The organism is Methylobacterium sp. GC_Met_3 (genome assembly GCF_026540775.1).
GTDB lineage: Bacteria > Pseudomonadota > Alphaproteobacteria > Rhizobiales > Beijerinckiaceae > Methylobacterium.
Genome location: NZ_JALNUL010000006.1, coordinates 1 through 55957, shown reverse-complemented (window position 1 = coordinate 55957; position 55957 = coordinate 1). Strand labels below are relative to the sequence as shown.

57 protein-coding genes and 1 pseudogene (1 of these 58 cut by a window edge) are annotated in these 55957 nt (G+C 69.3%); 20 read left to right on the top strand and 38 right to left on the bottom strand.

The genetic code is table 11. The annotated features are described in order from the left end of the window. From OXS27_RS10620 to OXS27_RS10590, 7 genes are all read right to left on the bottom strand, one after another. On the bottom strand, positions 1–14 hold the 5' end (the start) of the coding sequence (locus OXS27_RS10620; protein ID WP_243924281.1) for an adenosine kinase. Its footprint begins 1000 nt before the window's first position; only the first 14 of its 1014 coding nucleotides appear in the window; the start codon lies at positions 12–14; the stop codon falls past the left edge of the window. 51 nt (positions 15–65) lie between these two features. Continuing rightward, positions 66–620, bottom strand: coding sequence for a Uma2 family endonuclease (locus tag OXS27_RS10615; RefSeq protein WP_267356093.1), 555 nt, complete (start codon positions 618–620; stop codon positions 66–68). An 86-nt stretch (positions 621–706) separates the two neighbouring features. Continuing rightward, positions 707–2116, bottom strand: coding sequence for an MFS transporter (locus tag OXS27_RS10610; protein WP_267356091.1), 1410 nt, complete (start codon positions 2114–2116; stop codon positions 707–709). A gap of 78 nt (positions 2117–2194) precedes the next feature. Next, positions 2195–3124 (bottom strand): glutaminase, encoded by a 930-nt coding sequence (locus tag OXS27_RS10605; RefSeq protein WP_243924298.1) that lies wholly within the window; start codon positions 3122–3124, stop codon positions 2195–2197. A 230-nt stretch (positions 3125–3354) separates the two neighbouring features. Then, positions 3355–5124, bottom strand: a complete 1770-nt coding sequence (locus tag OXS27_RS10600) for an ABC transporter ATP-binding protein (RefSeq protein ID WP_243924300.1) — start codon at positions 5122–5124, stop codon at positions 3355–3357. A gap of 203 nt (positions 5125–5327) precedes the next feature. Next, complete coding sequence (locus OXS27_RS10595) at positions 5328–6710, bottom strand: MFS transporter (RefSeq protein WP_267356088.1); 1383 nt, start codon at positions 6708–6710, stop codon at positions 5328–5330. Continuing rightward, positions 6707–7399, bottom strand: coding sequence for a PRC-barrel domain-containing protein (locus OXS27_RS10590; protein ID WP_243924337.1), 693 nt, complete (start codon positions 7397–7399; stop codon positions 6707–6709). Before OXS27_RS10590 ends, OXS27_RS10595 begins: the two co-directional genes overlap by 4 nt. A 299-nt stretch (positions 7400–7698) precedes the next feature. Here OXS27_RS10590 and OXS27_RS10585 point away from each other — a divergent pair, with 299 nt between their 5' ends. Then, complete coding sequence (locus OXS27_RS10585; protein WP_243924303.1) at positions 7699–8106, top strand: hypothetical protein; 408 nt, start codon at positions 7699–7701, stop codon at positions 8104–8106. 49 nt (positions 8107–8155) lie between these two features. Here OXS27_RS10585 and OXS27_RS10580 read toward each other — a convergent pair. The 3 genes and pseudogenes from OXS27_RS10580 to OXS27_RS10570 form a co-directional block, all read right to left on the bottom strand. Beyond that, positions 8156–8515, bottom strand: a pseudogene (locus OXS27_RS10580) (PRC-barrel domain-containing protein); the annotation flags it as partial. 96 nt (positions 8516–8611) lie between these two features. Next, positions 8612–9109 carry a DUF2721 domain-containing protein gene (locus OXS27_RS10575; RefSeq protein ID WP_267356086.1) on the bottom strand — a complete coding sequence of 166 codons (498 nt, stop codon included), beginning with the start codon at positions 9107–9109 and terminating at the stop codon, positions 8612–8614. A 48-nt stretch (positions 9110–9157) separates the two neighbouring features. Beyond that, on the bottom strand, positions 9158–9280 hold the full coding sequence (locus OXS27_RS10570) for a hypothetical protein (protein ID WP_267356084.1): 123 nt from the start codon (positions 9278–9280) through the stop codon (positions 9158–9160). A 253-nt stretch (positions 9281–9533) separates the two neighbouring features. On the opposite strand from OXS27_RS10570, the gene OXS27_RS10565 reads away from it, so the two are divergent. Next, a complete protein-coding gene (locus OXS27_RS10565; RefSeq protein ID WP_243924306.1) occupies positions 9534–9911 on the top strand; it encodes an SWIB/MDM2 domain-containing protein in 378 nt (125 codons plus the stop codon). Positions 9912–10132: 221 nt separating this feature from the next. Here the strand turns inward: OXS27_RS10565 and OXS27_RS10560 are convergent, their stop codons facing one another. From OXS27_RS10560 to OXS27_RS10540, 5 genes are all read right to left on the bottom strand, one after another. Further along, positions 10133–10930 carry an SDR family oxidoreductase gene (locus OXS27_RS10560; protein ID WP_243924307.1) on the bottom strand — a complete coding sequence of 266 codons (798 nt, stop codon included), beginning with the start codon at positions 10928–10930 and terminating at the stop codon, positions 10133–10135. Between the two features lie 67 nt (positions 10931–10997). Continuing rightward, complete coding sequence (locus tag OXS27_RS10555; RefSeq protein ID WP_243924308.1) at positions 10998–12401, bottom strand: MFS transporter; 1404 nt, start codon at positions 12399–12401, stop codon at positions 10998–11000. A gap of 170 nt (positions 12402–12571) precedes the next feature. Then, on the bottom strand, positions 12572–13918 hold the full coding sequence (locus OXS27_RS10550; RefSeq protein ID WP_267356078.1) for a hybrid sensor histidine kinase/response regulator: 1347 nt from the start codon (positions 13916–13918) through the stop codon (positions 12572–12574). Further along, positions 13915–15123, bottom strand: coding sequence for an FIST N-terminal domain-containing protein (locus OXS27_RS10545; RefSeq protein WP_267356076.1), 1209 nt, complete (start codon positions 15121–15123; stop codon positions 13915–13917). The genes OXS27_RS10550 and OXS27_RS10545 overlap by 4 nt, the downstream gene beginning before the upstream one ends. 128 nt (positions 15124–15251) lie before the next feature. Continuing rightward, entirely contained in the window at positions 15252–15821 is a 570-nt protein-coding gene (locus OXS27_RS10540; RefSeq protein WP_267356074.1) for a c-type cytochrome, methanol metabolism-related, read from the bottom strand. A 354-nt stretch (positions 15822–16175) separates the two neighbouring features. Between OXS27_RS10540 and OXS27_RS10535 the strand changes: the two genes are divergently transcribed. Then, on the top strand, positions 16176–16856 hold the full coding sequence (locus tag OXS27_RS10535; RefSeq protein WP_267356072.1) for a transglutaminase-like cysteine peptidase: 681 nt from the start codon (positions 16176–16178) through the stop codon (positions 16854–16856). Between the two features lie 278 nt (positions 16857–17134). On the opposite strand, the gene OXS27_RS10530 is transcribed toward OXS27_RS10535, so the two are convergent. Next, the gene (locus OXS27_RS10530) at positions 17135–17617 is read right to left on the bottom strand and encodes a hypothetical protein (RefSeq protein ID WP_267356070.1); all 483 of its coding nucleotides are present in this window, start codon (positions 17615–17617) and stop codon (positions 17135–17137) included. A gap of 92 nt (positions 17618–17709) precedes the next feature. On the opposite strand from OXS27_RS10530, the gene OXS27_RS10525 reads away from it, so the two are divergent. Continuing rightward, positions 17710–18417 (top strand): transglutaminase-like cysteine peptidase, encoded by a 708-nt coding sequence (locus OXS27_RS10525; RefSeq protein ID WP_267356068.1) that lies wholly within the window; start codon positions 17710–17712, stop codon positions 18415–18417. A 111-nt stretch (positions 18418–18528) separates the two neighbouring features. On the opposite strand, the gene OXS27_RS10520 is transcribed toward OXS27_RS10525, so the two are convergent. The 7 genes from OXS27_RS10520 to OXS27_RS10490 form a co-directional block, all read right to left on the bottom strand. After that, the gene (locus OXS27_RS10520; protein ID WP_267356066.1) at positions 18529–18858 is read right to left on the bottom strand and encodes a hypothetical protein; all 330 of its coding nucleotides are present in this window, start codon (positions 18856–18858) and stop codon (positions 18529–18531) included. A 125-nt stretch (positions 18859–18983) separates the two neighbouring features. Then, the gene (locus OXS27_RS10515) at positions 18984–19199 is read right to left on the bottom strand and encodes a DUF3126 family protein (protein ID WP_267356064.1); all 216 of its coding nucleotides are present in this window, start codon (positions 19197–19199) and stop codon (positions 18984–18986) included. A gap of 97 nt (positions 19200–19296) precedes the next feature. Next, positions 19297–20148, bottom strand: coding sequence for a serine O-acetyltransferase (gene cysE / locus OXS27_RS10510; protein WP_267356062.1), 852 nt, complete (start codon positions 20146–20148; stop codon positions 19297–19299). Positions 20149–20409: 261 nt separating this feature from the next. Then, complete coding sequence (locus OXS27_RS10505) at positions 20410–21372, bottom strand: helix-turn-helix transcriptional regulator (RefSeq protein WP_267356060.1); 963 nt, start codon at positions 21370–21372, stop codon at positions 20410–20412. 239 nt (positions 21373–21611) lie between these two features. Next, complete coding sequence (locus tag OXS27_RS10500) at positions 21612–22547, bottom strand: transglycosylase SLT domain-containing protein (protein ID WP_267356058.1); 936 nt, start codon at positions 22545–22547, stop codon at positions 21612–21614. Between the two features lie 215 nt (positions 22548–22762). Further along, complete coding sequence (locus OXS27_RS10495) at positions 22763–23584, bottom strand: Cof-type HAD-IIB family hydrolase (RefSeq protein WP_267356056.1); 822 nt, start codon at positions 23582–23584, stop codon at positions 22763–22765. Continuing rightward, positions 23581–24147, bottom strand: coding sequence for a gluconokinase (locus OXS27_RS10490; RefSeq protein ID WP_267356054.1), 567 nt, complete (start codon positions 24145–24147; stop codon positions 23581–23583). Before OXS27_RS10490 ends, OXS27_RS10495 begins: the two co-directional genes overlap by 4 nt. A 187-nt stretch (positions 24148–24334) precedes the next feature. Here OXS27_RS10490 and OXS27_RS10485 point away from each other — a divergent pair, with 187 nt between their 5' ends. From OXS27_RS10485 to OXS27_RS10470, 4 genes are all read left to right on the top strand, one after another. Then, the gene (locus OXS27_RS10485) at positions 24335–24610 is read left to right on the top strand and encodes a DUF3072 domain-containing protein (protein WP_243918922.1); all 276 of its coding nucleotides are present in this window, start codon (positions 24335–24337) and stop codon (positions 24608–24610) included. A 268-nt stretch (positions 24611–24878) separates the two neighbouring features. Beyond that, entirely contained in the window at positions 24879–25040 is a 162-nt protein-coding gene (locus tag OXS27_RS10480; RefSeq protein ID WP_267356052.1) for a Flp family type IVb pilin, read from the top strand. Positions 25041–25504: 464 nt separating this feature from the next. Then, positions 25505–26674, top strand: coding sequence for a polysaccharide biosynthesis/export family protein (locus tag OXS27_RS10475; protein WP_267356050.1), 1170 nt, complete (start codon positions 25505–25507; stop codon positions 26672–26674). Between the two features lie 150 nt (positions 26675–26824). Continuing rightward, positions 26825–27961: a branched-chain amino acid ABC transporter substrate-binding protein gene (locus tag OXS27_RS10470; RefSeq protein ID WP_243921827.1), complete on the top strand. Its 1137-nt coding sequence runs from the start codon at positions 26825–26827 to the stop codon at positions 27959–27961. A gap of 657 nt (positions 27962–28618) precedes the next feature. Here the strand turns inward: OXS27_RS10470 and OXS27_RS10465 are convergent. After that, the gene (locus tag OXS27_RS10465; protein ID WP_267356048.1) at positions 28619–29941 is read right to left on the bottom strand and encodes a PLP-dependent transferase; all 1323 of its coding nucleotides are present in this window, start codon (positions 29939–29941) and stop codon (positions 28619–28621) included. Between the two features lie 189 nt (positions 29942–30130). Then, positions 30131–30697, bottom strand: coding sequence for a protein-tyrosine-phosphatase (locus OXS27_RS10460; RefSeq protein ID WP_267356046.1), 567 nt, complete (start codon positions 30695–30697; stop codon positions 30131–30133). A gap of 142 nt (positions 30698–30839) precedes the next feature. Between OXS27_RS10460 and dctP the strand changes: the two genes are divergently transcribed. Then, complete coding sequence (dctP, locus tag OXS27_RS10455; RefSeq protein WP_267356332.1) at positions 30840–31970, top strand: TRAP transporter substrate-binding protein DctP; 1131 nt, start codon at positions 30840–30842, stop codon at positions 31968–31970. 403 nt (positions 31971–32373) lie between these two features. Here the strand turns inward: dctP and OXS27_RS10450 are convergent, their stop codons facing one another. Further along, on the bottom strand, positions 32374–33705 hold the full coding sequence (locus OXS27_RS10450; RefSeq protein ID WP_243921833.1) for an NAD(P)/FAD-dependent oxidoreductase: 1332 nt from the start codon (positions 33703–33705) through the stop codon (positions 32374–32376). A 147-nt stretch (positions 33706–33852) separates the two neighbouring features. Continuing rightward, positions 33853–34500: a maleylacetoacetate isomerase gene (gene maiA / locus OXS27_RS10445; protein WP_243921835.1), complete on the bottom strand. Its 648-nt coding sequence runs from the start codon at positions 34498–34500 to the stop codon at positions 33853–33855. Between the two features lie 136 nt (positions 34501–34636). Here maiA and moaB point away from each other — a divergent pair, with 136 nt between their 5' ends. Continuing rightward, a complete protein-coding gene (moaB, locus tag OXS27_RS10440; RefSeq protein WP_267356043.1) occupies positions 34637–35194 on the top strand; it encodes a molybdenum cofactor biosynthesis protein B in 558 nt (185 codons plus the stop codon). A 97-nt stretch (positions 35195–35291) separates the two neighbouring features. Here the strand turns inward: moaB and OXS27_RS10435 are convergent, their stop codons facing one another. Beyond that, the gene (locus OXS27_RS10435) at positions 35292–36740 is read right to left on the bottom strand and encodes an amino acid permease (protein ID WP_243921839.1); all 1449 of its coding nucleotides are present in this window, start codon (positions 36738–36740) and stop codon (positions 35292–35294) included. 135 nt (positions 36741–36875) lie between these two features. Then, positions 36876–37406: a hypothetical protein gene (locus OXS27_RS10430; RefSeq protein ID WP_267356041.1), complete on the bottom strand. Its 531-nt coding sequence runs from the start codon at positions 37404–37406 to the stop codon at positions 36876–36878. Positions 37407–37556: 150 nt separating this feature from the next. Here OXS27_RS10430 and OXS27_RS10425 point away from each other — a divergent pair, with 150 nt between their 5' ends. Next, the gene (locus OXS27_RS10425; protein WP_267356040.1) at positions 37557–38684 is read left to right on the top strand and encodes a PA0069 family radical SAM protein; all 1128 of its coding nucleotides are present in this window, start codon (positions 37557–37559) and stop codon (positions 38682–38684) included. 85 nt (positions 38685–38769) lie between these two features. On the opposite strand, the gene OXS27_RS10420 is transcribed toward OXS27_RS10425, so the two are convergent. The 5 genes from OXS27_RS10420 to OXS27_RS10400 all read right to left on the bottom strand — a co-directional run bounded on the left by OXS27_RS10420 (position 38770) and on the right by OXS27_RS10400 (position 43033). Beyond that, a complete protein-coding gene (locus tag OXS27_RS10420) occupies positions 38770–39393 on the bottom strand; it encodes a ribonuclease HII (RefSeq protein ID WP_267356331.1) in 624 nt (207 codons plus the stop codon). Between the two features lie 279 nt (positions 39394–39672). Next, positions 39673–40461, bottom strand: coding sequence for an aldolase (locus tag OXS27_RS10415; RefSeq protein ID WP_267356038.1), 789 nt, complete (start codon positions 40459–40461; stop codon positions 39673–39675). 63 nt (positions 40462–40524) lie between these two features. Then, positions 40525–41541 carry a biotin-dependent carboxyltransferase family protein gene (locus OXS27_RS10410; RefSeq protein ID WP_267356036.1) on the bottom strand — a complete coding sequence of 339 codons (1017 nt, stop codon included), beginning with the start codon at positions 41539–41541 and terminating at the stop codon, positions 40525–40527. Beyond that, positions 41538–42275 carry an allophanate hydrolase subunit 1 gene (locus tag OXS27_RS10405; protein ID WP_267356034.1) on the bottom strand — a complete coding sequence of 246 codons (738 nt, stop codon included), beginning with the start codon at positions 42273–42275 and terminating at the stop codon, positions 41538–41540. The genes OXS27_RS10410 and OXS27_RS10405 overlap by 4 nt, the downstream gene beginning before the upstream one ends. Then, positions 42272–43033, bottom strand: a complete 762-nt coding sequence (locus OXS27_RS10400) for a 5-oxoprolinase subunit PxpA (protein WP_267356032.1) — start codon at positions 43031–43033, stop codon at positions 42272–42274. Before OXS27_RS10400 ends, OXS27_RS10405 begins: the two co-directional genes overlap by 4 nt. A gap of 311 nt (positions 43034–43344) precedes the next feature. Here OXS27_RS10400 and OXS27_RS10395 point away from each other — a divergent pair, with 311 nt between their 5' ends. From OXS27_RS10395 to OXS27_RS10360, 8 genes are all read left to right on the top strand, one after another. Beyond that, positions 43345–43734, top strand: a complete 390-nt coding sequence (locus OXS27_RS10395) for an exopolysaccharide production protein YjbE (RefSeq protein WP_267356030.1) — start codon at positions 43345–43347, stop codon at positions 43732–43734. A 210-nt stretch (positions 43735–43944) separates the two neighbouring features. Beyond that, entirely contained in the window at positions 43945–45051 is a 1107-nt protein-coding gene (locus tag OXS27_RS10390) for an efflux RND transporter periplasmic adaptor subunit (protein ID WP_267356028.1), read from the top strand. Continuing rightward, positions 45044–48202 (top strand): efflux RND transporter permease subunit, encoded by a 3159-nt coding sequence (locus OXS27_RS10385; protein ID WP_267356026.1) that lies wholly within the window; start codon positions 45044–45046, stop codon positions 48200–48202. The genes OXS27_RS10390 and OXS27_RS10385 overlap by 8 nt, the downstream gene beginning before the upstream one ends. Positions 48203–48700: 498 nt before the next feature. Next, positions 48701–49423 carry a cell division protein DivIVA gene (locus OXS27_RS10380; RefSeq protein WP_243921858.1) on the top strand — a complete coding sequence of 241 codons (723 nt, stop codon included), beginning with the start codon at positions 48701–48703 and terminating at the stop codon, positions 49421–49423. Positions 49424–49599: 176 nt separating this feature from the next. Then, on the top strand, positions 49600–49926 hold the full coding sequence (locus OXS27_RS10375) for a hypothetical protein (RefSeq protein ID WP_267356025.1): 327 nt from the start codon (positions 49600–49602) through the stop codon (positions 49924–49926). A 129-nt stretch (positions 49927–50055) separates the two neighbouring features. Next, positions 50056–50595: a hypothetical protein gene (locus OXS27_RS10370; RefSeq protein WP_267356023.1), complete on the top strand. Its 540-nt coding sequence runs from the start codon at positions 50056–50058 to the stop codon at positions 50593–50595. A gap of 25 nt (positions 50596–50620) precedes the next feature. Next, positions 50621–50911 carry a hypothetical protein gene (locus OXS27_RS10365; protein ID WP_267356021.1) on the top strand — a complete coding sequence of 97 codons (291 nt, stop codon included), beginning with the start codon at positions 50621–50623 and terminating at the stop codon, positions 50909–50911. Between the two features lie 1002 nt (positions 50912–51913). Next, on the top strand, positions 51914–52126 hold the full coding sequence (locus OXS27_RS10360) for a hypothetical protein (RefSeq protein WP_267356019.1): 213 nt from the start codon (positions 51914–51916) through the stop codon (positions 52124–52126). A 1055-nt stretch (positions 52127–53181) separates the two neighbouring features. On the opposite strand, the gene OXS27_RS10355 is transcribed toward OXS27_RS10360, so the two are convergent. Both OXS27_RS10355 and OXS27_RS10350 read right to left on the bottom strand, forming a co-directional pair. Further along, positions 53182–53622 carry a hypothetical protein gene (locus OXS27_RS10355; protein ID WP_267356017.1) on the bottom strand — a complete coding sequence of 147 codons (441 nt, stop codon included), beginning with the start codon at positions 53620–53622 and terminating at the stop codon, positions 53182–53184. A 239-nt stretch (positions 53623–53861) separates the two neighbouring features. Next, on the bottom strand, positions 53862–54287 hold the full coding sequence (locus OXS27_RS10350; protein ID WP_243923474.1) for a hypothetical protein: 426 nt from the start codon (positions 54285–54287) through the stop codon (positions 53862–53864). Positions 54288–54304: 17 nt separating this feature from the next. On the opposite strand from OXS27_RS10350, the gene OXS27_RS10345 reads away from it, so the two are divergent. Then, entirely contained in the window at positions 54305–54559 is a 255-nt protein-coding gene (locus OXS27_RS10345; RefSeq protein ID WP_243923476.1) for a hypothetical protein, read from the top strand. A 256-nt stretch (positions 54560–54815) separates the two neighbouring features. On the opposite strand, the gene OXS27_RS10340 is transcribed toward OXS27_RS10345, so the two are convergent. Then, entirely contained in the window at positions 54816–55271 is a 456-nt protein-coding gene (locus OXS27_RS10340; protein WP_267356013.1) for a hypothetical protein, read from the bottom strand. 12 nt (positions 55272–55283) lie between these two features. Beyond that, entirely contained in the window at positions 55284–55511 is a 228-nt protein-coding gene (locus tag OXS27_RS10335; protein ID WP_267356011.1) for a hypothetical protein, read from the bottom strand. Between the last annotated feature and the right edge of the window lie 446 nt (positions 55512–55957).

The following is a 55957-nucleotide window of genomic DNA, read 5'->3' as shown; positions in this document are numbered from 1 at the left end:
AGGGAGGCTGTCATCGGGCGTCCTGATAGGGGTTTGTGCCGCTGTGGCATCCGCCCCGGATCGGATCAAGCCGCGGGATCTGCTGGGGGCGGGAGATCGGCGAACAGCTCGGCGACGGGAAGGGTCAGGCCGGGCGGGGTCAGGTCAAGGGTGCCCTCGGTCGCGATGCGGGTCTCGATCAGCTCTTCGGCGCAGCGTCGATGGTGGATGACCAAGCGCGACATTGGGTCGATGATCAGGTAATGCGCCAAGGTCGCGAGACTGAAATAACAAGGCAGCTTGAGTTGCGAGTCGATTGAGGCTCCGCTCGGCGAAAGCACCTCCACCACGATGACCGGGTTCGCCACCTTCACCGCATTCGGGTCGATCAGAGGCCCGCAATACACCAGAGCGGCAGGCGCGAACGTCGTCCGCACATCGATGCGGACCGTCATCCTGTCCGGTATCATGTGGCAGGAGAACCCAGCCGTCTCGATCGCCCGATTGAGGACTGCGTGGGTCGCGTATTTCACGACGCTGTGCCGCGCCTGCTCGGGCGACATCGCGAAGGCCTCGCCATTGAGCAGCTCGTAGCGTTCCGGCTGGCCGTTGGCCCAGAGCAGGAACTCATCGACCGTCATCCGGGATTTCGGCTGTACGACCATCGCATCAGGCTAACACGATTCGCATCCGGGTTAAGCCGACGACGCGTCCAAGTCAGCGATAGTCAGCCCGCGATCTTCTCCAGCGCCACGTCCCGCGTCCGGGGGCCGAGAAGGCCGACCAGCAGGCCCGCGACCAGCATCGCCGCCGAGATGAACAGGAACACCCCCGGCGTTCCGGTCTCGCGCAGCACGAAGGCGATGACGAAGCCGGTAAAAATCGCCGAGAACCGGCTCCACGAATACACGAAGCCCACCGCCCGGGCGCGGATGCCGGTCGGGAACAGCTCGGCCTGATAGGCGTGGAAGCTGTACGACATGACGTTGGAGGCGAGCGTCAGGCCGATCCCGAGCGCCACGATGGCGGTGACCTCCGTCGTCCGCGCGAAGGTAAGCCCGCAGGCGATGTAGACGAGGGCTGCGGCCACGATGACGTGCTTGCGTTCGAACCGGTCGGCGATGAGAAGCCCGATCAGCGGCCCGACCGGGGCGGCGAGCGCAATCAGCGCCGTGTAGGCGAGGCTCGACGTCACCGTGATGCCCTGCGCAACCAGCAGCGTCGGCACCCAGTTGGCGAAGCCGTAGAAGCCCACCGTCTGGAACACGTTGAAGCCGGCCATCATCAGCGCCCGGCGGCGGTAGGGCGGCACCCAGAGGTCGCGGAAGGCGCTGCGCGGCTGGATCGGCTCCGGCGTGGCGGGAGGCGGCAGCGGGCGCCCGGTCTCGGCCGCCGCCTGCGCTTCGAGCCGCTGCAGGATTGCGTCGGCCTCCGCGAGCCGCCCGCGCTCCACGAGCCAGCGCGGGCTTTCCGGCAGGCCCGCGCGCAGCCACCAGACCACCAGGGCCGCCGAGGCCCCGATCAGCACGACCCAGCGCCAGCCGTCGATGCCCAGCGGCGCGGTCGGGATCAGCAGGTAGGACAGGAACGCGACCACCGGCACGGCGGTGAAGCCGATGCCCTGGCACAGGGCGAAGGCCCGGCCGCGGATCGCCTTCGGCACCAGCTCCGACAGGTAGCTGCCGATCGTCACCATCTCCAGCCCGAGGCCGATGCCGGCGATCAGCCGCCAGAGATTGAGGCCGAAGGCGTCGGTCTGGCATGCCATCACGACGTTCGCCGCCGTGTAGGCCAGCAGCGACCACGTGAAGATCGCCCGGCGCCCGAACCGGTCGGCGAGCCAGCCGCACAGCAGGGTGCCGATGAACAGGCCGGTGAACAGGGCCGCCACGAAGCCCGCGACGCCGCTCGCCCCGAACAGGCCGGGCGTCGTCGGGGTCAGGATTCCGGCTTTCACGAGGCCCGGGGCGACGTAACCGGTGAACAGAAGGTCGTAGAGTTCGAAGAAGAAGCCCAGCCCCAGCAGCACGACCAGACGCCACATCGCGCGCGTGGCAGGCAGGCGGTCCAGGCGGGCCAGGATGGCGCCGGGGTCGAGGGGGTCGGCCGGGCTCCGGTCCGCCGTGATCGTCGCCATGGTGCCGCGTTGTCCCTCAGGCGCCGGATCGGTGCTCCGGCGCAGTGCCGCGGAACCCGGCGCCGCGCAAGCAAGCCGTCACGCCCCGAACACCGACCAGCCCATGCGCTGCGTCAGGCGTTCGAGCGCGACCCTTCCGAGATGCGAATTGCCGGCGGCGTCGAGGCCCGGCGCCCAGACCGCGATCGAGGCCTTGCCCGGCGCCACCGCCAGGATACCGCCGCCGACGCCGCTCTTGCCCGGCAGGCCGACCCGGTAGGCGAACTCGCCCGAGCCGTCGTAATGGCCGCAGGTCAGCATGATCGCGTTGATGCGGCGCGCCCGCTCGGCCGAGACCACCGAGTAGCCGGTCGAGGGGGTGCGGCCGTTATGGGCCAGGAACCGCCCGGCCGTGGCGAGCTGCCGGCAGGTCATCGCGATGGCGCAGTGGTGGAAGTAGACGCCGAGCGTGTAGTCCACCGGATTGTCGATGACGCCGAAGGATTTCATGTAGTTGGCGAGCGCCGTGTTGCGGAAGCCCGTGCGCTTCTCCGAGGCCGCCACCGCCTCGTCGATGGTGATGCTGGAATCCTGGGCCAGGAACTGCATGAAGCGCAGGATCTCGCCCAAAGCCTCGCGGGGCGCGTGGCCGGACAGGATCACGTCGGTCACCGCGATGGCGCCGGCATTGATGAACGGGTTGCGCGGCACACCCCGTTCCCGCTCCAGCTGCACGATGGAGTTGAACGGGTTGCCGGACGGCTCGCGGCCGACCCGCTTCCACAGCCGGTCGCCGACCATGCCGAGCGCCAGGGTCAGGGTGAAGACCTTCGAGACGCTTTGGATCGAGAACGGCGTCTCGCTGTCGCCCCCGGCGAAGACCTGCCCCTCCGCGTCGATCACCACGATGCCGAACTGGTTCGGATCGACATGGGCCAGTTCGGGGATGTAGTCGGCGACCGCGCCCCGGTCGGAGCGCTGGGCCATCTCCTCGGAGATCTCCCGGATGACGAGGGCGAGGTCGGGCAAGGTCAGGCTCGGGGGCGGGACGTTTCGGCCGCGGGCCGGTCTACGACGTCGATGCAAGGTCCGGTCCGCAACGCTCTACCAGCGAGGCAGGAGACTGCGAACCGCGTCGTGAGAGGTAGCACGCTCATGCACGAAGGGTCACGACGCGCGCCCAGGCGTGTCTCCCTCCCCGCAAAGGGGGGGAGGGACGGTGCGTCGGTCATCGATCCGGTCAATCCGCTCCGTGACGCTCACGCGGCGGCGAGCGCCATCGCCATCGATTCCTTCTTCATCAGCTCGCGGAAGAAGCCGTCGAGATGGGTCAGCTTGTCGGGCGACCCGTCCTGGGCGATGCGTCCGCCATCCAGCACCACGATGCGGTCGAAATCCTGCAGCGTCGAGAGACGGTGGGCGATGGCGATCACGGTCCGGCCCTTCATCAGGTTCGCGAGCGCGTGCCGGATCGCCTGCTCGGACTCGGCGTCCAGCGCCGACGTCGCCTCGTCGAGGAGCAGGATCGGCGAGTTCTTGAGGATCGCCCGCGCGATGGCGATGCGCTGGCGCTGGCCACCCGAGAGCTTCACGCCCCGGTCACCCACGATCGTGTCGAACCCCTCCGGCAGGGACTTGATGAAATCGGTGCAATGGGCCGCCTCGGCCGCCTGCCAGACATCCTCGTCGGTGGCGTCCGGCCGGCCGTAGCGGATGTTCTCGCGCAAGCTGCGGTGGAACATCGAGACGTCCTGCGGCACCACCGTGATCGCCTCGCGCAGGGATTCCTGCGTCACCCGCTGGACATCCTGGCCGTTGATCCGGATCGCGCCGTTCTGCACGTCGTAGAAGCGCTGGAGCAGCGAGAACAGGGTCGACTTGCCGCCACCCGACCGGCCCACGAGACCGACCCGCTGGCCGGGCTCGATCGTCAGATCGAAATCCGTGAAGACGGGGCGCCCATCCGGGTAATTGAACGCGACGTGGTCGAACTCGATCTTCGCGCCCTGGCCGCTGAGCGGTTGCGCCTCCGGGTGATCCACGAGGTCGTGCGGCTGAAGCAGCGTGTGCAACGCCTCCGACAGGCGGGCGGTGTGCTGCGTGGCATCGACCAGCGCGACCGCCAAGTCGCGGGTGGCGGCGAGGATGCGGATGCCCAGCGTGCAGACCAGCACGACCTGGCCGTTGGTCGCCTCCTTGGCCTCCCACATCTGGATCGCCCAGTAGAGCAGGCCGAAGACCGCGAGCACGGTCAGCACCGCGTGCACGATGCGCAGCTTCTCGAGGTAGAGCAGCGACGAGCGGCGGGCCCGCATCTCGGTGCCGATGGTGCCCTCGAAGCGCTGGCCCTCGCGCTTGAACGCCGAGAAGGCGCGCACGAGCGACATGTTGCCGACGAGATCGACCATCTCGCCATCGACGGAGGCGGCCTTGGCGGCGAAGTCATGGTGCAGCGGCTTGCCGGCCGCGGCCATCTTGAACATCAGCAGGACGACGGCGGCGAAGACGCCGGCCAGGATCGCCGCCATCGTGGTGCTCACGGTGGCGATGTAGGCGATCGACCCGAAGGCCGCGACCGTCGGCGGCATCACGTTGAACACGAACATGTTCTCGACCGTGAAGATCGCGTTCGAGGTCGCCGTGATGCGGGATGCCAGGGTGCCGGGCTGACGGTCCGAGAAGAAGGTCGGCGAATGGCCGGTCATGTGCCGGAACAGGTCGCGCCGGATATCGCCGGTCACGCCCACGAAGGTGAAGGCGCCGGTCAGCGCGGCGACGCGCCAGAGCATGTTGTCGGCGGCGATGAAGGCGATCAGGACCGTGAGCGCGCTCCAGACCGCGGTGTTGCCCTGGCCGGGTCCCTTGGTCAGCGCGTCGACCACGCCCTTGAGGGCGTAATCGGTGGACACCGAGAAGCCGACCGCGCCGAGCACGGAGATCAGGATGACCAAGTGCGGCAGCCAGCGGCGGCGGAGATACCGTCCGACGAAGGCGAACGGCCTCTCGGCGTATCGGTGCAGCTCTTCCATCGCGGTGACCATTCCGTATTCGCGCGGCTCTGGCTAACGGGCAAGGCGGAGTGCAGCGCGGGCGCAGTCTAACCCGCAGCGGCAACGCGAGAGCGTTGCCATATGTTGCACCAGTCCGCACCTCCCGTGCGCTTTTATCCGTCAAATCTGAACACCGCTTGAGCGGTGTGGAAACACGCAAGCGAATCCGATGCCGGAGTTTCTCAGGCCGTGCGCTCGGCGGCCTGGGTGTCGGATTGGCGGGTCTCGGGCATGATCAGCGCCACCAGCAGGAAGGCTGCGAAGCCCACGCAGGCGAGCCCCAGGAAGGCGCTGTGGCTGCCGAGGCGGTCGGCCATCACCCCGGCCAGCGAGGTCGAGAGGGCGGCGCCGATACCCATCGCGGTGCCGACCGCGCCGAGCGCGAGGTTGAAGCGTCCGGACCCGCGGGTGAGGTCCGAGACGATGAGCGGCACCATCACGCCCAGCACGGAGGCCGAGATCCCGTCGAGCACCTGGATGGCGACGAGGCCGTAGGGGTTGGTGGTGTAGGCGAGCATTAGGCCGCGCACCGGCAGCGCGCCGAATCCGAACAGCAGGACCGGGTAGCGGCCGAACCGCTCGGCCGCGCGCCCGACCGCGGGGGCGCTCACCGCCAAGACCGCCTGCGGGACCATGATGCAGGCCGCCACCAGCGCGGTCGCGGTCTCGCTCGCCCGCAGGGTCAGGACGCTGCCGACCAGCGGCAGCATCGCGGCGTTGGCGAGGAAGAACAGCACCATGCAGGCCGAGAAGCACAGGAGCCCGCGGTTGGTCAGGAGGCTGCGGATCCCGTCCTGCCCGGCCGTCTGCGGCGCCTGCAGGCGCGACGGCTCCTTGAACACGCCGGGATCGATGTCCCGGGCGCGGATGCGCGTGAGCGCGATCACCGTCGGAATGCCGAGCGCTGCCGTCAGGTAGAACACCGCGCCGTTCGACAGGTAGTAGCCGATGGCGCCCATCCCGGCGGCGCCGAGCGCATTGCCCAGCGCCGCGAAGCTGGCGTTTCGGCCGAGGCGCTCGCCGGCTTGCGCGCGCCCGACGAGGCCGATGCTGATCGCCGCGATGGCCGGCGTCAGCACGCAGCTCGCCGCCGAATGCGCCGCCATCGCCAGCAGGACGACCAGAAAGCTCGGCCAGATCGCCAGCGCGAAGGCACTGCCCGCGATGCCGATCACCGCCACCGAGGCGGCGAAACGCTTCGAGCGGACCACGTCGACGAAGGCCCCGCCCGGCACCTGACCCAACAGGGCGACGAGGCTGCCGACCGTGAGCGCGAAACCGATGTCGGACTGGGTCCACTTGGCCTGCGAGAAGTAGACGGCCAGGAACGGCCCGAAGCCGGTCTGCAGGTTGGCGACGAAGAACGCGAAAGCGTCGAGGCCGTAGCGGCTCGCCGGCGAGATCCGGCGTTCGCCGACGGAGGCGCTGGCTGCCGGAGCCGGCTCGCGCGGCATCTCCATCCCCTGATCCTTCAGGCGCACGGCCCGCGCGCGGAGATCCTGCCGGGGCACGTCGCGCTCGCGGGGGGTAACGGCGGTGCGGACCTTCAATCGGGCCACCGTCATTTATCCGGCGCCTTGTCGGGTGCGGCGGTGGGCGGGGTCTGGCCCGTACCGGCGGGGGGAGCCGGAGATGCAGCCGAAGGCGCCGGGCTGGCCGCAGGGGTGGATGTCGGGGCGGGGGCAGCGGCGGGCGCAGCCGCCTGATCGCCCTCGGCCGACGGAGCCGCGGGGCTCGCGGGGCCCAGCACCACGATCGGCTCGCCCGACTTGTACTCGGGCGACACGCGGACCTGGTTGCGGGTCAGCGCCACCGACAGCTTGCGCTCCTTGCCGCCGTCCGACGAGAAGCGCAGGGCGCGCCAGTCGACGGCGATCTTGCGGGTGCCGACCCCCAGGAAGCCGCCGAAATCGATGATCGCGGCCCGCGGGTGCCCGTCCTTGTCGATGATGATGTCGATGACCCGTCCCAACTCGTCGCCCTGGGCGCTGCGCACGCTGCGCCCGAGCAGGCTTTCGTAGTCCTGGGTGTCGAGCACCGTGGCGGGCGTGCCCTGCTGCGGTTGCGCCGTCGGCGGCGCGGCCGTCACGGCCGGCGGCGGCGCCGGGGCGGTCGCGCCCGGGGCCGCCGGAGGAGCCGGATTCGCCGCGGGGGGCTGCGGCGCGGCTTGGCCGGACGCGCCGTCGCTTCCGCTCGCCTGGACCTGCGCCGCGGCTCCCGACGCCCAGAGGGCGAACGTCACGACCGCGATCATCCGGTTGGTTCTGAACACGCTACGTCCTCTGAGGAAGGGCCAGGCCGAGCCGGCACGCCGGCGCGACCACAGCCATGTCGGCCGGGTCCGGGCCGGCCGCCGACAGGTCTACGCCTGCGGACGGTCGTCGTGCCGCAGGACCTGGGCGAAGTTATGGACCCCGGTGGCCGCGCCGCAAGGTTCGCGCCGCGGCCTATGGCGCGGGCGTCTGGTTTTCGCCGCATCCTGAGAGTAGACAACCGCCGATAAGTCACGCGAGCCGCGGACATCACCGCGGCCCTTTTTTTGAGGACCACACGATGCCGACCCTCTCCCCGTCGCGGTGCTCCGCCCTGCGCGGCCTCGCGCTCGGCGCGGCGCTTGCCGCCCTCATGGCCGGCTGCCAGGCGCTCGGAGGCGGAGGGGGCGTGATGCCGGCCTCCGATGTCGGGCTTCCGCCCTCCATGCGCGACGCGTTGCCGAACCGGCAGGCCCGCAACGCCGCGGTGGATGCCGACGGGCAGCCGCTCCAGACCGCGCCGACGCGGCAGATCGCAATCCCCAAGACCGCCGGCAGCGCGACGCGCTCCGCGGATGCGGGCGACCGGCGCATCCGGCGCGAGGATCTCGATGGCGGCAACGGCGCGGTCGGGTCCGGCACCGGCAGCGGCTCCGTGGGCCCGACGATGGCGCCGGGCGGCAGCGTCGGTCTCGGCGGGAAGTTCTGAGCGACCGGACCCGCCCGCGGCGGACGGCCCCGGTCGTCCCGCCGTCTTAGCCAACCCCCTGTGACGGTGCGCCCGCGAGGACGCCCGGCTCGATGTCGACCACGTAGCCGCCGAGATCGGTGCTGTAGCTGAGCGCGTTCCAGGGCAGGGGGTGATGGGTCTCGCCGAGGCCCAGGAACCCGCCGAAGGCCAGCACCACGTAGGCGACCTGTCCGGAAACCTTGTCCACCATGATGGTGTGGATCGCGCCGAGATGGCGGCCGGTCCGGTCGTAGACGTTGGCCCCCTCGACCTTGTGCGAGCCGATCAGCCGGGGGCTCTCGTCGATCGCGAGGCCCTCGCCGGCGGGGTCGAGTTCGAGGGTTCCGGGCTTTCTCACGGCGCGTTCGGTGGGCAGGTCTGTCGGCATGATCACTCCCTGTCGGGGAATGCGGGACGATCCGCATTCCGTGGGTCCTGCGAACCAAGCGGGACGCGGGAGACCGGTTCCACGCGCCCGGCCTGCTCAGGGATCCGCCGCCATGCCGGCCTGGGCCCGCCGCTCGTTGACCCGGTCCCGGACCGCGCGGCTGGCCAGCAGCATTTCGAAGCCGAAGGCGACGAGGGCGCACAGCGTGCACAGGATCGCCGCGCCGAATAGCCCGAACAGCAGTGTCGCCACCGTCGCGTCGCGGAGCGCTCCAACGAACAGCGTCAGCACCGAGCCGCAGGTCGCGACGCCGCCGAGGGCGGCCAGGAACACGGCGGCGTCGAGGGCGAGCGAGCGCCGATGCAGCCGGTCGAGCCGCCGGCCCAGACGAATGCGCTCCGCATCCGCTGCCTCGGCGAGCTGCCCGGAGATATGATCCGCCTGATCCGCCACGCGGGCGAGCCGCGCGCCGAAGACGTTCAGCAACGTCGCGATGCCGGACAGAAGGAAGACCGGGCTCAGCGCGACCTGGACGACGTGAGCCGTGCTTTCCAGGGTGGTGGCCAGGGTCGTGGGGATGAGCGGGTCGGTCATGCCGCCGGGCAGATGGGCCGGCTGGCCCGCCAGGGCAATCCCGGCGGCTCAGACCAGGCCGCGGCCCGGTTCCGTGCCGGAGGTCGCCGGCTCGGCGCGGATGCCGATCCCGAGCGCCGTGACGAGCCCGGCGGCGAGCAGCAGTGCGAGAGTGAGGGCCGGAGCGAACATGCAAGCACTTCAGCGGCAAGATCGTTAAGAACAGGTTTCGCGTGGGCCGGATCGGTGAAACATCTTCGTGCCGGCCGGATCGGGGCCGTTGGGTGTGGATTTCCGTGCGTGCCTTGTGGATGAGGGGCGCGTGAAGGCGATTTCCCCTTGGATTCCCCTTGGAACGGCAGCGGTACCGCTTAGTTGCTGCTATGCTGTCTCGGCCGTGGGGTGATTATGCCCCGGCCTGCGGCCCGAGAACCGGAGGAAGTTAATGGCCACTAAGACCGAGAAGGCTGCGCCGAAGGCGGCCAAGACCACCAAGACTGCTGACAAGGAGGCTCCTGCCAAGGCCGCTCCGGCGAAGGCTGCCAAGCCCACCGCGACCAAGGCCGCCGCCGGCGCCAAGCCGAACGCCCTGCAGCAGCCGCTGAAGCCCTCCGCCGATCTCGGCGCGATCGTCGGCACCAACCCGCTGCCGCGTGGCGAGGTTGTCAGCAAGGTGTGGGAATACATCAAGAAGCACAACCTGCAGAATCCCGAGAACAAGCGCGAGATCTTGGCCGACGACAAGCTGAAGAAAGTCTTCGGCAAGGACAAGTGCTCGATGTTCGAGATGAACAAGCACCTCGCTGCGCATCTCAAGGCCTGATCGCTCCCTAGAGCCAAGCCCGGCCCAAAGTCCGGACTATCGGCTCTAGGAGCATCGCGGGACGACGACGCGCTACTCAGGCGCCCGCTGGCCGTCGGGTGGCGACGACGCTTGTGCGCGATCCAGACATCGAACGACCGATCGGTGTCGAGGCGCGCTGCCCCGGGCCGGATCGGGCCGTTTGGCGCTTGCGACGGCTGAGCGTTCCTCAGCGCGGCCGTCTAGGCGATGCCTTGCAGGACGCCGCCGTCGACGCGCAACGCGGCACCCGTGGTGGCGCTCGCCGCGGGGCTGCACAGATAGGCGACGAGATTCGCCACCTCCTCCACCCGCGCGAGGCGCTGGATCAGTGAGGAGGGACGGTGCTCTGCGACGAAGGCGCGGCCCATGGCGTCGAGATCGGCATCGGCCTTGCCACCGGCCATCTGGGTCATGAAGTCCGCCACGCCCTCCGAGAGCGTAGGTCCCGGCAGGACGCTGTTGACCGTCACGCCGCTGCCCGCGACCGTCTGAGCGAGGCCCCGGGAGATCGCCAACTGCGCGGTCTTGGTCATCCCATAGTGGACCATCTCGGTCGGGGTGTTCACACCGGATTCGCTGGAGATGAAGATCACCCGGCCCCAGCCGCGCTCGGCCATGCCGGGCGTATAAGCCCGAGACAGGCGCACGCCGCTCATGACGTTGACGTCGAAGAAGCGCTGCCAGTCGGCATCCGGAATCTCGAAGAACGGCTTCGGCTCGAAGATCCCGGTGTTGTTGACCAGGATGTCGATCGCAGGGAGCGCGCTAACCAGAGCGGAGACGCCCTCCGCGGTGGCGACATCGCCCGGCGCCGCGAAGGCGCGGCCGGATTTCGCCTCGCCCCGGAGCTTGGCCAACGTCGCCTCGACCCGCTCGGGGGTGCGGCCGTTGATGCCGACCTCGGCGCCGAGATCGCAGAGTTCCTTGGCGATGGCGTAGCCGATGCCGGCGGTCGAGCCGGTGACCAGGGCCTTCCGGCCGGTGAGATCGAGATCCATGGTGGTCTCCTGTGGTGCGATGCAGCGTCAACGCTCGAGCGCGGCGCGGGTCACATGTCGGGATCGGCTAACCGGCCTGACTCCGCCGCAGGACGCTCGCACAGCCGCCGATCACCGCAAGCGCCGCCGCGCAGGACAGCGACAGCGTGACGGCCCGCTCAGACCCAAGCCCGTGGGTCAGGCCGAAGATCACCGCCACGAGGGCCGCGCCCAGCGACTGGCCGGTGAGCCGCGCCGTCGATTGCATCCCGCTGGCACCCCCGGCCCGGTCGCGCGGCGCGGAGGTGACGATGACCTTGTTGTTGGGCGACTGGAACAGGCCGAAGCCCAAGCCGCACAGGGTCAGGCGCCAGACGATGTCGAAGGTCGCGGGCGCTTCGGGCAGGAGCGTCATGCAGACGAGGCCGGTCGCCAGCATGGCCAGCCCGATCCCGCCGAGGATGCCGGGCGGATAACGGTCGGCGAGGCGTCCCGAGATCGGCGCCATCGCGGCGACCGCGATCGGCCAGGGGGTGAGCAGGAAGCCGGTCTGCGTGCTGGAGAGGTGCAGCACGTCCTGGAAGTAGAAGGGCAGCGCCACGTAGGACACCATCTGGGCGCAGAACGAGGCGATCGAGGTCGCCATCGACAACGCGAAGGCGGGGATCCGCAGGAGGTCCACCGGCAGCAGCGGTGCGGGCAGGCGGATCTGGCGCCGCACGAAGATCGTCCCGATCACCAGCGCGCCCACCAGTTCCGCGGCGGCGATGCCCTGGCCCCCGGGATCGCCCAGCCCGTCGATGCCGATGATCAGCAGGCCGAAGGTCAGGGCGTTCAGCACGGCGCTCACGCCGTCGAAGGGCCGGCCGCTCGCCGGCGTCACCGGCAAGGTGCGGGTGGCCACCGTAAGCGCCAGGAGGCCCACCGGGATGTTGACGAGGAACAGCCAGGGCCATGTCGCCACCGACAGGATCGCGGCCGCCACGGTCGGCCCGGCCGCCGAGGCCACCGCCACGACCAGCGCCACGTTGGCGACCCCCTGGCCGATCATCCGATGCGGGTAGATGAAGCGGACGAAGCCGATGTTGACGCTCATGATCGCCGCCGCGCCGAGCCCCTGGACGATGCGGGCCGCGATCAGCAGGGGCAGGCTCGGCGCGACCGCGCAGGCCAGCGAGGCGGCCACGAACACCGCGAGCCCCGGCAGGTAGACCCGGCGGAAGCCGAAGATGTCACCGAGCGCGGCAAACGGCAGGAGGCTCGCGGTCACCGCGATCTGGTAGGCGTTGACGATGAAGATCGCGTCGGCGGGCTTGACCGCGAGATCCTTGGCCATGATCGGCAGCGCCACGTTGACGATGGCGCCGTCGAGGACCGCCATGGTCATGGCGAGCCCGACCGCTGCCATGGCGAGGACCCGCTCGCGGGGCGGCAGGCCGTCCTGAGGGCTGCCGCTCTTGGCGGCGCCTGGACCGGGCGGGACCTGCGCCATGATCGCGCGCGCTCCTGCGGCGTCGGGACAATCCGCGACGTCGATGGCTGGGACAATCCTGGCGCGACACGCGCCGGGGACGCCGCACCCTGTCGCGCGGGCGGGGCGGCCCGTCGAGGGGCGTGGTGTGTCCTATGTCACGGCGCGGACGGGTTTGTTTGCAATGCCGATCAAGCCAGCATGTAGGTCAGCAGCGCCCGCAGCTGCGCCGGCTTGATGGGCTTGCGCACCAGCTCGGCGCCGGCTGCCGCCACCCGCGCCTCCACCTCCGCCGAATGGTCGGCGGTGGTTACGATCGCGGGGAGCGGATCGAGGCGGCGCCCGCGCAGGTAGGCGGCGACGTCGAGGCCGCAGGCGCCGTCGTCCAGATGGTAGTCGAGGACCAGGATATCCGGCAGCGCGGCCCCCGCCGCCACGGCGGCGCGGACGCCGGCGAGATCGCGAAAGGTCGAGACCCGCGCGTCCCAGTTCTGCAGGAGGCGCGCGAGGGCGTCGGCCGTGGCGGCGTCGTTCTCCACGATCAGGACATGAGCCCCCGAGAGCCGGGTCGCCACCGGCGCGGGCGGCGCGATGGTGGCCGGGACCGCGCTGAGCGGCAGGGTCAGGCTCACCCGCGTGCCGTGGCCGGGCCGGGAGGCGAGGGTCAGGGGATGTTCCAGCGCCTGGGCCATGCGGCGGACGATCGACAGGCCGAGGCCCAAGCCCGGCTCCTCGCCGCCGCTCGACCGAGCCCCGCCGCGGAAGAACTCGTCGAACACGAGGCCGCATTCCTCCGCGGCGATGCCGCAGCCGGTATCGGTGACCTCGACCCGGACCGCGCCGGCACGCCGTCGGGCGGCCAGCACGATGCCGCCCGCGTCGGTGTAGCGGACGGCGTTCGAGACGAGGTTCTGCAGGATGCGCTGGAGCAACACCCCATCGCTGATGACCGTCAGGTCCGGGCAGCGCAATGCGAGCCGGAGGCCCTTGCGCTCGGCAAACGGCTTGAAGCTCTCGGCGAGTTCGGCCAGCAGATCGGGCAGGAAAACCGGCTGCAGCTGCGGCCGGACGATGCCGGCATCGAGCTTGGAGATGTCCAAGAGCGTCTTGATCAGGTCCTCGATGGTCTGCAACCCCCGCTCGACCTGGCTGGCGATGGCGCGGGCTTCCAGCGGCACGGCGATGTCGGCCATCGCGGAGATCGACAGGCGGGCGGCGTTCACGGGCTGAAGCAGGTCGTGGCTCGCGGCGGCCAGGAAGCGGGTCTTGGAGCGGTTGGCGGTCTCGGCCTCCTCCTTGGCGGCAGCCAGCGCCTCGTTGGAGCGCTCCAGGCGGTGCATCAGCCCGGTCAGCTCCTCGGTGCGGGTGCGGACCCGCCCCTCCAGCATGATCGCGGTCTGGAACAGCGAATAGGCGCTGCCCCGCTGGTCCATGGAGCGCTCGACATGAGCCATCAGCGCGGCGTTGATGCGTTCGAGCTTCTCGATCCGCCTTCGCAGCGAGGCGTCGGTTTCGAGCCCGTTCGGATGCACGGTCACGACGCGGCCGGACTCCGATCTGGCACAGCCAGGGTCTCGCCGATGGCGATGCCCGTGAAGGTCTGGTTCAGGTGCATTGCCCGGTATTGCTCGCCGAAGGTCTCGAAGCCGACGACGTTGTAGCGGCGATAAAGATCGGTGATGCCGTGGCGGACCTGCCGGCTCTCGGCATCAAGGCGGCGCAGCACGCATTCGAAGCCGATGATCAGATCGACGCCGCCGAGCTGCGCGTCGAGGCGGGCCAGCTCGGCCTGGGTTGAGGCGACGATGTCGCGCGGCTCGGCGAGCGTCAGCACCACGCCCTCGTCGACCGCGCAGAAGAAGCTGAGCGAGCCATCCTCGTTCATGCGCCGGATCGAGCGGCAGAAATACTCGCCGCCGACCTTCACGGCGAGCGGGTAGGCGGCGAAGCTCATCGGCGACAGGCCCTCCGGATCGAGGCCGATCGCCATGGCGTATTCGCGGGCCGCCGGCTCGGCGTTCAGTTCCTGGACTTCGCGCCGCTCGCCGTCCGAGGCGGTGACCACGAACTTGGTCTGGGTCGGCTCGAAATTGTCGCTCTTGAAGATCTCGACGGCAAACTCGGTCTCGACCAGCACCAGGACCGCCGCCTTGCGGTGAATCCGGCCGCCATGGAGCAGCACCGCATCGCGAAAGCGCAGGTCATCGCCGGCCGAGCCGCCAACGATCGGGATGCCGTCGAGCGCCCAGGCGATGGCCGAGACCACGGTCTCCTCGGCGTTGGTCAGCCCGTCGATCAGCGACAGGGCGAAGCGCCGCCCGGACGCCGCCGGGTCGCCCTCGCGGCAGGGATCGAGCGGGTCGAGGGTCCGGCGCAGGGCCCGCACCGCCGAGGCGGTCCGCTCCACGTCGAGATGGTCGATGGCGTCGAGGACCGTCGAGACGATGCGGAAGCGCTCCGCCGGGAATGCGATGACCACGAGCCCGCGGTCGAGGCCGCCGGCCGGGGCGATGCCGCCGGACATCGAGCAGCCGGAGACCGGCACGCCGGGGAACTGCATCTCCAGTTCGCGCGCCAGGGACTCGGCATCGAAATCGGCCGAGAAGAACGCCACGATCTGCGACAGGCGGGCTTCACCGATCGCCAGGGCCACGTCGGCGACCGCGTCGGCGGCCGAGGCCGCCTCCGTCCAGGCCGTCCAGATGCCGCACAGATGGCGGCGCGCGCCTGATCCCTGAGCCACGTTTCACCCCCGGCGGACCCCCTCGGCGGGCTTGCTGCCTGCTCTTCAGTGTCACGGGATGAGTATGTCGTGCGCAATCGATGCGCGCAACGGGGCGTTCTGCCGTCCAAGACCGGATCGGCCGGACCCTACTTCATGCAGGCGTCTTCGGCCTTCTCGAAGGCGGCGGGCTTCGGCTCGTGCTCCGGAGGGCGGTTGCGGCCGAGCGCCCCGTCCGCGCGGGCACGCAGGTAGGTGTAGATGTCTGGCATGTAGCACATGACGTTCCGGTTATCCCCGAAGGCCGGCATGACCAGTTCCTGCGAGGCGTTCACGTCCTTCTTGCCGCCGACGATGATGCCGGCGAAATGCGCGTAGTCCATGCCTTTGAGGGCATCGACCAGGGACGGCGCATAGGTCGAGCCCATCCCGTCCGGACCGTGGCACACGATGCAATTGGCGTTGTACCGGAGGTAGCCGGACATCGTGTACCAATCGACCTTCTTGCCGTCGTCGGCGATGTGGTAGGTCGGGTCTCCGTTCTTATCGGTGTACTGGCCGTCCTGAACCTTCGCGGGCTGGGTCGGACCTTCGCTCTTCAAGTCCGCTGGACCGGACGGGGCAGCGGGCGGCGCCGCGCGGGCGGGGATCGTCCCAACGGACCCTGCCGCAACACCGACCAGAATGACCCCGACGAATCCGTTCGCTGCGAACCGCATGGACGTTCCTCCTGCCGCCCACACGCGGCGTCGCGCGGGTGCGGTGGGGACATAACGGCGCCCGAGCGGGTCGGACGCCCCGCCGCGCCATCACGATTTCGCGCTGCCGCCCGGGCGCGCTTAGGGGCGTGCCCGGGCGCATCGCCATCGTGCGCGGCACTAAGTTCCTGGTGTGACGCGCTCTCCTGCGCCGAGCCGGTGCCGTCTTCGGCGGAGCGCGCTTTGAGGCCTGCAGGGATGGGAAACCTTATCCGCGTTGCGCACAGCGTTAACCTTTTGTTAATCGGCGGATTGCCGCCGGGCCGCTGGCGTGAGAGCTTTCGTTAACGAGAGCTTAACGGTTGAGTAACGGCGATGCGGTTCGCGGTTTCCAAGGTGCAGGGGCTGGTGTCCGGCTCTGCATCGCGTGGGGTCTCCCGCCTCCGCAACGCGGCGTTCGGCCTGGCCGTGGCTGCTCTCGGGTTGGGCGGCGTCGCCGCCGAGGCGCAGACGCTGGCGAACCTGCCGGCCGAGGTCGGCGCCCGGGTGCAGGGCGATGCGAAGCCGATCGCGGCCTGGGTGACGTTCTGCCAGGGCTACGCCTCCGAGTGCGTGGTCGATCGGACCGAGCCGGCGCGTATCAGCCTGACGCCCGCCACCTGGGCGACGATCGTGTCGGTCAACCGGCGGGTCAACAAGGCGATCGAGCCGATGACCGATCAGGACCACCTGCACGTGGCCGACCGCTGGGACCTGGCCGAGGACGGCATCGGCGACTGCGAGGACTTCCAGCTGCTCAAGCGCCACCTGCTGGCCGAGGCCGGGCTGCCGCGCCGGGCGATGCGCATGACCGTGGTGATCGACGAGAAGGGCGAGGGCCACGCCGTGCTGACCCTGATCACCGACCGGGGCGATCTGGTGCTCGACAACAAGACCAGCGCGATCCTGCCCTGGCACAAGACCGGCTACGTGTTCATCAAGCGCGAGAGCCAGGATGCGGTCGCCTGGGTGTCGCTCGGCGGCGTCACCTCTCCGGTCACGACCGCGAACCGCTAGGCCTTTCCACCGAGTGGAGGCTGGCTCGGCACGAGGGTTTCGCGCGCAGAGGGTTTGGTGGCCGTCACGGCGCGTTGAGCCGGCAAGCCTATCTAGCCCCCTCGTCCTGAGGTGCCCGCGCAGCGGGCCTCGAAGGAGGGCTTCAGGGATCACACAGCTCATTGGAGGGCTCGTTCGAGGCCTCTGCGTCGCTCCGGCACCTCAAGATGAGGTCGTGGGTTGGACGGCCGGTCCTGTCGCGCAGGCTGTGAGCGACGCGACGGGAAACGGAAGGCGCCTCAGGCGGCGCGGCTCAGCGAGGGCTGGGCGAGGCTCGCGACATAGACTTCGACCCGGCCGATGAAGCCGGCGAGATGGGGCGCGATGCCCCTGAGGCTCGCAAGATCACGGATCAGGATGTCGCGCGATAAAACCCGGTCGCCTTCGCTCGGCGCGTCGGCGAGATAAGCGCTGACCGCGTGCTCGGCGATCTGGATCGCACCCGCCCGGCCATCCTCGGCGAGCGCTTTGATCACCTGCTGGATGGCGGGCTGCATCACGGTGTCCTTGTCTGAGCTGCGGCCCGAGTCCGATGAACTGGCCGAGGTCTTGCACGTTGGGAAACCCGCCGCGAATCTCTGGCGTGGGCGTCCTTTGACAAGCCGGCAAAGCGCACGCGAATCAAGCGCTTCCGAAGCCTCGCGGAACGGGTATTCGCGCAGCGCATGCGATGGCAGGCTGCTCAGCGGCAATAAAATCGTCGACCCGCGGAACCAATCCACCCAGCGCTCGTTGTTTCGCTCCCCCAAGGCCATTGTGCATCGCAGAATGTCGTGTCACCTTTCCGTCATCATCGGGCGGCGGGGCTTTGACCATGCGGCACGCGGATGGCGGATTCACGTGTCAGACGTTCGCACCCCTGCGTTGGCGGGGCTGGACCGGTGCGGCGCGCCGAGGGCGGCAAGTCGCGAGTTTCGCCCTGATCGGAACGATCCTGGCGCTGAGCGGCGCGACCACCCGCGCCCATGCGCGCCTCGTGCTGCCCGGCGAGGCCTCCATCGAGGAATCGAACGGCGCCGTGCGGGCCATCGCGGGATGGATCGATTTCTGTGCGCGGATGCCCGAGGAATGCACCCTCGATCCTGCCGAGCCTCACGTCCTGCCGTTGACGGTGGCGGTCTGGCGAACGCTGCTGAGCGTGAATCGCCGGGTCAATGCGCGTATCCGGCCGATCACCGACCAGGCGCATTGGGGTGTCGTCGACCGCTGGGACTTCCCCGATGACGGATCGGGCGATTGCGAGGATTACCAGCTCCTGAAGCGGCGGATGCTGGTGGAACGCGGCCTCCCCCGGCGTGCCCTGCTGATGACCGTGGTGATCGACGAGATCAACGAGGGCCACGCGGTGCTGACGGTGCGGACCGACCGCGGCGACTTCATCCTCGACAACAAGACCGACGCGATCCGTCCCTGGCGGCGTACCGGCTACAGCTTCATCAAGCGCGCCGGACAGGATAGCCCGGCCTGGGTCTCGCTGGAGGGGAAGGACGGCGCCGCCCAGGTGGCGACCGCTGAACCCTAGAGCGCGCTCCGCCGAAGTGGACACCGGTTCGGCGTCAAAGGGCGCGTTAAGACAACAGCTTGGAGCCGCGCACGATTGCGACGCGATCGGGCACGGCTCTGTGAGGGCGGTTCAGGCGCCGACCAGCATCGCCGCGAGGTCGAGGGCGACCCGGCCCGAGAGCAGGCTCCAGCCGCAGGCGATGATCGTGGCGAGCATCACGAACGGCATCGGCCGGCCCTCGATCCGCCGGCCGCGCAGGGTGTTGCGCAGAATGATGAAGGGCGCCGAGAAGGCCAGCATCGGCAGAACGGCCACCGCACGCAGGCCGCCACGTTGCAGCAGGCTGAAGCTGGCCCGCCGCGCGGCGAACAGCTCGAAGGCGCTGGCGATCAGCCCCGAAAGCGCGAGGCCGATGCACAGCGTCCGGATCGAGTCGAGAGCGGCAGGCGTGACGACCATTATTCGCGCTCCTGTAGAGGTTGCGCGCAGTTTAGCCACGTCATTTACCGGGTGTTAAGCAATGCCGCCGGTTAGCGTTAACCCATGCACAGGTGGACGTCGGCGGGACCGTTTCGCCCTGCGGTTCAGGCTTCTTCCTCAAGGTCGATGTCCAGGATCGCCATTCGGAACACGAAGGAATCGTCGCCGTCCTCCTTGTCGTCGGCGATCACGCCGATCGACTCCTCGCCGATGAACACCTCGGCCGTATCGCCGGTCTTCATCGCCGTCAGGCGGATACTGTTGTTGGCGAACTTGCGGCGCAGGTAATCCTGGAGCTTCGCGGTCTCGGCTTTGGTCACGCTGTTGGGTCTCCCTTGCGGCGGCTGGCACCGCGGGTCGGCGGATGGGGCTGGGCTTGCCACGCCGGCGGCGGAGCGGCAAGCGCGCAGACGGTGGTCAGATCCCGTCGCCGAGGTGGATGAACTGGTCCAGCGCGACGAGCTGGTCCATCGCCCGGGCCGGATCGTCGCAGCCCGCGGTGCCGACGACGCGGGCGGGGACGCCCACGACTGTGGTGTTGGGCGGCACCGGGCGGAGCACAACCGAGCCTGCCGCGACCCGGGCGCAGGCCCCGACCTCGATGTTGCCGAGGATCTTGGCACCCGCGCCGATCATCACGCCGCGGCGGATCTTGGGATGCCGGTCGCCCCGCTGCTTGCCGGTGCCGCCCAGCGTCACGGCATGCAGGATCGAGACGTCGTCCTCGATCACCGCGGTCGAGCCGACCACGAGCCCGGTCGCGTGGTCGAGGAAGACGCCCCGCCCGATCCGCGCGGCCGGGTGAATGTCGCACTGGAACACCTCCGAGATGCGGCTCTGGAGGTAGAGGGCGAGGTCGCGCCGGCCGCGGTTCCAGACGTGATGGGCGAGGCGGTAGGCCTGGAGCGCGTGAAACCCCTTGAAGTACAGGACTGGCTCGAGGGCCCGGAGCGTCGCGGGATCGCGGTCGATCACCGCCCCGATATCCGCTCGGAACGCCTGCCCGATGTCGGGGTCGGCCGCGATCGCCTCGTGGAACGCGTGGGCGATCAGCTCGGCCGGCAGCGACGGGTGCCCAAGGCGAGCCGCGACCCGGTGCGACACCGCCCCTTCGAGGCTGGTGTGGTTCAGAACGGTCGCCACGATGAAGGAGGCGAGCTGCGGCTCGGTGTGCAGCAGGTCCTCGGCCTCGGCGCGCAGGCGCGACCAGACGGGATCGAGGACCGCGAGATCGCGGGGCTCCGCGTTGCGGACAGGACTGGCGATCATGTCCGAGCCTCCAAGTGAGAGCGGGTTCCTGGGCGGCGGTTCACCGTCCGATCTCCGATCGCGGGATTCCAAAGGGATCATCCCTTCGGCGGGGTATTAGGGCAGGGCCCCGACATCGGGGACTGCCCTGCACCCGTAAAAGGTCTCGCCCTTTCGGAAACCAGGACCTTCGATGACACGCCTTAGCGTGGTGCGCCGCAACGCGGCGATCAAGGGCCGGACCAAGCCGGAGGCTGCGTCGCCGGCATGGCTGTCACCCGGTCAGCCGACCGGCGAGACCGTCTGTCCGAATCGGGCCTCGATGGCCGAGGTCAGCCGATCCAGCATCGTCTGGACCGGGATGTTGGAGGTGTCCACGGTGGCGGGCGCCCGAGCGTAGAGCGGCTCGCGGCTCGCCAGCACGGCGCGCAGCTCCTGCATCGCCGAAGCGTGGTCGCCCGTCGTGGCGAGGTGGCCCTGCTCGCGCACGCGGCTCATGTGCTCCTCCGGCCGGGCACGCAGCCAGACCGTGTAGAACGCCTGGAGCAGCAGGTCGTAGGTCAGGGGCTCGGCCACGATGCCGCCGCTGGTCGCCAGGATCAGCGGCCCGGGATGCTCGGTCAGGCGGCGCAGCGCCTGCTGCTCCAGCCGCCGGTAGCCCTCCTGGCCGTAGATCGCGAAGATCTCCTGCACCGAGAGGGCGTTCTCCCGCTCGATCTCGGCGTTCAGCTCCACGAAGGTCCAGCCCAGCCGCTCGGCCGCGAGCTTGCCCAGCGTCGACTTGCCGGCGCCGCGCAGGCCGATCAGGGCGACGCGCGGTCGATCGCCCGCTTCGGGCCGGGTGCCGCCGGAGAGCGCCTGCTTGGCGGCGGCGACCTGCGCCGGGCTCGCTTGGCCGAGGAGGTCGCGGATCAGCGGCCAGTCGGGCTGGGCGTCATTGCCGGTGATCAGATCGTCGAGCCGCACGCCCATGGCGTTGGCCACCCGCCGCAGCAGGATGATCGACACGTTGCCCTGCCCGCCCTCCAGCTGCGCGATGTAGCGCTCGGAGAGGCCCGAGGTCTGCGACAGGACCTTGCGCGACAGTCCGCGCACGGTGCGCGCGTGCCTGACGCGGCGCCCGAGGTCCGTGAGAAAGAGTGATTCCTGTTCTACCACGCCGGTCATGGCGCAATCCGCTTTCCTGCTAGCCTGAAAGCAGAGTCCGTGCCCTGCATGTCTGCCGCTTCGAGATCGGTCGCGCACGACGTTTCGGACAGGCCCTGCCCAACAACTGCGCGCGAAGACCCGCGTATCCTGCCCAAAGATCTGTGTTGCGCCGCCTGTATCCGGCCGCTGCGACCGGGCGAGGGGATAAGCCGTGCCGGCCCAACCACGCTGCTGGCGTGGCGCCTATGTGTTGCGGAACGCCCCGATGGTCAAGGCTTGAGCATGATCCTTGTGTGGGCAGATGCCCGTTGCGGAGTCACGCAGGCCGGGCGGTACTACTCGATCGGGAGGGCCACGGCCTCCTGGACGGGCGCGCTCACCGGCGCGCGTCGTGGCCCGGCCGCGGCCAATTTCTGAAGGGTCGGGCGGCGCGGGGGCAGGGGCACCTCGACCGCCTCGGCAACCGGGGCCGCGACGGCGGCGGGGGTCATCGGGGCCGGCTCGGCCATCGGCTCGGCCTTGGGAGTGAGGCGCAGTTCCGCGAGATCGGCGGTGGCGGCACCGAAGCCGGCGGGCCGGCGCGGCGGCAGCGGAACCTCCACGGCCTCCACCTGCGCCGACTGCGCCGCCGGAGCTGCGGCGGCCGGATCGACGGACAGGCTGGCGAACTGGATCATGCCCGTGAGAGCCGCCGGACGACGCGGGGGCAGGGGCACCTCGACCGTCTCGGTCGGCGCCGCGGCCGCGACCGAGGCAGGGGCGTAGGCCAGAGCCGGGGGCGCGGCGGCCCTGGCATCCGCGGCACCGCCGCTGAACAGGCTCGCCAGGGCGCTCGCCGAGGCGGCGACCGGGGCCACCACCGAGGCGACCTCGGTCGAGATGCCCTGACGCTTGGCGGCGTAATAGTAGCCGCGGTTGTAGTACTGATAGGCTTGGCTGAGATTGCCCTGGGCGGTGCGGTAGGCCCCAGCCAGATAGGCCACGCCGTAGCGGAGGTTGGTCGCCGGGTCGTACAGACCCGCGGCGTCGCCGGTATAGCCGAGGCTGCGCGCCGTCGCGTGCTTGATCTGCATCAGGCCGAGCGCGCTGCCGCCCTTGGCGCGCGGATTGTAGTTGCTCTCGCGCTTGACCACCGCGTGCACGAAGCTCGCCGGAACGCCGCTCGCCTTGGCCTGCTGCTCGATCAACGCGTCGATGTTGTCGTGTGCGGCCTGCCCGAAGGCGGCGGCGGGCACGACCGCGATGGCGGCAGCCAGGAGTAGGCGATGCATTCCGAGACCCGGTGCTGTTTCTGTGCTCAAGCTAGGTCGCGGGCAAATGCGGCCGGAAAGCGGCCCCGCTTCGGCAAGCTGTGGGCGGGCGGGGCGCGGAGGCTCCCTGTGGTTCGCAGGACACAGGCGGATTCATTTGCCGGAGCGCGGCGCCGATCCCTTGATTTCGGCGGGCCCGTACGCGCCCAGCCGAATCCGCGTCTACGCGGGGTGCCCTAAGGAAGGATGAAGCGGTCGACGCCGTGGGCGAACCCGTCCGCATCGTTGCTGTCGGTGACGGCGCTGGCGGCGGCCTTCACGGAATCCTCGGCGTTGCCCATCGCCACCGAGAAGCCGCTGCGCTCGAACATCGGACGGTCGTTCTCCGCATCGCCGAAAGTCGCGATCCGCTCCGGCGGGATCCCGAGATGCTGGCTCATCCAGGTGACGAACCGGCCCTTGTCGAGATGGGGCGGTGTGACGTCGAGGTAGTAGGGCTGCGAGCGGTGGACGGTCGCCCGGTCGGCGAGCGCCGCCCCGATTCGCGCCTCGCACGCCGCCAGATGGGCATGGTCGCGGCTCACCCCCACGATCTTGGCGGCCTCCCCCATGAGCGTGCCCAAATCGGCCACGACCCGGGGCTCCGCACCGATCGTGCGGCGCTCCAGATCGGTATAGGGCCCGTGCGGATCGCGCAGGCACCACGCCCCTTGCGCAAACACCCAGACGTCGAGCCCCTCGGCGATCAGCCGGTCGAGGGCGTCCCGGGCGGCCGGCGCGGGGATGGTCTGTTCCTCAAGGGGCGATAGGTCGGGCCGGACCACGCTGGCGCCGTTGAACGCCCCCATCGGCAGATCGAGGCCGAGTTCCGAGACCAGCCGACGCAGCCCGACCGGTGGCCGCGCCGAGGCGATGCTGAAGCCGATCCCGGCGGCCCGCAGCCGGCCCACGGCCGCGACCGTGGCGGCGGTCAGGCGCTTGTCGCCGGTCACCAGGGTGCCGTCGACGTCCGAGATCACCAGGGCGATGTTGGCGGCTTTGTCGGATTGCGCGGTCATCGGCTCGCTCCCTGCTGCTCGGCCCGGACGTCCTGCGCGAGACGCGCCACGATGCGCTCCGCGATCACCGCGGGCGGATCGGCGATCTCGACGATGATCGGGTGCTCGTCGGGGCCTGGGGCTTCCAGCGTGGCGAATTGGCTGTCGAGGAGGAGGGGGGACATGAAATGCCCGTGGCGTTCCGCGAGACGTCCGGCGATCAGCGCCCTGTCCCCCTCCAGATAGACGATGTGCACCCGGCGGCTCCCACCGGTCAGGCTGTCGCGGTAGGCCCGGCGCAGGGCCGAGCACACCACCACCGCGGACTCGCCAGCCGCAAGCCGCGCCCGGATCCAGGCCGCGATCCGTGCCAGCCAGGGGGCGCGGTCGGCGTCGTCGAGAGCGTGCCCCGCATGCATCTTCTCCACGTTCTCCGGGCCGTGAAAGCTGTCGCCGTCGATGAACGTCCAGCCGAGCCGCTCGGCAACCAGCGCCGCGACGGTGCTCTTCCCCGACCCCGAGACGCCCATGACCACGAGAATCTGCGCATCGCCAGCCGCCGGCCCAGCTCCGTGCACGAACATCCCGGCGGACATCATCCGGACCCCATGGCACCGCGGCGTCTCCCTGGACGCCACGCTTCATCAATAGGATCGGCGCACCGGATGGAAAGGCCGGGGACAACGCGGCGGCGCTCCGGCATCTCCGGAACAGACCGCGGAACCACGCGTTCACATCCGGACGTCAGAACATTTCAGGAACAAATCGGCCATGACCCAGTCGACCGCGAAGTCCGCCTCGAAGTCGGATGCCAAGTCCCACGCGTCCGAGGCGAACCCGAAGACCGATCCCAAGGACACCTCCAACCAGATCAAGGACCCGGACCAGTGGACCACCGGCGGCGAGCCGATGACCGGCGCCCAGTCGTCCTACCTCAAGACCCTGTCGGAGGAGGCGAAGGAGCCGGAGGCGTTCGATCCGGATCTCGACAAGGCCGAGGCCTCCAAGCGGATCGATGATCTCCGGCACAAGGCCGGACACGCCTGAACGGTCCGGACGCACCCGGTATACGGGTGCGTCCAACTGGGGAAAATTTGGCTTGAACAGTCGAGACGACGCTGTTTCGAAGACTTCATTAAGACCGCAGCAATCGCCACTCGGTTAGAACCCACGACGGGCCGCGCCGCCACAGGGGGCGGCGGAGCGCGGTGGAAGGGCGGTTTCGACCATGCAGGAGCCGAGTTGCGGCGGCACCGGGACAGGTGTCGCACAATCCGAGGGTGTCGCCCGCGGAAAGTCCGCTTGGACCGCCGGCATGGCGCGTTTTGCCCGCGACGCGCGCGGCTCCACCGCCATCGAATATGCGCTGATCGGCTCCCTCATCTTCCTGGCTGCGGCCGGAAGCATGCGGATCTACGCCAATCGGATGGGTGGCATTTACAACCAGATCAATGCCGCGGTTGGACAGACCAATTGAGGGATCCGCGCCGGGATACCCTGATCCCGTAGGTCCGATACGGCGCCAGCCTTCCTAAAGAGCATCGGCAACGCTCGCTGACAGGCCCGCCGGAGAGACTCGTTTCCAAACGGCGTTTGCGCGGCCTCGGTTAGCCCACCTGCGGAGCCGTGGCCGCAGAGTCGGGGCGCCCTTAGACTTGGACGGCCATCGCGCGGGACGGGAATTACGCGCAAAGCCTTCAGCGTCTACGGCCGTGCCTTCGTCCAGTTGCGGCCTGTCGCAAACCCGTTCGCAGGGGATCGACAGGCATCTATCCCGCACGAATTCCCGGCCTTCGCGACACCTGCCCCGAAAAAGCTGTGCTTATCGAGGATGAAACGGCAGACTTAGCCGTCGTGGGCGGAGTGTGGCCCACCCGCTACGGACACCCGGGCCACCATCGGCTAGGCACGGGCTCGGCAATACCGATGGACAACATCTGGATGCGAACTCTTCCCCTCGCCCTGATCGCCGCCGCGGCGATGTCGGGCTGCACGTACCTGCCGGCCGCGGGTCCGACGGCGAGCGCGATCCAGGCGGGATCGGAAGTGGCCACCGCCGATGGCGGCCTGCTGGCCCGCTACGAGATCATCGACGTCAACCCTGCCGTCGTCGAGGCCCTGCGCGGGCGCCCGCTCGACAGCCTGCTCGCCTCCTTCGGCGACCATCGCCCCTCCGCCGAGCCGGTCATCGGCATCGGCGATATGGTCTCGGTCTCGATCTGGGAAGCCGGATCCGGCGGCCTGTTCTCCGGCCCGCTGGTCGCCGACCGCTTCTCGGCCGGGTCCAAGTCCGCCCTCATCCCCGAGCAGCCGGTCGGGCGCGACGGCGCCATCTCGGTGCCCTACGCCGGCCGCATCAAGGTCGACGGCCGCCGGCCCCAGGACGTCCAGACGCTGATCGAGAGCGCGCTCGCCGGCAAGGCGATCCAGCCGCAGGTACTCGTGTCGGTCACCCGCCCGATCTCCCAGGCCGTGACCATCACCGGCGAGGGCGCGGCCGGCGCCCGCCTGCCGCTGTCGGGCCACGGCGACCGCATCCTCGACGTCATTGCGGCCGCAGGCGGCAACCGCTCGCCGGTCTCTGAGACCTTCGTGCGGCTCTCGCGCGGGCCGGTGACCGCGACCGTGCCGCTGACCACGGTGGTGTCGAACCCGAAGGAGAACATCTACCTGCGGCCCAACGACGTGCTCACGCTCGTGCGCGACCCGCAGACCTTCATCGCGGTGGGCGCGCTGGGCAACAGCACCGAGCTGCCGTTCCAGGCCGACGGGATCACGCTGGCGCAAGCGCTGGCCAAGGCGCGCGGCCTGTCGGACTTCACCGCCGATCCGGCCGGGACGTTCATCTTCCGGTTCGAGCCGGCCAGCGTGGTGCGGCGTCTCAACCCGGGCTCGAAGCTGCTCGGCACGCCGCTGGTCCCGGTGGTGTACCGGATCGACATGCGCGACCCCAACAGCCTGTTCGTGTCCCAGGCGTTCCGGATGCGCAACCGCGACCTCGTCTACGTGTCGAACGCGCCGTTCGCCGAGCTGTCTAAGGTGCTGACCGCCTTCAGCGGTGTCACCGGACCGGTTTCGTCCGTCGCCACTGCCTACTACTACGTGAAGTAAAGCCGGGACGACGCGCGACAGGCTTCGGAAAACAATCGCGTTTCTCCACATCCTCGCGTATGGCCTTCGGGTGCGGTGAAGGCGTGCGGCGCGGATGCCGCATGCCGTCCGCCTGTAGTCGCCGCGCGCAAGGTTGCCTAGAAGAGCCCGATGAAGATCGGACGCGTCGTCCCCGCCAGCGGGCTGTTCAGGCCCGCGCTGATGTCCCTGAGCCTGTGTGTCGTGCTCCTCCCGGCGGTGCCGGCGAAGGCCGATGTGGTGGTCGGCGTGGCGGTCCCACGCTCGGGGCCCTACGTGGCAGTGGGCGAGCAGGTCCTGCGCGGGGTCGAGGCAGCGGCGCGGGACGCCAACGCCATGGGCGGCCTCGACGGCCAGCCCGTGACCCTCGACGTGCAGGATGATGCCTGCGACTCGAACACCGCAACCGCAGTGGCCAACCATTTCGTGCGCGGAAACGTCCGCCTCGTCGTCGGGCATGTCTGCTCCAACGCCTCGATCGCGGCGTCCGACATCTACGCACAGAACGGCGTAGTGATGATCACCGCGGCCTCCGTGGCGGCGCGGCTCACCGACCGGGGGTTGCCGACCATCTTCCGCGTCTGCGGGCGCGACGACGATCAGGCGCGTCTCTCGGCCGCCGTGCTGGCCGAGCGGTTCCGCGACCGGAAGATCGCGCTGATCCAGGATCAGACCCCGGCCTCCCGAGCGCTCGCCGCGGCCACCAAGGACAACCTCAACCGGATCGGCGTCAACGAGGCGCTGTCGCTCTCGTTCTCACCGAGCGACGCCGACGATACCGCGCTGGCCGACCGCCTCAAGGCCGCGGGGATCGACGTGGTCTATTACGGCGGCGACGCCACCGAGATGGGGCGCCTCGTGAAGATCGCCGCCGACCGGGGTTTTCGGCCGCAATGGTTCGGCACCTCGGCCATCGCCTCGCCGGACTTCGCCAAGATCGCCGGGCCGGCGAGCAACGGCGTCCTGATGACCTTCTACCTCGATCCGAGCCGGCAGCCGGCCGCGGCCAGCGTGGTGAAGACCTTCAAAGCCGAGGGCGTCGATCCCACCGGATCGACCATCTACGGTTACGCGGCCATGCAGGCGCTGGTGGCGGCCGCCAACTTCGCCCATTCGGTCGAGCCGAAGCCGATCGCGCAAGCGCTGCACACGGAACGGTTCGACCTCGTGCTCGGCACGGTCGGGTTCGACTCCAAGGGCGACGTCACCGCGCAGGGCTATGTGCTGTACGTGTGGAAGGACGGGAGCTTTACGCCAGCGGGCAAGTAAGGCGTCCTTCGCCTCGCGCGCACGGATCACGTCAAGGTTTCGAAAGGTCGAGATCCAGCCCTTTAACGGTGTCGAGGGATCTCACGGGGGCACCGCCCTTTTCCCGGGCGCAAGCAGCGTCAGCGGAAGGCGACCCGGGATCCGGCACAAGAGTTCGCGAAGCGTCGATCTGAATCAACCTGTGCCGCTGGCGCGGCGCTCATTGTGCCGGATCCCGGATCACCGTCCACTGCGTTCCAGGCGTCCGGGAAAGGGCGCGCTCTACGAGGACGCGTCGGGAACCGGATCGCAAGCGCACGCGAACCCAACCTCTTGAAATGGCTGGGTCGAGCAGCTCCTAGAGGATCGACGCCCGGGCGGTCGGGCGCCCCGCCTCGCAGGGGGAAGGGCGAGGCCGCCGGTGTCGAAGCCTGCGGCGTAGCGGGCATTCGCGCTCAGCACCGCGTCATGGACGTCACGGCCGCTGTCAGTCGGGTCGGACACGGGCCGTCCTCCGGGAGCACACGGCCAGGGTCACCAGGGAGGCGGCGAGGTCCGGGCAGGCGAGCGCCCCGCCATCGATCATCGGGAAAGGTGGCATCCCGGCATCGGATGCGGATGGCTCGGGAAGCGGCGCGGCCAAGCAGGCGGCGAGACGCCGGAGAAGGCTCCGCATCGTCAGGCCGCCCGGGCGAGGCCGCCGGCGGCCGCCAGCGCTTGGTCGAGATCGGCCAGGATATCGTCGAGATGCTCGAGGCCGACGGAGAGGCGGACATAGCCGTCGGAGACGCCCGTGGCGTGCAGCGCCTCCGGGCCGAGCTGGGAATGGGTGGTGCTCGCCGGGTGGATCGCGAGGCTGCGCGCGTCGCCGATATTGGCCACGTGGTAGACCAGCTGCAGGGCATCGATGAACCGCCGCCCCGCCGCGCGGCCCGCCGCCAACTCGAACCCGACCAGACCGCCATAACCGCCGGTCAGGACCCGGTCGGCCCGATCGCGGGCCTGGCCGCTCTGGAGGGCGGGGTGGATCACCCGCACGACCTCGGGCCGGCCCTGCAGCCATTCCGCCACGCCTTGGGCGTTGCGGCTATGGCGCTCGATGCGCAGCGGTAAGGTTTCCAGGCCCTGGAGCGTCAGGAAGGCGTTGAGCGGCGAGACGGCCGGCCCGAGGTCGCGCAGGAGCGGCACGCGGGCACGCAGCACGTAGGCGATCGGCCCGATCGGCTGGGCGGCCTCCGTCCAGATCGCGCCGTGGTAGCTCGCATCGGGCGTGTTCAGGGCGGGCTGGCGCTCGGGATGGGCAGCCCAGTCGAACGTGCCGCCGTCGATGATCGCTCCGCCGATGGCGATGCCGTGGCCGGCGATGTACTTGGTCGTCGAGTAGACCACCACGGCGGCGCCGTGATCGAACGGACGGGCGATCAGCGGTGCCGCGGTGTTGTCGACGATCAGCGGGATGCCGAGCGGCCGGCCGATCTCCGCCACCTCGCGGATCGGGAAGACCGCGAGCTTCGGGTTCGGCAGCGTCTCGGCATAGTAGGCCCGCGTCCGGTCGTCGGTCGCCCGGGCGAAGGCCGCCGGATCGGACGGATCGACGAAGCGGACCTCAATGCCCTGCTCGGCCAGGGTGTTGGCGAACAGGTTCCAGGTGCCGCCGTAGAGGTCGGTCGAGGAGACGATGTTGTCGCCGGCGCGTGCGAGGTTCTGCACGGAGAGCGCCGAGGCCGCCTGACCCGAGGCCACGGCGAGCGCGGCCGCACCGCCTTCGAGGGCCGCGAGGCGCTGCTCCAGCACGTCCACCGTCGGGTTGGTGACGCGCGTGTAGATGTTGCCGAGCTCCCTGAGTGCGAACAGGCTCTCGGCGTGGTCGGTGTCGCGGAACTGGTACGAGGTGGTCTGGTGGATCGGCACCGCCACGGAGCCGCTCGTCGGGTCGGCCCGCCAGCCGGCATGGAGCGCGAGCGTTTCAGGTCTCGCGTGGGACAGATCCTGGCTCGGCATGATGAACGTCTCCCTGCGGGGCGCCCTCGGAGGCGCCGCCGGTGCAGGGGATTTTTCGGCGGGGTCGAACGACAATCAATGAAACCGGAATTCGTATTTTCCGCCGCCGGTGGGCGGGTCATCCCTGCGCGAGGCGCCCGCGAGAAGATGCCGGTTCCCGATCCGGTCCGACGGTGCGAATCGGTCTGCTCACGCCTCCGCCGCGTCCACCTCCGCGCCGCGCCCCAGCCCGCGTAGCAATTCGGCGAGGTGCGGCCGTACCCGCAACTGCAGGGCGTGGAGCTGCCGGACCGCCTCGCTGAGCCGTCCCTCCCGGCCGAGTTGCGCGTCCGCGAAACCGATCATCCGCGCGTTGGGCCAGGCCGGCTCGCGCAGGGCGTGCAGCCGCGCCACCAGGGCGTCGGCCGGTGTCCCGGGCTCGGCCTGCGCGAACAGCATCAGCAGCGCCGCGGTAGAGCGCGACAGGCCGTAATGGCAATGCACCAGCAGATGCGCCGCCCCGTCGAGCTGCCGCCCGAACGCGAGGATCGCCGCGACATCCTCGGGCTCGGGGGGCACGAGCCCGTCGCCGGGGCCGAGGCAGTCGTGGAAATGCAGTGTCGTGCGGGTGTGGGCGTCGTAGGCCCCGAAGGCCTCGGGCTCCGGCGTGCCGGGGTCGAGGAGCGACAGGACGTGGCTGACGCCGCGCGTCCCATGGCCGGCCAACTCCTCCAGGCCGCAGACTGTATGCAGGGTGACGGAGGGCATGGTTTCCATCCCGGCCGCCTAGCACGGTCGATCGCCCGATTCGAGCCGCGACGGAACTGCCGCCGCCGCCCACGGCTTTCGAGAACCGGCGCGGACATGCTAGCTGCGGCCGGCAATTCCGCGCCGGACGGACATCACACGCTCGGACGAGATCCCGTTGGACGACACGCTTATCGCGCACCCCTCGAAGGCCGGAACGCGGCGCACCCTCCTGGCTGCCGGGCTGGGCGCGGCCGTCGCCGGGCCGGTCACCGCTCCGGCGCTCGCCGAAGGCGCGCCGGAATTGCGCTGGCGCCTGTCCTCGGCCTACGCCAAGACCCTCGACATCCTGTTCGGCGCCTCCGAGACGCTCAGCCGGATCGTCGCCGAGGCGACGGACGGCCGCTTCCAGATCCGGGTCCAGGGCCCCGGCGAGCCGGTTCCCGCCGACGGCCTCTTGGATGCCGTCGCGGCCGGCACCGTCGAGATGGGCCACGGGCCGGCGACGCTGGGCATGGCCAAGGACCCGACCTTCGCGCTGGCGACCGCCGTGCCGTTCGGGCTCAACGCCCGGGGGGCCTCCGCCTGGTGGCTGGCGGGGGGCGCGGCCGAACTCTTCGCCGAGGTGTTCGCGAAGGCCGGTCTCGTCTGCGTGCCGGGGGGCAACACCGGCGCGCAGATGGGCGGCTGGTTCCGGCGCGAGATCAAGAGCCTCGCCGATCTCCAGGGGCTCAAGTTCCGGATCGACGGCATGGGCGGGCAGGTGCTCGCCAAGTTCGGCGTCCAGCCGCAGACGATCCCGGGTTCCGAAATCTACGCGGCCCTGGAGGCGAAGAAGATCGACGCCGCCGAGTGGATCGGCCCCTACGACGACGAGCGCCTCGGCCTGCAGAAGGTCGCGCCGGTCTATCATTATCCCGGCTTCTGGGAGGGCGGCGCGATGCTGCACTTCTGGTTCAACGCCGAGGCGTGGAAGGCGCTGCCGAAATCCTATCAGGCGATCCTGCGGGCCGCCGCAGCCCAGGTCGGCACCGAGGTCCAGGCCAAGTACGACGCGCGCAACCCCCAGGCCCTGCGCCGGCTGGTCGCCGGCGGCGCGCTACTACGGCCGTTCCCGCAGGATGTGATGGAAGCCGCCCTCAAGAACGCCAACGACGTCTATGGCGAGCTCGCCGCCAAGAACGCGGATTTCCGACGGGTCTACGAGGCGATGCGCACCTTCCGGAACGAGGAGTATCTCTGGTTCCAGGTCGCGGAGTACACCTACGACAACTTCATGATCCGGGCCCGCGCGCGGGGGTAGAAGCTGTTACGGGCCGTGTTCATGAATCGCCGGGGATTCCGAAGGGATCATCCCTTTGGCGGGGTTTCGGACCAGCGCCCCGGGAATCTCGCAAAGCTGGCGTTGTGTACCCGCGAAAGGTCGCGGACCGAGCCCTTTCAAGGTCTTCGGACTGGCTGCAAGGATCACAATCCTTAGCTCTAACGTTTTGAAATCAACGCCTTTTCCCCTCACCCTTGTGGGGAGGGCCCAGGGGTGGGGCGGTTCAGGATCGAGCGTTCCGGTGCCTTCTGCACTACCCCCACCTCCAACTCCTCCCCACAAGGGGGAGGAGAGGGCGCCTAGTCAGTGTCAAAGTGATTCCCCCAAACACCTCGAAAAGGCTGGTCCCGGATCGTTCGAAACCCTGATCGGATGATCGCTGCTAATGCAGCTTCACCCGCGGCTCAGTGCGGCGGGTGAGGGCGCGCGCCAGGGTGTCGAGGACCGTCTTGGCGGTGCCGTGGAGCGCCTGCTCGTGCATCTTGTAGAGCGAGCGGTACATCATTCGGGCGAACAGTCCGGCGATCAGCATGTTCTTGCCGCGCACGAACCCCATCAGGCTGCCGACGGTCGAGTACTCGCCGAGCGACACCAGCGAGCCGAAGTCCTTGTATTTAAAGGGCTTCAGCGGCTTGCCGTCGATCTTGGCCCGGATCTGGCCGACAAGGTGGCTCGCCTGTTGGTGGGCCGCCTGCGCGCGCGGCGGCACCGGCGTGTCGGAGCCCGCCTCGACCAGATAGGCACAGTCGCCCATCGCAAAGATGTCGGGGTCCCGCGTCGTCTGCAGGGTCGGGGCCACCACGAGCTGATTGGTGCGTGTCGTCTCCAGGCCGCCGATGCCCTGAAGGAACGGCGGCGCCTTCACGCCCGCCGCCCAGACCACCAGCTCCGAGGGGATGAAGGTGCCGTCGGCCAGCTGCACACCATCCGCGCGCACCTCGGTCACGCGCGCCTTCACGCGGACATCGACGCCGATCTTGTTGAGGAGCTGCATCACCTCGACCGAGAGGCGTTGTGGAACGGCCGGCAGGATCCGGTCGGCCGCCTCCACCAGGGTGATGCGGATGTCCTTGCCGGGGTCGATCTTGTCGAGGCCCGTGGCGACCACGTGGCGCAGGGTCCGGTGCAGCTCGGCGGCGAGCTCGGTGCCGGTCGCGCCCGCGCCGATCACCGTCACGTGGAGCTGCCCGGGCCGGACGGGGCCGGCCTGGGTGTGGGCCCGCAGGGACGCGTTGACGAGGCGCTGGTGGAAGCGCACCGCCTGGTCCTGGGTGTCGAGCGCGATGGCGTGCTCGGCGACGCCCGGCGTGCCGAAATCGTTGATGGTGGAGCCCACCGCCATCACCAGCGTGTCGTAGGGAACCGTGCGCTCGGGCGTGACCTCGCGGCCCTCGGCGTCGTGGCTCGCCGCGAGCTGGATCGTGCGGGCTTCCCGGTCGAGCCCGGTCATGCGCCCGATCCGGTAGCGGAAGCCGTGCATGTGGGCGTGGTGCAGGTAATCGACCGCGTGGTGGCCGACGTCGAGGCTGCCGGCCGCGACCTCGTGGAGCAGCGGCTTCCAGATATGCGTGCGGGCGCGGTCCACCAGCGTGATGTGGGCGCGCTTGCCCCGCCCGAGCTTGTCGCCGAGCTTCGTCACCAGCTGGAGGCCGGCGGCGCCGCCGCCCACCACCACGACGCGATGCAAACCTGACTCGTTCTCGACGGATGCCATCGACACTCTTTCCGCTCCCGTACCGGGATTAAGACGCCGGCCTGCTTACACGTGCCAAGTGTCCGATTGCCACATCTGCCCGCCAAGATCACGCGCAACGAAGCCACGCGTGACGAAGCCACGCGCGCCGGCGATGCGCGTTTCGGGTCACGCCTGCGGAGCGCCGGGCTGACGCAGGGGATGGGCCTCGGCCACCGCCGGCACGGCGAGGCATGCCGCAGCGATCCGCCCGACCGTCGGATAGGCCGCCGTGTCCACGCCGAAGATGCCGGTCCCGACCCAGAGGCTCACGAGACAGAGATCGGCGTGGCTCACCGCGTCGCCCTGGCAGAACCGGCCGGTCCCGGGCTCGTTGGCGAGGCGTGTCTCCAGGGTCCGCAGGCCGGTCTCGAAGGCGTTGCGCAGGAAGTCGAGCATCCGCTCCCGCGGCAGGTCGTAATGCTCCATCAGGAAGGTGCGGACCCGCGGCACGTAGAGGGGGTGCGTGTCGCAGGCGACGACCTGCGCCAGCGAGCGCGCCCGCGCCCGCGCCCGGGGCTCTTCAGGCAGCAGGCGCACGCCGCCTTGCGTCTCCTCCAGATAATCGAGGATCGCGAGGGACTGGGTAAGCGGCGGCCCGTCCCCGTCGAACAAGGCCGGCACCGCGCCCTGCGGGTTGATCGCCCGGAATTCCGGCTTGTGCTGGTCGCCCGCATCGAGGTCGATGAAGGTCTCCTCGTAGGCGATGCCCTTGAGCTTGAGGGCGATCCGCACCCGGAAGGCGGCGGCCGAGCGCCAGTTGCCGTACATGTGCATCGGGTCAGGATCTCCGGAGGATCGGCAGAGCACAACCGAGTTTGCGTTCCGCCGCAAGGGGGCGCGTGCGACCGCCTGGGGGCGACAAGCCGAAGCGGCGGTCCCATATCGGTCGCCTGTCCCGGAGACCCGATCCATGGCCGACCAGCCCGCCCCGCGCGCCTTCATCCCCTTGTCGATCGCGGTGTTGACCGTATCGGACACCCGCCGCCCGGAGGACGACCGCTCCGGCGACACGCTGGTCGAGCGCCTGACGGAGGCGGGCCACCGCCTCGCGGCCCGGTCCATCGTGCCGGACGAGGTCCCGGCGATCCGGGCCCAGGTTGAGGCATGGCTGCGCGATCCGGGGATCGACGTGGTGCTGACCACGGGCGGCACGGGCTTCACCGGGCGCGACGTGACCCCGGAGGCGCTGGAGCCGCTGTTCGAGAAGCGCATGGACGGCTTTTCCGCCGTCTTCCACCGCATCTCCTACGACAAGATCGGCACCTCGACCCTGCAATCGCGGGCCACCGCCGGGGTCGCGCGGGCGACCTACGTGTTCGTGCTGCCGGGCTCCCCCGGTGCCTGCCGGGACGCCTGGGACGGGATCCTGGCACAGCAGCTCGACTACCGCCACCGCCCCTGCAACTTCGTGGAGATCATGCCGCGGCTCGATGAGCATCTGCGGCGGGGGGCCAGCATCACGGTGTGAGAAGGCGCAACACCTTCCTTCCCCCGCGGAGGGGGGAAGGGGGACTCGCTATCCCTTCTGCGATCTATTCGGCCGGGAATCCCATCCACCAACGGCGTTACGCCGCGTTCCCCTCCTTGCGGCGCAGGACCGAATGCTTGCGCCCATAGAAGAAGTAGACGACGAGCCCGATCGCCATCCAGATCACCAACCGGAGCCACGTGTCGAGCGGCAGGCCGGCCATGAGCAGCAGGCAGAACAGGATGCCGAGGATCGGCACCATCGGCACGGCCGGGGCCCGAAACGGGCGCTCCATGTGCCGGTTGGTCCGCCGTAGGTAGATCACCGAGCCGCACACCAGGATGAAGGCGGCGAGTGTCCCGATGCTCACCATTTCGCCCAGGATGTTGATCGGAACCAAAGCCGCCACCACGGCGACCGCAGCGCCGATCAGCGCCTGGCTGCGATAGGGCGTCTGGTAGGTCGGGTGGACGTGGGCGAACATTTTCGGCAGCAGGCCGTCCTGCGCCATGGTGAAGAAGATCCGGCTCTGGCCGTAGAGCAGCACGAGGATCACGGTGGTCAGGCCGGTCAGCGCCCCGAGCTTGATCAGGATGGCGAACCAGCCGATGCCGATCACGTCGACGCCCTTCGCGATCGGGTCGGGGACGTTCAGATCCTTGTAGGGAACCAACCCGGTGAGCACGGCCGCCACCAGGACGTACAGGATGGTGCAGACGGCGAGCGAGCCCAGGATGCCGATCGGCATGTCCTTCTGGGGCTTGCGCGCCTCTTGGGCGGCGGTCGAGACGGCGTCGAAGCCGATGAAGGCGAAGAACACCACGCCCGCGCCGCGCAGGATGCCGCTGTAGCCGTAATGCCCGAAGGTGCCGTCGTTCTCCGGGATCAGCGGCGTCCAGTGCGCCGTGTCGACATGGCCCCAGCCCAGCGCGATGAAGGCCACCACGACGGTCAGCTTCACCGCGACCATGACGTTGTTGAAGCGTGCGGATTCCTTGGTGCCGCGCATCAGGAGAAGTGTGATCAGCGCCACGATCAGCACGGCCGGCAGGTTGAACAGGGCGGTGCCGCCGCCGTCGATCGGCGTGCCCGGCGCGTGGGCGAATTGCGCCGGGATCACGATCCCGACATCCTTCAGGATGCTCGTGACGTAGCCCGACCAGCCCACCGCCACGGTGGCCGCCCCCATGGCGTATTCCAGGATGAGGTCCCAGCCGATCAGCCACGCGAAGAACTCGCCCAGCGTCGCGTAGGTGTAGGTGTAGCTCGACCCCGCCACCGGGATCAGCGCCGCCATCTCGGAGTAGCACAGGCCGACGAACGCGCAGGCGATGCCGCCGAGCACGAAGGACAGCATGATCCCCGGCCCGGCATATTGTGCGGCGGCCGTGCCGGTCAGCACGAAGATGCCGGCGCCGATGATGGCGCCGATGCCCATCGCGGTGATCGACAGCGCGCCGAGCGACTTCGAGAGTTGCTGCTCGCCCTCGCCGCTCTCGATGATGTCGTCGACGGATTTCCGCCCCATCAGGCCCGACGCATCCATCGCAACATCCTCCCAGGGCGCAGCGGGCAGGCGGCCCCGCCCTCACCGGGGAGGCCGCAAATCCTTTGCCATTGACTGAGAATTGTAGAGGCGGATCAACCGACAACAACGTGGCGGTTCGCAATATCCTCCCGCTTATGCCCGATCGATACGGGCAATCAGCGGCCGAACCTTGAGGCGCGCGGTGAAGACCGGTCCGCTCCGCAGCGCCTCGCGCCGGACCACGTCGCCCGCCCTGGCCCGGCGGGCGCCCGTCAGGATCTCGGCCCGGCCGACCAAGCGCGCATGCCAGCCGGCGGCCGGACGGTGCAGGCGGCCGAGGCCGGTCTCCGGCCGGGCGGTGCCGACGAAGCGGTCGAGGGTACGGATCCAGCCTTCGGCGGGGACATCCCCGGCCTCGAGGCACAGGATCCAGTCCCGGCGCGCCAATGCGGCGCCCGCCGTGTAGGGGCTGTCGCCCGCGTGGACGACCAAGACCGCGCCGGTCGCCTCGGCGACGGCTGCTACCGCGTCGCTCGCGCGGCGCGCCACGATCACCGCATCGCCAATCAGCCCACCGGCGACGCCGGAGACGAGCACGCCGAGCGTGTCGGCCAAGCGATCGATCGCGTCCGGATGGGCCGGGTCGGCCAAGTAGGTCACCGCAGAGAGCATGAGCGCGCGCATAGACGATTTTGCGCTGCCGTAAACCATTCCTGCGCCGCAGGAAGGTGGGGGTGTTACCGAGAGACGCTCAGATGTGAGGGTTGCCCGAAAAACAGGCGTTCTTCGACCCGATGTTCGCTATATGTTTCACGTGAAACAGAGGGCGTCATCATGGCGGGCAACGTCTTGGGTTCGCGGGACGGGTCGCGATCAGCGGGTGCGCGGCGGCTCGCCGACAGCACGCCCCCCGAGGCCGGGCGGCGCGGGCGCGGGTCCACGTCCAACCCCACCGGCCGTTTCGAAGCGGCCCAGCGAGAGGTGTTTCACGACCCCGACTGGATGGCCGACGATCCCGCTCCCCTGCGTACGCAGGTGACGCCGGAACGATCCACCCGGATCATCGCCCGCAACACCTCGCCCGACATACCCTTTGATCGCTCGATTAATCCGTATCGTGGCTGCGAGCACGGCTGCATCTACTGCTATGCGCGGCCGACCCATGCCTTCCTGGGTCTGTCGCCGGGGCTCGATTTCGAATCGCGGATCTTCGCCAAGCCGGACGCCGCCCGGCTGCTCCTGCGCGAACTCGCGGCCCCGGGATACAGCCCGGACACGATCGCGCTGGGCACGGCCACCGATCCCTACCAGCCGGCCGAGCGGACCCACCGCATCACCCGGGCGGTGCTGGAGGTTCTGCGGGACGCGCGGCATCCGGTCGGCATCACCACGAAAGCCGACCTCATCCTGCGCGATCTCGACCTCCTGGCCGAGATGGCGGCCGACAACCTCGCCCTCGTGGCAATCTCGCTGCCGACCCTCGATCCGGCCCTCGCCCGGCGGCTCGATCCCCGGGCGCCCCGGCCCGAGAAGCGTCTCGCCGCGATGGCGCGCCTGAGCGAAGCGGGGGTGCCCGTGATGGTCAACGTCTCCCCGATCATCCCGGGGCTGACCGACCACGAGATCGAGTCCATCCTCGCCCGCGCCCGGGAGCACGGCGCGAGCCGGATCGGCCATGCCCTTCTGCGGCTTCCCGGCGAGGTCGCCGACCTGATGGCCGACTGGTTCGCCGAGCACTATCCGGAGCGGCAGGCCCGCGCCTTCGCCCTGCTGCGGCAGGCCCGGGGCGGCCGCGAGAACGATCCCCGGTTCGGCCATCGCTTCCGCGGGGAGGGGGCCTACGCGGCGATGATCGGCCAGCGCGTCCGGCTCGCAGGGACCCGGCTCGGCTACGGCTTCGGCCGGATGGCGCTGAACCGGGATGTCTTTCGCAAGCCGGGGGCACAGTTGGATCTGTTTTAAGCGCCGGTTCGAGTCGTTCGGAGACATCCCGGTTTCGAAAGGTCGGGACCTTTCGCGGGTCCAGGGCAGAGCCCTGGGACGGCTGTCAGGGCGCCGTATCGAACCCGCGGGTGAAGCTCAGCCGGTGGTGCGGGCTCCGGCCGAGGCTGGTCAGGCCAGCGCGGTGGATTGCGGTGCCGTAACCGACGTTGCGCTCCCAACCGTAGCCGGGGTGGCGCTGGGCGAGGCGCCGCATCAGCGTATCGCGAAATACCTTCGCGACGATCGAGGCGGCGGCGATCTGTGGCACCAGCTGGTCCCCGCCGACCACCGCCCGGCTGGGCAATCCGGGCAGCGCGTCCCGGCCGTCGACCAAGACGGGTGCCGCGATCCCCAGGCGGCCCACCGCCCGCGCCATGGCGTCGAGGGTCGCGGCGCGGATGTTGATGCGATCGATGAGCGCTCGGGAGCCAGCTGAAACGGCGACGCGGGCGTGCGCGCGGATCAAGGGCGCGAGCCGTTCCCGCTCGGGCTCGAGCAGGCGCTTGCTATCGTCCAGTGCGGCGAGCAAGTCGGGTGCGAGCGCCGCCGGATCGAACCAGACCGCCGCCACCACGACCGGGCCGCACAACGCCCCGCGCCCGACCTCGTCACAGCCGATCGCCACCGGATAGGCGGCGGCGCGGGACGGATCGAACGGACGCGCTATCGCCCTCTTCCGTGGGATCACGAGCGTCACGGTTTCAAAAGATCTCCGACCCAGCCCTTTTTACGGTGTTTGGGCTGCCTGCAACAGGCACGATCCGTAGCCCGACGTATTGAATGGGAACCGCTTTCACTTGCCCTTCTGGGATGAGACCAGGGAGGAGGATCAAGCGCACAGGTGCCTCCGGCAACACCCCAATCTCCCACTCCTCCCAACAAGCGCGAGCGATCCCGGGCAAGCCCGAGGTCGCCAGGGGAGGACAGTGCGTCCCGGTTCGTGCAGACGATCCGGCGCTTGAACGAATCACGCCAGGAAGGCCGGCTCGTCCCGCGCGAGCACCCGCTTGACGCTCTCCAGATGCAGCCGCGCGCTCTCGGCGCGTCCAGCGGCTTCCTGGGCCGCGACGCGCTGCACGATCGCTTCGGGCACGGTCTTCAGCGACCGCCCCGTGCTGAGGGCGAGCACCTGCGCCTGCGCGGCCCGTTCCAGATAGTAGAGGTCGTCCCAGGCCTCCGCGATGGTCTCGCCGAGCACCATCACGCCGTGGTTCTTCAGGAAGACCACATCGGCCTCCCCGGCGCTGGCGGCGATCCGCTGGCCTTCCTGGGAATCCAGCGCCAACCCGTTGTAATCCTCGTCCACCGCGATGCGGCCGTAGAAGCGCAGGGCTGTCTGGCCGGCCCAGGCCAAAGGCTGCCCCTCCAGCATGGCGAGCGCGGTGGCGTAGGGCATGTGGGTGTGGAAGGCGGCGCGGGCGCGGGGCTTGAGCCGGTGCAACTCTGCATGGATGTGGAAGGCCGTAGCCTCCGGCTGACCGTCACCCTCCACGACGTTGCCGTGGAAGTCGCAGAGCAGCAGGCTCGACGCGGTCACCTCCGCGAAGGCGAGGCCGTAGGGATTGACCAGGAACAGGTCGGGCCGCTCCGGCAGGACGGCCGAGAAATGGTTGCAGATGCCTTCTTCAAGCCCGCTGCGCGCGGCCCAGCGCAGGCAGGCGGCGAGGTCGATCCGGGCTTTCCGGACGCTGTCCGCGTTGAGCGGCTCGTTGCTGCGCGCGGGCGGTGTGCCCGAGGCGGTGACCGCGTGAGCCATACGTGGGGGCCTTTCTCGTTGTGGCCCCGGCCGGGGCCGCTCCGCCCATAGCGCGTCGCATCGTCAGGCGCGACCATCGGCAACGCCGCCGACGAGGTTGAGACCGAGCAGGAAATCCGAGGCGAAATCCGTTCGCACCACCGGCTCCCGTGCCACCGGCTTGCGCAAGACATCGCCCTCGGCCCGGCGCTCTGCCACCGCCTCGGCCACCGTGACCTGCCGGAAGGCGATCCGCGCCCCGCCGCGCGCCTGGGCGAGGCGGCCGAGATCGGGGCCGATGACCGTCGCGATCTTCGGATAGCCGCCGGTGGATTGCCGGTCGGCCATCAGCACGATCGGCAACCCGTTGCCGGGCACCTGGATCGCCCCCATGGCGACCCCGTCGGAGACGATGTCGTGGCCCTTGGCGTGCGTCAGGGGCGTGCCGTCGAGGAAGCAGGCCATGCGGTCGCCCCGGGGCGAGATCGTCCACGGCCCGGTCAGGAAGGCCGCGATCTGATCTGCGGCGAAATAATCGTCCTGCGGCCCGAGGACCACCCGGATCACCCGTGGGGCCCGGTCCAGCCACGGCGTGACGAGGCGGTGCGGGGCGCCGTCGCCGGATCGAGCCTCGTCCACCGGCAGGCGGTCGCCGGCGGAGAGTCCGCGCCCGTCGAGGCCGCCGAGGCCCGAGCGGGTGTGGGTCGCGGTGGAGCCGAGCACCGGCGCCACCGCGATGCGGCCGCTCACCGCCAGATAGCCCCAGGCGCCCGCCTCGCCGGCCCGCACGACGAGCGTCCGGCCGGGCTCCAGCGTCAGCGCCACGCGATCGGGCAGCGCCGCGCCGTCCAGAGCGACCCGGAAGCCTGGCGCGACCAGCGCGAGCCCGATCGCACCGCCCTCTGCGGAGAGCGTGACGCCGCCTGTGGAGATCTCGATGGCTGTGGCGTCCAGGGGATTGCCGGCCGCCCGGTTGGCGGTGGCCTGCATCAGCGGGTCCATCGGCCCCGCGGCCGTGATGCCGTAGCGCAGGTAGCCGTGCCGGCCGCCATCCTGCAGCGTGATCCCGGGCCCGGCAGCCTCGATGACGAGCGCCGTCATGTCCGCGACTCCCAGCGGCGGGCCACCGGCTCGCCGGCGGCTTCCCGGGCCGACAGCGCGTCGAAGGTGGCGGCGTCCACCAGCTCGAAGCGGATCAGATCGCCGGCGCCGACGAAGAAGCTCGGATCACGCTCCGGCGCGTAGAGCCGGGCCGGGGTGGTGCCGATCACGTACCAGCCGGTCGGCATCGGGACGGTGGCGACCGCCGCGAGGCCGCCGCCGATCACCACGGCGTTGGCCGGGTGGGGCGGGCGCGGGCTCGCCCGGCGGGGCACGGCCAGAACCTCCGGCAAACCGCCGAGATAGGCGAAGCCCGGGGCGAAGCCGTACATGTAGACCCGGTAGGTCGCCCCCGCATGGGTCGCCACCACTGCGTCGGGCGAGAGGCCGGTGCGTTCGGCGACCTGGCTGATGTCCTCGCCGTGCGGGGCCGCGTAGCAGCAGGGCAGCGTCCACAGGGTGGTGTTGGTCGTGCGTTCGGTCGTCCCGGCTGCGAGGGCCCGGACCCGTTCGACGAGCGCCGCGCGATCGAGCACCAGCGGATCGTAGTGCAGCATCAGCGACCGGTAGGTCGGCACGCGCTCGCGCAGGCCTTCGGGCGGATCGGCGCCAAGGGCGTCGTCCAGCGCCAGAACCCGGTCGCTGATCGCGGGATCGACCGTGCTGCCGAACTCGACCACCAGTGCGGCCTCGCCCGCATCGAGGAGCCGGGGCTCGTCGGGGACCGCGCTCACGGCCGGAACGGTGCCAGCGTCACCCCCGCGGCCTCCAGCCGATCCCGGACCGCCCGGGCGGTGGCGACCGCGTGGGCCGAGTCGCCGTGCACGCAGATCGAGCGGATCGGGGTCGGCAATTCCCGGCCCGATGCGGTCAGGATGAACGCGCCCTGGACCATGCGCAGGATCCTGTCCGCCGCCTCGGCCGGATCGGTGACGAAGGCGCCCGGTTCGCTGCGGGGGATCAGCAGCCCCGCCTCGGTGTAACCACGGTCGGCGAAGATTTCCTGATGGACTTCGAGGCCCGCCGCCTCGCCGGCCCGCACCTGGGCGCTCAGCGCGATGGCCAGCAGCGCCAGCCCGGGATCGACCGCCTTGACGGCGCGCGCCACGGCATCGGCGACGGACTGGTCCTCGGCCGCGATGTTGCCCAGCGCCCCGTGGGTCTTCACGTAGGTGAGGCGGTGGCCCGCATAGGTGGCGAGCGCCTGCGCGGCGCCGACCTGATAGGCCACCAGCCGCTCGATCTCACCCGGGCTGAACGGGATCCGGCGGCGCCCGAAGCCCCACAGGTCCGGAAAACCCGGATGGGCCCCCACCGCGACGCCGCGCGCCTTCGCCAGGGCGAAGGTCGTCGCCATGATCTCGGGATCCCCCGCGTGCAGGCCGCAGGCGACGTTGGCGGAGGTCACGATGTCCAGGATCGCCGCGTCGTCGCCGCAGGTATAGGCGCCGTAGCCCTCGCCGAGATCGGAATTCAGGTCCACGCGCGTCAACGGATCGGCTCCTTCGCGACGCCATCGCGCCGCCGGAGATTATCCGACTCGCGCCTCCGGCGGGGTGCCCGGCGGGACTTTCGAGCAGGCCGACGGCGTGTGCAAGGGCGATGCCGCACCCATCCGTGCATGGCGCGGGATCCGGCCTGCGGACGGGCGGTCGGGGGAGCGCGACGATCGAAACATTCGGCCGGTGAAATCGCACGAATGCTCAGCTCGCGCTGCGACAAAGCGAAGTTCCGGGCATTCGAGCCGGAACCTCAGATGGATCTAGCGATTGGCCAAGTGCAAAAAACTTTGGAGGAACGTTCATGAAGGTCACACGCCTGGTCAGCGCCGTCGCGCTCTTGGCCCTCGCGGCCAGCCCCGCCCTCGCTGCGCCTTGCGCGACCGGTACGACGTCCAAGACCCCGGACAAGCAGGCCTCCAACCCCGCCAGCTCGGATGTCGATAAGTCGAGCAAGAACCTCGCCGGCGGAAATCAGCCTGCGTCCCCCGGCACGGTCGGGGCCATGAACAACGCGGGTGCCACGCAGACGGCCGACGGTAAGGCAAGCCCGGACGCGAAGTCGAACGCCACCGATCCGGCCGCCAAGAACCTCGCGGGCGGAAATCAGCCGGCGTCCCCCGGCACGGTCGGCGCGATGAACAACACGATGGCCGACCGGCAGACCGCGCCGGTCCAGGGCGACGGCTGCTAAGTCACCGCTTTCCATCAACACAATCGTCCGGAAGCCCGCCTCGCATCGCCGAAGCGGGCTTTCGCGCATCTGGAGTGTGGATCCAGGGATCGCGTCCGGCCGGCCGCTGCATCCCCCATGAACTGACGCCGCGATCTTTGATCCCGTCTCGTCCGGATGTATTCGGCACCAAAGCCGAAATATGCTGGCCATCATGCGGAGGGAGATAAGGTGGGTCAGCGAGGGCGCTTGATCGCCGGCGGCGTGCTGATCGCCGTCATCGGCGCCGCCATCGTGGCGCCGGACGTGATCCTGCCGGCCCGGGCCGCCCCCTATCTGCACGGATTGCGCGCGCAGATCGAAACGTTTTTGTCGGACCTGCGCCGGGCTCCGGCTGCCGAGGTTCGCCTTCCGGCACAGCGCACCGCCGTGGAAGACGGGCGCACCTTCGTCCGGCTGACCGGACCGGAGCGCGAGCGGATCGGCCTGGTCGCCGAGACCCGGCCGGCCGTACCCCACCGGCAGGAACTGACCGCCTACGGCACCGTTCTCGACATCGCCCGCATTACCGAACTCACCAACAGCTACGCCGGGGCCGTCGCGGCGCTGCAGATGGCGCAGGCCCGTGTCGAGGTCTCGGCCAGCGCCGCCCGTCGCGTTCGCAATCTCGGCGCGGGCGTGGTCGCGGTCGCCCAGATCGAGACCGCCGAGGGCACCCTGCTCACCGACCGCGCTGCCCAGACGGCGGCCGAATCGCAGGTGCGCACGCTCAGCGCCACCGCGCGACAGGAATGGGGCTCGGTGCTCGGCAAGGCGATCATCGATCGGTCGGCCCTCGTCACCCGCCTGATCGAGCGGGCGGATTTCCTGGTCCAGGTGACGCTGCCGCCCGGCGAGAGCCTCGCGACCCCGCCCGAGGCCGCCTTCGCGGAGGTTCCGCCGCAGAGCGTGCGAGTCGCGATGCGGCTGGTCTCGGCCGCGACCCGGACCGATCCCCGCATCCAGGGGCAGAGCTTCTTCTATCTCGTCTCCGGCGACAGTGGCCTCCTGCCCGGCACCAGCACCATGGCCTTCCTGCCGGCCGAACGATCGGTCCGCGGCGTGCTGGTGCCCGAGGATGCGGTGGTCCACGGGGAGGGGGGAACCTGGGTGTATCGCGGCACCGGCGACGGCGCGTTCGTGCGGCACGCGATCCGGCCGGACGCGCCCATGTCGGCGGATTCCTTCGTGGTCGAGGATCTGCCGGAGGGCGCCGAGATCGTGCTGCGGGGCGGGCAGGCGCTCCTCTCCGAGGAGATGAAGAGCCGCATCCGCGTCGTGGGCGACGACGATGATTGAGCCGTCCGGGGAGACGGCTCGCGGGCCGCAGGCCGCCCTGCTCGGCTTCGCCGTCCGGCATCCGCGGGTGGTGCTGGCCTTGGCCTGCGCGCTCCTGGTGTTCGGCCTCTACGCCCTGGCGGGCGCGCGCTACGACGTCTTTCCCGAATTTGCGCCCCCGACCGTGACGATCCAGGCCGAGGCGCCCGGCCTCGATTCGGAGCAGGTGGAAGTGCTGGTTACCCAGCCGGTTGAGGTCGCGGTCGGCGGCCTGCCCGGGTTGGAAACGCTGCGCTCGACCTCGATCCAGGGGCTGTCGGTGATCACCGCGGTGTTCAAGGCGGGCAGCGACGTCGACCGGGTGCGCCAGCGGGTCAACGAGCGGCTGGCGGCGATGGCGGGGCGCCTGCCGGACGGGGTTGCGGCGCCCGCCATGACGCCGCTCACGTCATCGACCCTCACCGTGCTCCTCGTCGGCCTGACTTCGGCCTCGCGCGACGCCATGGACCTGCGCCACCTCGCCGAGTGGACCGTGCGCCGCCGCCTCCAGGCGGTGCCGGGCATCGCCCAGGTGTCGCTCTACGGCGGGGCGGTGCGCGCGCTGCAGGTCCAGATCCGCCCGGACGACCTGATCCGCTACCAGATCGGCCTCAACGATGTGCTGGCGGCGGCCCGCAAGGCGACCGGCGTCCGGGGGGCGGGCTTCGTCGACACGCCGAACCAGCGCGTTCTGCTGCGAACCGAGGGACAGTCGCTCACCCCGGAGGCGCTGGGGCAGACGGTGCTGCACAACGATGGTGGGCCGAGCGTGCTGCTCTCCGACGTCGCCACGGTGACGGCCGCCCCGGAACCCGCGATCAGTGCCGCGCTCGTGGACGGAACGCCGGGCGTGCTGCTGATGGTCGGCGCCCAGGTCGGTGTCGATACGAGGGCGGTCACGTCCCGCCTGGAGGCGGCGCTCGATGAACTGCGCCCAGTCCTGCAGCGGGAGGGCGTGACTTTGCGCGCCGACCTGTTCCGGCCGGCGAACTTCGTGGATGTCGCCACCGGCAACGTCATCCAGGCGCTCGCCATCGGCGGCGTGCTCGTGGTGATCGTGCTGCTGGTCTTCCTGGCCGATTGGCGGGCCGCCCTGATCAGCGCGACAGCCATACCGCTGTCGCTGATCGCGGCCGCGCTCGCGCTTCAGGCCTGGGGCGAAAGCCTCAACACCATGACGCTCGGAGGACTGGCGCTGGCCATCGGCGAGGTGGTCGACGATGCGGTGATCGGCGTCGAGAACGCGTCCCGCCGGCTGCGGGCGGCGCGGGCCGAGGGGCGTGGCGGCGCCCGCGTGGTGTTGAGCGCCATGCTGGAGGTGCGCAGTTCCGTCGCCTACGCGACGCTCGCCGTGCTCCTGATGTTCCTGCCGGTCCTGGCGCTCACCGGGGTGGCCGGCCGCCTGTTCGGACCGCTCGCGCTCGCCTACGTCGCGGCGGTCGTCGCCTCGCTCCTCGTGGCGCTGACGGTGACGCCAGCCCTCGTGCTGCTCCTGCTCGGCGGCCGGTCGAGCCGCGGCGAAGCCCGGCGTGAGCCCCCGGTCGTGCGCTGGAGCCGCGCGGGCTATCTCGGGCTGCTGGCGTGGATCGGCCGGGTGCCGCGGATCGCGATCCTGACGAGCGTGCTGGTGACGCTCGGCGGTGCCGCCATCCTGCCGACCCTCGGGGCGGTGTTCCTGCCCGACCTCCGGGAGGGCCACATGATCCTCCACATGGTGGCGATACCCGGCACTGCCCTGCAGGAATCGCAGCGGCTGAGCGGCCTCGTCACCGCCGACCTGAAGGCGATACCGGGGGTGCGGGCGGTCGCCGCGCAGATCGGGCGTGCGGAGGCCGGCGAGGACACGGCGGGGCCGCATTACAGCGAGATCCACATCGACCTGGAGCCCGGCCTCGACGGGGCCGCCCAGCGGAAGGTCGAGACGGAGATCCGGACTTTGATCGCTGGCTTTCCCGGCGCCGCCTTCTCGCTCAAGTCCTTTCTGACCGAACGCATCGAGGAGACGGTCTCGGGCTTCACCGCCTCGGTGGTGATCAACGTCATCGGCAGCGACCTCGACCGGATCGAGGCCGCGGCCCGTTCGGTCGCCCGGGAGCTCGCCGAGGTGAAGGGTGCCCGCGATGTCCAGCAGGCCGCGCCGGCCGGCCTGCCGCAGGTGACCGTCGCGTTGCGTCCGGTGGATCTGCGCCACTGGGGGCTCGATCCCGTGGAGGTGCTGGAGGCGGTGCGCACCGCCTATCAGGGCGATGTCGTCGGCCAGAGCTACCGGGGCAATGCGGTGGTCAATGTACTGGTGATCCTCGATGCGCAGGTGCGGGGCCGCCTCAGCGCCGTCGGTGACCTGCCGCTGCGGGCGCCCGGCGGGCGCTACGTGCGCCTGTCGCAGGTCGCCGATGTCTACGAGAGTGCCGGCCGCTACCAGGTGCAGCACCTCGGCGCGCAGCGGATGCAGGCGGTCACCGCCAACGTCGCGGGCCGTGACGTGGCGGCCTTCGTGGCGGCGGCCAAGCGCAAGATCGCCCGGGAGGTCCGTCTGCCGGAGGGCGTGTATGTGACCTTCTCGGGCGCCGCCGAGGCGCAGGCAGCCGCCCGGCGCGATCTCCTGTTTCATGCGGGCCTCGCGGGCTTCGGCATCGTGGTGCTGCTCGCGATCGTCACGGGATCCGCGGCGAACCTGATCCTCGTCCTCGTCAACCTGCCTTTTGCCTTCGTGGGCGGTGTCGCGGCGGCCGCGCTGACCGGCGGCGTCCTGTCGCTCGGTTCGATCGTGGGCTTCGTGACCCTGGCTGGCATCTCGCTGCGCAACAGCGTGATGATGATCGCCCATTACGAGCAGATGGTGAACCGGGACGGCCGTCCCTGGAACGCCGCAACTGCCGCTGAGGGTGCCGCCGACCGGATGGTACCGATCCTGATGACCTCGCTGGTCACCGGGCTCGGCCTGCTGCCGCTCGCCCTCGGCGCGGGAGAGCCCGGCCGGGAGATCGAGGGGCCGATGGCGCTCGTGATCCTCGGCGGCCTCGTCAGCTCGACGGTTCTGAACCTTCTGGTGCTCCCGATCCTGGCCGAGCGCTTCGCCCGCTTCCGTCCGGCGCGGGTCGAGGATTCTGCGTCGATGCCCGCTCGCCCGTGAGAACCGCGCTCGCGGCATTCCAGCGGATCGATGCTGGAGTGGGATGCTTTGGAGCAGGGTTCGAGCTGTCGCGTGTGCAATCCAGGATGATCAGCCGCATATTCGATGCCGGATGCTTCGCGGTGCGGTCAGATGCGCGATAAGATTGCCATTCGTCCAGAACTATGGCTCAGCTATACGATCAAAAGCGGCAGGTTTTACATTCGATAATGATATTTTGTCGTCGTCCGTCTTATTGGACGCCTGTGCTTCCCGTCTGACACAATTAATAGTGGCTGATTGTCCGATCTGGGCAGGCGTTAACGATCAGAAAATCGCGACGAATCGGCAACCTGAAGCTGCCGAATCCCCCGAGAATCTCTGGCACTCCCGAGTGCGACGAAGATTAATTATGGTTAGGAGGAGCTTATGAAAAGCTAGCGGGTGAATACACAATTAACGGGTCATTAACCACGTCTGTGGCTTTATCATCCCATGTTCGCCCCGGGAAAGGCAGCAATGAGCATGATCGCGGCGCCCACAGCCTCTTGGTCCCACATTCTGACGCAGGTCGCGGAAAGTCTGGACCGTATTTCCGAGAAGCCCTCGGCTGAGATTTTACGGCTCAAACCCAGTTCCGGTCACGGCGAGATGCCGGCGCTGCGCCTGAGCCTGGACACCGACGAAGGCCCCGCCGCAATGATGCCGGAGCCGGCCGTCAACGATGCGGAGCCGGTCGCGGCCCCCACGATGGCCTTGAGCGAAGCGTCGATGCCGTCGTCCTCCGAAGCCCAGACCGATGCGGTCGCGGACTGGATGACGACCCTCGACATCATCAACGGCATGGTCGGCCTTGCCGACGAGCAGAAGAAGCGCCTTCGGGAGCAGAGCGCCTCCCACGAGGTGCTGATCGAGACCCTGCAGCGCGAGCTGAAGGAGACCCAGCAGCGGCTCCAGCTCTCCGAGATGCGGTCACACGAGATCCAGACGCGGGCCGATATCCGCCTCCAGCGCGTTCAGGCGGATGCCGACTCGCAGGTGGAGGAGATCCGCGCCGAGGCGGAAGCGCGGGTGCGCACCCTGCAGGCCGAGGCCGAGGCCTGGGTTCGTGCGGCCGAGGAGCAGGTGCGGGTCGCCGACCTGCGGGCTTACACCGCCGAGAAGTGGCTCTCGCGGATCGATGCGGCAGCCAAGACACTTCTGCTCGGCGGCCATATGGGTCAGGTCCAGTTCGAAGGCTGAGGGACGAGCGTCCGGACGTCTTCGTTCCCGCCCCGGCTTCAGGATCGACCATGGACCAGTCAAGACGGATCAAGTCCGACCCGGTAAACGCCGCAGCATCGGGCGAGCATGGCGCTGGATCCGAGGCCAAGATCGTCGTTCTGGGATCGGTGCCGACGGCCACGAAATGGTCGAGCTTGCTCGATCGGGTGCGTGGCGCGGCGCACTACATCCGCGAAGTCGAGGATCGCGCGCAAGATTACGAAGTGCGGGTTCAGGAACTGGTCGAGCAGGTCCAGGCCGATCTCCGGGACGCCGACGCGAAGGTCCGCGCCGCCGATCAACGCACCGAAGAGGCCCACGCGCAGGCCGCGATGCTGATCCGGGCCGCCGATGAGCGGGCCCGTCTCGCGGAAGAGCGTGCGGCGTCGGCCGAGGAGTGGCTGCGCCGGATTTCTGAGACGATCGAGTCCGAATTCGTCGTCGAGCCTGCCGCGCGCAAGACCGGCACGTCGGGCACCTGATAGTGAGTTGCTTGGCTCCCGGTCCGCGGGAGCCGCCGCAGTTCGGATAAGCCGTAACGGATGCTCCGCGCGAACATCCGATGCAGCGTTGCCGGACCGCCGTCTTGAGACACGTACGGGCAGAAGGGAATGGCGATGCCAGCGATGGACGAGGCGTTCTGGGCCACTCTCGACGCGCATATCGTGGCGCATCGACCGGACGGCCAGGATAAGCCGCCGGCGGCCCTGGTCCCGACCGCGCCGGCGCTCGCCGTGGTGAGTGACGCACCGCCTGTGCCCCGTCGCGTGGCCTCGGACTGGACCGGTGTGCTCGATACCTTGACGGCGGCCAAGAGCGCCGCCCAGCAGCAGGAGGCGCGCCTGCGCGAACAGGCCGCCGAGCAGGATGCCCTTTTGCAGGAATTGAAGCGGTCGCAGCAGGAAGCCCGCGCCTTCGAGCAACTGGTGCGCGAGGTCCAGATCCAGGCGGATGCGAAGGCCGTTGAACTGCGCGCGCGTGTCGAGGCTCAGATCGGAAAGATCCAGGCGGAGGCTGCCGCGAAGCTGCAGGCCATGGAGGCGCGGGTCCAGGCCGCAGAGCGCCGCGCCGAGGCCGCCGAGGGCTGGCTGGTGCGGATCGAGCAGGCGAGCCGGGACTTGGTTCCGGGCGAGCGGCGGGCCGCGGCCTGAGGAATATCGTCGGAGGTTCAGACCCGTGCGCGCCCTCGGTCCCAACGCGGTTCCACCAGCCGGCGCACGGTACAGTGCTGGGTGGCTCTTCGACCCGATGAAGGCGCGATCGCGCTCCAGGAGCGTCTGGCTCCGCCGGGCACTACTGGCTTTGCCGCTCGCGTTGGCGCTCGGCGGCTGCACGATGGTGCAGGCCGATCCGGTCGATCGCGCCACGATCGGGCCGCTGTCACCACTTCAGGCGTCCGCCCCGCATGCGACCGTAACCGATGCCGCCGACGATGGGTCGTGGCGCCTGCGCCTGTCGCGGCTGTAGACCAGAGCGCCGCGCCTAGTCGACGGCTGCCATCATTCGAGCCAGATCAGCCTTCGGCCGAGACGGTCCGGAGCGGTACACGAGTTGATTGGGTATTATCTGGATTCGCCCCAGTCAACCTTGGACTGCTGAATGCAGAACGGCTGATCTTGGATCAGATGGGAACCAAGATTCCCGATCGTTTCCCGGTGAGCGGCCGTAGGACACACCTCGCTCTCCGCACTTTGAATAATGAACTAGATATTGAAATGCACGATCTTTAAGATCAAATATTTTGACCCGAGCTTGACAGGATTCAGGCCAGGAGGCGCGAATCGATTTTGCGCAAACGCCGCACGCTATAAAGGAATGGCAATCGATACAGCTTCATCGGCCTTCTGTAAACGCCGAGGCCTTAATGAAGGAACGAATTCCGCCCGGAGGAAGGCATGGCGCTCAAGCGTCAAACTGATCCGTGCGGGTTAAATTGGTCTTGGGCCGGCGCGAGACGATCGGGCGCACGCGCTATCGCGGCGTCGAGCGCGCTGCTCTCGGCTGTTTGGAAGTCCACAACATGCCCGAGGTCCTTGCGTTCGATACAGCGCCGGTCAGTCCGCGATTGACGAGATGGACCGCTGACAGCTCGCGTGTGCGGATCGTGCACGCAGCGGCGACGCGACAAGCTCGGCAAGAGAAATGACTGTCTCCGCGCCCGGTGCCCTGCTATAGGCCGCGACCTGCTCGCATCGATGCACACTACCGGCCGCGGAAAATCTACGCTTGGAGACGATTGCAATGGTGGAAGACGACTCGACGGCGGGCGAGTACCTGCGCGCCTTTGCGCTTTATTAGGATCCGAAAGAGTGCAAAGACACGAGCGCCGATGCGCGCAAGGCCTACACTGATGCGCTGAAGGCCAAGGGCTTCCGGCCGAACGCTACCGGCACCTCCGGCAAGCGGGTGCACCTGCCCAAGGCCACCATGGTCGGGACCTTTCGAAATGAAGCGGCTGCCATAGCCGCGGTGCAAGACGCCGAGACCGCGGCGGAGGCCGCCGGCCCGGGCAAGTTCTTCCGCGAGAGCGCGGTTCTAACGTTCTACCGCCGCCTGTGGCTTGTCGGTCCCCCCGTCGCGAAGGCCACCGCTACGGCGAAGCCTGTGACCCCCGCGAGGCCGACGCGAACCGGTGGGATCCTGGCCGAGATCCTGGACCAACAGAAGCCGAAGCGCGGGTAACCAAATGCTCAACCTCGCCGTACGGCCGACCGATTTTTGCCCACAGCCCTTCAAATTTGGCTCAGGAGCAGTTGCACCGTTCAGGGCCCCACCGAGCCAGCAATCGAGGCCCTGATCGCCGTCAGCGGTGAAATTTGCCGGCTTGTCGAGCATTCTCATCCCGCAGTTCGACCCGCATCGTGGCAAGGGCCGCGCCCACCCCCGGTCGATTGCGTCTTGCGTAGGGTCCGGCCATCGGTCGACGCGCGTGGCCAGAATGCTGTCGGCTTCGCGGTGCGGCCGCTCGTGGTCCGACAGCACAAACGCGTCGACGGTCTCGGCGAGGTCAACCATCGTGGTCGCTCTGCGCTCGAATCGGCGCGGCGTCGGACCGGCCGGCCCCGACTTACTGTCCCGCGGCCTCGGCGCGGGCAGTCTCAGCCGCGCTCTTGATGCCCCAGCCGATCTCGCCGGCCGTGATGGCGGGGCAGTGCCGGGTGCAGGCCAACCGCCGCGCACCAGGCTCGCGGAATTGCCGCCGCGCGGCGTCAGCTGAAAGGCCGCGATGACTGAGGCGCGATTGGCGATTTTGGCCAGGCCGCCCGGGCTGATGCCTTGCGCTCGGCCAAGCACGCGTTGAGAGGATCCCAGCTATCGGGACTCCGTAGGCGCAACGCCTTCGCCCTGAGGTGCCGAGCCCCAACAATCGGCCTGCCTGCCGGCGACCGAGTTGCGAGCCAACCGGTCCAGATTCCGAAGTTCTCCGGATGATAGCCGCGCGTTCGAACGCTCTCCCGCAGTTCCAGAGCGCTGCGTCCCGCGCAGTGCCTCCGCGTGTTTCGAGAGCCATGATGCCCGGGACTGGTGACACACCATGCGCCGCACCGGGACAGCCTGCCTGTGATTGGGCGTGGAATAAGGGGTCTCGCGCAATTTCGATGTTGATCGGCGCATCATGAGCCAATCAGCATCGAATTTGCGCCAGACCCAAAGTTGCACGCCGAGACACACTTGGTTTCCCGCGTCGGACGGGGCGCAAGATAAGCGCGGGGGCACCAAGCCTCGTCTCCGGATCGCTACGTCCGGGTTGGGATTCCCCAGAGGGCGAGCGCTGCTTCGGCGTCCGCGATCCCGCGCAGTACGCGCACCTCGAATCCCGCCGCCCGAAGCTGGGCGTGGATCTCACGTTGATAGCTTGGCACGGGTGCGCCGGGCGGCTTGATCTCGACGAACCAGCAAGCTGGTCCGGCCGGCCCCGGCCCGTAGACCGCAAGATCCGGCCAGCCCCTGACGGCGCCGAGGCGCTTCTCTCGGCCGCCCTGGACTCGACTGCGCGGGCGGTTGGGGGTGTGCTGGACGAGGTAGCGGGCCCCTAAGCGCAGACGCAGGATGTCAAGGACGCTTCGATGGACCGGCCCCTCGTTGTCCGCGGACGACTGGGATGCGGCCGCGGCGGGCAAGCGAGTCATAGGTGGCAGGCCGAGCGCGCGGTACTCGGCGGCGGACATGCGGATCACGGAGAGCTTCCCGGGCGATATGGGGTTAGGCAGCCCGTTCGCATGGCCTGGACGGCGTAAGGATTCCCTTTCCGTTCCCACTCACCTGCCGTGTCACTGTGCGCCTCATGGGGCTCATGAAGCGAGCCCTCAGCGAATGTCGTGCGCCTCCACCTGGATGGCTGGCGCCACTTGGGCCGCGGCCGGCGCCTCGACGACGTACAGGTCGCTCACGAGCGCGGTCCCTGACAATCAGGCGCTCACACCGGCTGTAGCGACGGCGACGGGCTCGCCACCGCCAGCAGCGATCCCTGCACGGTCAGCCTACCGTCCCGCGTGAGCTCCTCGATTTGCGCTCCGATGACTTCACGCAGCTGAGCGCTCGTCGCTTTGAACCCCAGCATACGTGCGACCGCCGGCACGATCTCTTCGGCGCTCGCTCCGAAACTCCCTGTCACGACCTCTTGGATCGCTGCGCGCAGCTCGGTCGGCGGCAGCATATCCGGCCGCCGCAGGGTGCCGGATCCCGCCAAGCTGCGGTCGCGCACTGTGATCGACTGGCCCGTCAGCGCGAGGAATTGGCCGTCCCGCTCGATTCCCCAGCGTGCGCGGGCCACCTCGACGCCGCGCTCGACCGCCGCCTGGATGCGCGGACCGCTGCGCTGCAGGCCCCAGGCCTGGCGCACTCGAATGCGGGGCCACGATGATCGTGACGCGGGACAAGAAGCACTTCAACCGGCAGACCCTCGCCCCTTTCGGATTGGCGCCCATCGATCCGGACGACTTGCTGTGCGCGCGTCTCGATGAACTTCCCGAGGTCGTCGAGGAGGTCGTGGACCGCGCGCGCGTTGCCCTCAACAAGACAGAGCCCGACCTCGAAGCCTACCTGGATCTGCTGAACAAGACGGGGCTGAGCGCCTTCGTGGTACGCCTGCCCGGCAACGTGCCGAGCCCCTGAGGTCTGCCTCCCGCAAACCAACGGCGACATCCTTGGGCTTGTTCTCGCTTCGCAGTCGACCGGCTGCCTGAATATGATGCCTCGCGGTGGGTGAGGGGCAGTCGTTCCCGTTACGGTCGCGTGACTTGAACGTCACGTACCGGCCGTCGTCGACATGGGCGTCACGGAAGTCTTGGGCGGTCCGCGTCCATGCCTCGCCGTCCGCCCATCGAGGCGCGGGTCACGTATCGACCTGGATCGTTCTTGATCTTGGCCATCAGCCTGCGCGCCTACGAGGGAAGAGGCCGTAGCGTCCGTCATCGGGCTCGCCGGTGAAAAGCTGGACGTTCGCCAGGGCCAAAGCTTCCGCGGGCGGGTCGCTGTTCTCGACGATCAGGAACTGGCCGATCTCCGACAGGGCCGCCAAGTGGCCGTAGAACCGGCCTGCGACACCGCTGTCCTTGAGCGCCTGCTCGTCGGCGCTCAACTCGCCGTGCTTCGAACGTAGCGGCTCGCGGTAGGTCAGGAGCGGCGTGTCGAGAACCACGAACCCGGGATGTATGCGGCGTTGCTCCTGGCAGTAGACGAGAAGCGCGACCTTCATGGCCGCCTGCAGCAGAGCGCGCACGCCCTTGCCGTCGGCCGAGCGCTCCTTGCCCTTCAGCCGGATGTCCTGGGCCTCGTGATCGAAGCTGACGGTCGGCTTCCCGGGAAAGCCCCACGCCTCAAGCACGCCCTGTACTGACTACGCGTAGGTATGGGCGGTCGGACCGTCCAGCCCTGCCGCGGCCTTCTCGCCCGGCTTGCGACGGGGGATCGGGACATCCAGCTGGGAACGCTCGACCGCCAGGCGCTCACGTCGGCGGTAGAGTTCCAAGAGGCGGCTCACGCGTGCCTGCTCGGTGCCGAAGCCCTCGTAACGGCGCCTGAAGTCGCGCTCGGCCGGGCGCGCCTCGTCGAGCGAGGCATTCAAGTCCGCAAGGTCGCTGACCAGCGACCGTGTCGCCCACTACCGTGAACTCTAGCCTCATGTCTTCACCGATAATACTGCAGAACAGGTCGTCGAAGTGGATGCCGATGCGGATCGTGGGGAGGCTCCCGCCGAGTATCAAACACTCTCGCGTACCCGCCGCCGTCATTTGTCGGGGGGCGGGCTGAAGTTGTACCGATTGGCGGACGTCTGACCAGATCGAGCGACGGTGGTGGCTTCGGCGGTTCGTGGCTGAATGCGCCGCGGTTCTTTCTCTTGTCGGCCTCTATGCCGTGCGCCCTTCCGAGCGCGGCTGCTTCCGCAAGAAGTGCTCGAGGGCACGATCTGGCCCATGCCGAAAAATCGGCATTGAACCACATCGTTCAACCCCCATTACGGGCGTGACCGTTTCCCAGGCTGCGGCAACTCGTCCAATAGCGCCACGGCCT

Coding starts and splice junctions, on each gene's coding strand:
- OXS27_RS10615 (WP_267356093.1), bottom strand. CDS start 620: ATGACGGTCGATGAGTTCCTGCTCTGGGCCAACGGCCAGCCGGAACGC.
- OXS27_RS10610 (WP_267356091.1), bottom strand. CDS start 2,116: ATGGCGACGATCACGGCGGACCGGAGCCCGGCCGACCCCCTCGACCCC.
- OXS27_RS10600 (WP_243924300.1), bottom strand. CDS start 5,124: ATGGAAGAGCTGCACCGATACGCCGAGAGGCCGTTCGCCTTCGTCGGA.
- OXS27_RS10595 (WP_267356088.1), bottom strand. CDS start 6,710: ATGACGGTGGCCCGATTGAAGGTCCGCACCGCCGTTACCCCCCGCGAG.
- OXS27_RS10590 (WP_243924337.1), bottom strand. CDS start 7,399: ATGATCGCGGTCGTGACGTTCGCCCTCTGGGCGTCGGGAGCCGCGGCG.
- OXS27_RS10585 (WP_243924303.1), top strand. CDS start 7,699: ATGCCGACCCTCTCCCCGTCGCGGTGCTCCGCCCTGCGCGGCCTCGCG.
- OXS27_RS10575 (WP_267356086.1), bottom strand. CDS start 9,109: ATGACCGACCCGCTCATCCCCACGACCCTGGCCACCACCCTGGAAAGC.
- OXS27_RS10570 (WP_267356084.1), bottom strand. CDS start 9,280: ATGTTCGCTCCGGCCCTCACTCTCGCACTGCTGCTCGCCGCCGGGCTC.
- OXS27_RS10565 (WP_243924306.1), top strand. CDS start 9,534: ATGGCCACTAAGACCGAGAAGGCTGCGCCGAAGGCGGCCAAGACCACC.
- OXS27_RS10560 (WP_243924307.1), bottom strand. CDS start 10,930: ATGGATCTCGATCTCACCGGCCGGAAGGCCCTGGTCACCGGCTCGACC.
- OXS27_RS10555 (WP_243924308.1), bottom strand. CDS start 12,401: ATGGCGCAGGTCCCGCCCGGTCCAGGCGCCGCCAAGAGCGGCAGCCCT.
- OXS27_RS10540 (WP_267356074.1), bottom strand. CDS start 15,821: ATGCGGTTCGCAGCGAACGGATTCGTCGGGGTCATTCTGGTCGGTGTT.
- OXS27_RS10535 (WP_267356072.1), top strand. CDS start 16,176: ATGCGGTTCGCGGTTTCCAAGGTGCAGGGGCTGGTGTCCGGCTCTGCA.
- OXS27_RS10525 (WP_267356068.1), top strand. CDS start 17,710: ATGCGGCACGCGGATGGCGGATTCACGTGTCAGACGTTCGCACCCCTG.
- OXS27_RS10520 (WP_267356066.1), bottom strand. CDS start 18,858: ATGGTCGTCACGCCTGCCGCTCTCGACTCGATCCGGACGCTGTGCATC.
- cysE (WP_267356062.1), bottom strand. CDS start 20,148: ATGATCGCCAGTCCTGTCCGCAACGCGGAGCCCCGCGATCTCGCGGTC.
- OXS27_RS10500 (WP_267356058.1), bottom strand. CDS start 22,547: ATGCATCGCCTACTCCTGGCTGCCGCCATCGCGGTCGTGCCCGCCGCC.
- OXS27_RS10495 (WP_267356056.1), bottom strand. CDS start 23,584: ATGACCGCGCAATCCGACAAAGCCGCCAACATCGCCCTGGTGATCTCG.
- OXS27_RS10490 (WP_267356054.1), bottom strand. CDS start 24,147: ATGTTCGTGCACGGAGCTGGGCCGGCGGCTGGCGATGCGCAGATTCTC.
- OXS27_RS10485 (WP_243918922.1), top strand. CDS start 24,335: ATGACCCAGTCGACCGCGAAGTCCGCCTCGAAGTCGGATGCCAAGTCC.
- OXS27_RS10480 (WP_267356052.1), top strand. CDS start 24,879: ATGGCGCGTTTTGCCCGCGACGCGCGCGGCTCCACCGCCATCGAATAT.
- OXS27_RS10475 (WP_267356050.1), top strand. CDS start 25,505: ATGCGAACTCTTCCCCTCGCCCTGATCGCCGCCGCGGCGATGTCGGGC.
- OXS27_RS10470 (WP_243921827.1), top strand. CDS start 26,825: ATGAAGATCGGACGCGTCGTCCCCGCCAGCGGGCTGTTCAGGCCCGCG.
- OXS27_RS10465 (WP_267356048.1), bottom strand. CDS start 29,941: ATGCCGAGCCAGGATCTGTCCCACGCGAGACCTGAAACGCTCGCGCTC.
- OXS27_RS10460 (WP_267356046.1), bottom strand. CDS start 30,697: ATGGAAACCATGCCCTCCGTCACCCTGCATACAGTCTGCGGCCTGGAG.
- OXS27_RS10450 (WP_243921833.1), bottom strand. CDS start 33,705: ATGGCATCCGTCGAGAACGAGTCAGGTTTGCATCGCGTCGTGGTGGTG.
- maiA (WP_243921835.1), bottom strand. CDS start 34,500: ATGCACATGTACGGCAACTGGCGCTCGGCCGCCGCCTTCCGGGTGCGG.
- moaB (WP_267356043.1), top strand. CDS start 34,637: ATGGCCGACCAGCCCGCCCCGCGCGCCTTCATCCCCTTGTCGATCGCG.
- OXS27_RS10435 (WP_243921839.1), bottom strand. CDS start 36,740: ATGGATGCGTCGGGCCTGATGGGGCGGAAATCCGTCGACGACATCATC.
- OXS27_RS10430 (WP_267356041.1), bottom strand. CDS start 37,406: ATGCGCGCGCTCATGCTCTCTGCGGTGACCTACTTGGCCGACCCGGCC.
- OXS27_RS10425 (WP_267356040.1), top strand. CDS start 37,557: ATGGCGGGCAACGTCTTGGGTTCGCGGGACGGGTCGCGATCAGCGGGT.
- OXS27_RS10415 (WP_267356038.1), bottom strand. CDS start 40,461: ATGGCTCACGCGGTCACCGCCTCGGGCACACCGCCCGCGCGCAGCAAC.
- OXS27_RS10410 (WP_267356036.1), bottom strand. CDS start 41,541: ATGACGGCGCTCGTCATCGAGGCTGCCGGGCCCGGGATCACGCTGCAG.
- OXS27_RS10395 (WP_267356030.1), top strand. CDS start 43,345: ATGAAGGTCACACGCCTGGTCAGCGCCGTCGCGCTCTTGGCCCTCGCG.
- OXS27_RS10385 (WP_267356026.1), top strand. CDS start 45,044: ATGATTGAGCCGTCCGGGGAGACGGCTCGCGGGCCGCAGGCCGCCCTG.
- OXS27_RS10380 (WP_243921858.1), top strand. CDS start 48,701: ATGAGCATGATCGCGGCGCCCACAGCCTCTTGGTCCCACATTCTGACG.
- OXS27_RS10370 (WP_267356023.1), top strand. CDS start 50,056: ATGGCGATGCCAGCGATGGACGAGGCGTTCTGGGCCACTCTCGACGCG.
- OXS27_RS10345 (WP_243923476.1), top strand. CDS start 54,305: ATGATCGTGACGCGGGACAAGAAGCACTTCAACCGGCAGACCCTCGCC.